Origin of the sequence: Cobetia sp. MC34 (assembly GCF_018340035.1) — a bacterium.
GTDB classification, from domain to species: domain Bacteria; phylum Pseudomonadota; class Gammaproteobacteria; order Pseudomonadales; family Halomonadaceae; genus Cobetia; species Cobetia amphilecti.
Genome location: NZ_JADPPY010000022.1, coordinates 1 through 54829, shown reverse-complemented (window position 1 = coordinate 54829; position 54829 = coordinate 1). Strand labels below are relative to the sequence as shown.

The window sequence follows — 54829 nt, the reverse complement described above, 5'->3', positions numbered from 1 at the left end:
AGGTCGTTAGGGTTTCACCCATGGCGAGTGGTCCTCTTGAATCGTGTTCTGGCAGGAACATCCTGATTCTACAAGAGAAAACCACTCGCCATCTTCGTTTTCAGGTCGGCCTCATGAATAAGCCGGGATGAAACATGGCTCACGCCATGACAACTGGCAAGTTTTGCTTGGCGGCTGGTCGTACCATGAAAGCTCCTTCCTGCGACCGGAAATGCCGCCATGCCGACCACTGCCTCGCCCTCGACTGCGCCTTTCAGCACGCCCGCAGCACAGCACGCCCCGCACACGACTCAGCGCGAGTCATGGCGCCAACGCAGCCTCATGAAGCTTGCAGCCTTGAAGGCCGCCACCCCGGTAACCCCGCTGCTGGAACTCAGCCTGCGCGGACTGGGCGAGGCGCGCATCCTGATCAAGGACGAGCGGGCGCATGCCAGCGGCTCGCTCAAGCATCGCCTGGCGATGTCGCTGTTCGAGCAGGCCCTGCTAAAGGATTGGCTCACACCCGGCGGCCCGGTGATCGAAGCCTCCTCGGGCTCCACCGCGGTCTCTGAAGCGTGGCTGGCACGCCGGCTGGGGCTGGAATTCATTGCCGTGGTGCCCAGGGGCACCGCCTTTTACAAGCAGCAAGCGATTCGTGGCGAGGGCGGGCGCGTGGTGGAAATCGAGGACCCCGCTCGGCTCTGTCAGCATGCGCAGGCGCTTGCCGACGACAGCGGCGGTCACTTCATCAATCAATTCCGCCATGCCGCTACTGCTGGCGACTGGCGCAGCGACGGGGCCGGCGACTGGGCAAGCGATACGAGCCTGCCCGGGGAGTGCCTGGCACAGATCGCCGCGCGTGAGCTGCCCGAGCTGCAGGCGGTATTTCTCGGCGCCGGCACCGGCGGCAGTGCCGCCAGCTTCGCGCGTCATCTGCGCCACAAGCGCCATCTGCATCAGGGGAGCTATCTGCATCACGGGAGCCATCGCACCCGCGTGATCGGCGTGGACCCCGAGCACTCCGTCTATCACGCCTGCTGGCAGCACCATCGTGCCCACGGCACCCGTACGACTGCCCTGCCCGTCCCGCAGGCGACCAACCCCATCGAAGGCATCGGCCGCCCCTGCGTGCTGGAGGCATTCGACCCCGCCCATTTCGATGACTACCGACGCATCGCGGATGCGCGCAGTCAGGCGGCCGCGCTGTGGCTGGCCGAGCATGCCGGGCTTGAGGTCGGCCCCTCCACCGGCACCGCCTTCGCGGGGCTGCTCGAGAGTCTGGCGCTCAGGCGCGCACGCGGTGAGTCGCTGGCCGGCAGCTGGTTGCTGCTGGCCTGTGATCACGCCGAGCGTTATGCCACTTCGCTGGGCGATCCCGCATGGCGAGCTGCACAGCAATCGCGACTCGCCCCGCAGCGGGCCTGGATCGAGGCGTTTGCCGAGAGAAACGACGACGCCCTTTACGACACCCCGCCTGAAACGACGACACCCCGCCGAGTGGCAGGGTGTCGTAAAGCCCATCCGATGCGACGGCGTGGCTAGCAGGGGTGCATCACACCAGCAGCGCCTGGAACTGACGCAGCCATTCCGGATGCGCCGGCCAGGCCGGTGCAGTCACCAGCTTGCCGGAGGTCACGGCGTCGGTCACTTCCAGCGACACGAACTCTCCGCCAGCCAGCTTCACCTCAGGCGCACAGGCCGGATAGGCGCTGACGCGATGGCCTTCCAGCGACATGGCGGCGGCCAGCAGCTGCGGGCCATGACAGACGGCGGCGATGGGCTTGTCGGCCTCGACGAAGTGACGCACCATCGCCAGCACACGCTCATCCAGACGCAGATACTCGGGGGCGCGGCCACCGGGGATCAGCAGCGCGTCGTAACTCTCGACGGCGATCTCGGCGAAGCTGGCGTTGAGCGCGAAGTTGTGGCCCGGCTTCTCGGTGTAGGTCTGATCACCCTCGAAGTCATGGATGGCGGTCTTGACGATATCGCCTTTCGTCTTGTCCGGGCAGACGACATCCACGCGATGCCCCATCGCCTGCAGCGCCTGAAACGGCACCATCAGCTCATAATCTTCTACAAAATCCCCGGCAATGATGACAATGCTGGCCATGATGATCTCCTGATTGGACCCAACGTCTAGGTACGCGCCGCGCGCGGCGGGAAGGACAAGGCAGTTACAGAGTACCTATCCATTGCACATGAGCAAGCGCTGAAATATCGTCGTGGCCGCCTCACGGGCGTTGGCTTGATTGTGGATCGCCTCAACATCATTACATCATCACGTGCAGTCGCCCTGACTCGTCGCTGCCTGACCGCTCGACACCCCCATTCACAGGCCACGGCTCCAGTGCCGGTCTCGGGAGTCACCATGACCCTGCCATCTTCCGCCTTGTCTCACTTCTCTGAATCTGCCGCGCGGCGCGGCGTTTGCACCGCCACACGCGCCGATCGGCCCTCGGCATGGCAGCGCCTGTGCCGCGCAGGCCTGGGGGCGCTCCTGCTGTTGGCGGGCAGTGCCCAGGCGGCCAGCGATGAGGCCGCTGTCAGCCCTGACGCGCCCCTGGCGCCTGTCGCCAGCATCGCGCCGGTGCCCTTCACCGCCCACTACACCCTGGTGCTGGATGGCTGGCCGGACGTGCCCATCACCCAGCGCGTCAGCCAGAGTGGCGAGCTGTACATCGCCAGCATGGAGGCCTCCATCAAGGTCGCCAGTGGCTATGAGCAGGGCCGCTTCACGCTCGCGGAGGGCCGCATGCTGCCCGAGGGCTATCGCTCCGGCTATCGGCTGGCCGGCATCGGCAAGGACTACAACCGGGAAGCGCCGCAGGCAGGCAACACCCGCCTGCCTGACCGTCAGAGCCTGCTGGTGTTGCTTAGCCAGCAGGTCGACAGCCAATGGAGCGAGCAGGCCTGTCTGGCCGCGACGCCTTGCTCACTGGATTATCTCGACCACAAGGGCCGCCAGCGCACCCTGATGTACGAGATCCAGGGCCAGGAAACACGCCAGGCGGCACAGCGCACCTTCCGCACCCTGCGCATCGAGGCGTGGCGCAAGCATCGCGAGCACAAGCACTACCGTATCTGGCTGGCGCCGCGCTGGCCGGGCCTGATGGTCGGCCTCGATTACCTCGACTACGAAGACGTCATGGACAAGGACGGCAACCGCAACGGCAAGGTGCCGCCGCGCTCGGCCCATCTGACCCTGAACCAGCTGAGCAGCGCCCGCCAGTGATGACAGCTCCCGCCTCTAGCGCGGCGGATCATAAGCCCCGCTGATACGCCATCAGCAAGTCTCTCGCGCAATGGTGATGGCGGGGTTATCCAGACTCCACGCCAACCGATATAGTAAGGCCCTTCGGCGGTATTCACCGCCAATCAATCACTTGCGCCGCCCCTGCTGTCCGGGTGGCAACGCCAAGGAAGGGTCATGCTGTCGGGTCTCATCTTCATTCTTCTGCCGCTGATACTCGGCTATCTGGTACGCCTCACCGATCCTGGTCGCCTGGCGGTGGTCAATCGGCTGGTCAATGCCTCCATCTATCTCATCCTGTTCCTGATGGGCATGGGGCTGGCGGCGCTGGAGCAGTTGAGTGTCGGCATGGCCGCCATGAGCGGTCAGGCGTTGACGCTGTTCGCCATCATCACGCCGCTGAATCTGCTGGCGCTGTGGTGGCTGTCGCGCCGCAGCCCGCTGCGCGCCAATCCCGCCCAGGCGGTGGATGGCGCGCCGATGACCCGCTGGCAGGCGCTGTCCGGCTCGCTGACCCTTGCCGCCGTGGTCGCGCTCGGCGTCGGCGCCGGCGTGCTGCTCAAGACCTTCGGCACCCAGCTTGATACCGATACCCTCGCCGAATGGGCGCTCTATGTGCTGCTGGCGTTGATCGGCTGCCAGCTCAGAAGCTCCGGCATGAGCCTGCGCCAGATCCTGCTCAATCGACACGGCCTGATCATCGCGCTGACGGTGATGGCCAGTTCGCTGCTCGGTGGCCTACTGGCGGCCCCCTTGCTGGCGCTGGAGTGGAATCAGGGCATGGCGATCTCGGCCGGCTTCGGCTGGTACTCCCTGTCGGGGATCCTGGTCGGCGATCAGCTCGGGCCGATTCTCGGCGGCGCCGCCTTCTTCAATGACCTGGCGCGCGAGCTGCTGGCCTTCGTGCTGATCCCCCTGACCATCCAGCGCTACACGCCGCTGGCCATCGGCATCGGCGGGGCCACCTCGATGGACTTCACGCTACCGGTGATCCAGCAGACCGGCGGCGTGGCCTGCGTCCCGGTCGCCGTGGTCTCGGGCTTCCTGCTGTCGCTGGCAGCGCCGCCGATGATTCTGTTCCTGCTCTCGCTGAGTCACGTCTGATCCGCCGGGCAAGGCTTGCTCCCGGACTGCCTTAACAGGGACACTCTTGTCCTCCTTCGCAGCCGCTTGAATGTCCATGCCCTCTCAGCCTCACAAAGCTTCCCGCCTCAAGCGCGTCACCCTGGCCGATATCGCCGCCCGACTGGGCGTCACCAAGGTCACGGTGTCGCGCGCGCTCAATCAGCCCGAGAAGGTGTCCGCCGCGATGCGCGAGCGGGTAACCGAATGCGCCCGCGAGCTGGGCTACATGCCCAATCGTCAGGCCGGCAGCCTCGCCAGCGGCCACTCGCGGCTGATCGCGCTGCTGATTCCGTCGCTCTCCAACGCCGTGTTCTCGGAGCTGCATCGCGGCCTGGAAGCCCCGCTGGCCGCCGCGGGCTATCAGCTGCTGATCGGCCATACCGGCTATTCGATGCAGGAAGAGGAGCGCCTGATCGAGACCTGGCTCTCCTTCGGCATCGACGGGCTGGTGCTGTGCGGCAGTCGCCATAGCCCTCGTACCCGCGAGATGATCGCGCGCTCGGGCTGTGCGGTGGTGGAGTGCATGGAGAAGCGCGAGACGCCGCTCGACATGGCGGTGGGACTGGACCAGCACGCCGCTGGCCGCGCGATGACCGAGGCCATGATCGCGCTGGGCCATCGCCATATCGGTTTTCTCGGTGCGCGCATGGACCGCCGCGTCGAACAGCGCCTGGGCGGCTGGCGCTCGGCGATGGAGGCCGCCGGCCTGTCACAGCAGGCGCTGTTGACCACCGATGCGCCCTCCAGCGTGCGCATGGGCGGCGAGCTGCTCGACGAGATGCTGACCCGCTGGCCCGAGACCCAGGCCGTGTTCTGCTGCAATGACGACCTGGCGGCCGGCGGGCTGTTCGAGTGCCAGCGCCGCGGCCTGTCGGTGCCCGACCAGCTGGCGCTGGCCGGCTTCAACGGCCTGGAGATGACCCGTGGCACCTGGCCGCCGCTGGCCAGCGTGGTCACGCCACGCCGCGAGATCGGCGAGCGCGCCGCCGCCCTGCTGCTGGCGCGCTTGAGCGGCGATCTCGACGCCACGCCCCACGGCCTGTGGGAAGACCTGGGCTTCAGCCTGCAGACTGGCGGTAGCCTGTCCTCGTAATAAGTGGTGGCAGTCTGGCGCCGTGAAACGTCCGGCGACCGACTAGCGCTCCGGCGCGTCGAGGATCTGCTGACAGACACTCTCGACCAGCGCCTGTGGCGTAGCGCTGATGTCGAGGGTGTGGATGCGCCCTTCATCGTCGCCGGGCACTTCAAGCGTCGCCAGCTGGTTGTCGAGCATGTCAGCGCCCTTGAAGAAATGATCGGTTCGCGCCTCGAGGCGTTCCAGCAGCAGCTCGCGCGTGCCTTCGAGGAACACGAAGCCCAGCGCGGGGTCCCCGCCACGCAGTTGATCCCGATAACGTCGCTTCAAGGACGAGCAGGCCAGTACCAGACTGCGCCCGTCGTGGCGCGCCGCCTCGATCAGCTCGGCCAGACGGGCCAGCCAACCGTGGCGATCGTCGTCATCCAGCGGGGTGCCGCGCGCCATCTTGGCCACGTTGGCCTCACCGTGATAATCGTCGCCATCGATGAACTGCGCGCCCAGGCACGCCGCCAGCTGCTGTCCGACGTGTGACTTGCCACAGCCCGACACCCCCATGACCACCAGACGCACGCCACCGTGCGCGGCCAGAGCCTCTGACCTGGTCGGCATCGACGCGACCGCTGATGCTCCTTCTGCCTGCTGCTGCATGAAAACCCTCTCCCCCTGAATGAAAACGATGGCCCACCAGCGTACCCGATGTTGCCGATCAATCCCTTGTCCGGCGCCTCGGGACGGCTGTCACGACTGCCCGTTGGCGGACAGCCAGCTGCCAGACGCGACAGACTTTTGTCCCTCATGCACCTTTCGGATCATTGCGTAAGCGTTAATGTTACCGGTAACTTTCATCCTGCACGACCCACGACGCCTCACACAATACGCCTTTGGGCAATGGCCGATGATCACGCCGTTGCCAGCCGCAAGAGTTCGCCATCATGTCCCCAGATAGCACCCTCGTCCTTGCCGCCCTCGGTGGCATCCTGCTGCTGCTTTACCTCGTCATGCGCCTGCGCCTGCATGCCTTCGTTGCCCTGCTGGTGGTGAGTCTGGGGGTCGGACTGGCCACCGGCATGCAGCCCGACGCCATCATCGACTCCGTCACCAACGGCATGGGCAACACCCTGGGCTTCGTTGCCACCGTGGTCGGTCTCGGCGCGATGTTCGGCAAGATGCTGGAAGTGTCCGGCGGTGTCGATCGCATGGCCAACACCCTGCTGGGGCGCTTCGGCACCTCACGCTCGCAATGGGCGCTGGCGCTGACCGGCTTTCTGGTCGCGATTCCGGTGTTCCTGGATGTCGCCTTCATCATCCTGGTGCCGCTGGTCTATGCGCTGGCACGCCGCAGCGGCCGCTCGCTGCTCTATTACGGCATCCCGCTGCTCGCCGGTCTTGCCGTGACCCACTCCTTCATTCCGCCGACCCCGGGGCCGATCGCGGTCGCCAAGCTGATCGGTGCCGATCTCGGCTACGTCATCCTGTTCGGCGCGCTGTGCGGCCTGCCGGCGATGATCGTCGCGGGGCCGATCTTCGGTCGCTTCATCGCGGCGCGCATCGACGCCAGGATCCCGGATTACATGGAAAATACCGGCAGCGTGATGAGCGATGAAGAGGTCAATCAGCGCGCCCCGGGCTTCGGTCTGATCCTGTCCATCGTGCTGCTGCCGCTGGCGCTGATCGTGCTCAACACCGTCTCGGGCTTCCTGTTCGGTGACGACAGCCCGCTGGTCGGCTGGCTGGGCTTCCTCGGTCACCCGTTCGTGGCACTGAGTCTGGCCACCCTGATGGCCTTCACCCTGCTGGGCACACGCCGCGGCATGACGCGCGAACAGGTGATGGAAGTCGCCACCAAGGCGCTCGAACCCGCCGGCATCATCATCCTGGTCACCGGCGCGGGCGGCGTCTTCAAGCAGATGCTGATCGATTCCGGGGTCGGTGACGTGCTCGGCAACCTGATGGCTGACAGCAACCTGCCGCCTATCCTGCTTGCCTTCCTGATCGCCACCGCCGTGCGTGTCATCCAGGGCTCGGCCACCGTGGCGATGATCACCGCCGCCGGCCTGATGGCCCCGGTGATCGATACGCTGGCACTATCAGGCCCGGTACTGGGGCTGGTGGTAATCGCCATCGCCAGTGGCGCCACCGTGCTCAGTCACGTCAATGACTCCGGCTTCTGGCTGGTCAGCCGCTACTTCGGCCTCACCGAGAAGGAAACGCTCAAGAGCTGGACGGTGATGGAGACCCTGATCGGCGTGATCGGCGTCTGCATGGCGCTGCTGATCGGCCTGTTCATCTAGTTTATCCCGTTCATCCAGTTCAACTATTTCAACTATTTCAACTACTGAAATCTGGCCTGCCCGCGCGGTTCAGCCAGGCTGACAGGAGGGTTCATTCGTCAGCAGGCGCCGCCCGCCAGGCGCACTCGTGAAAAGCTGCCACTTCGTGTGGCAGCTTTTTTTGTGGGGCGCCAATCACGCAATGGCAGATTGCGTCTGTTGCACGCTATTTCCCATTTTGGCATTGCGCCTGAATGGCATCATGCGATCATCCACCCATTCGTCTGCCTTTCATGGCCATGATCCACCGCCCGCTCTGACCGACGCCAAAGCGACTGGCCAGAAGACGGCTGCGCATCAGGCCAGTCACTTTTCGTTCGGAGTCCGCATGGACCATAGCCCTGAGACGCCAGCGTCGTCTTCCGCGTCGCCCGCCCCTGCCGGCCGCCCCGCACCCTCCTCGCGGCGCCTGATCTGGATGCGCCTGCTGGCGCTGATCATTCTCGCGCTGGCGATCGCGCTGGCCGCCTGGTGGATGAATCATCGCCCCGGGGCGCCGAAGCGTGCCCCCAGCGAGGCGCCTGCTCCCACGGTCGAGGTGGTGACGGTCAGCCATGCCGCCAACGCCCCGACGCTTGAGGGCTTCGGCCGCGTGATCGCCGATCGTCAGACCACGGTCTCCACGCGCGTCAGCGGTCAGCTGGCGCCCTTCCCCGAAGGCATCGAGGCCGGCCGCGAAGTCCGCGAGAACCAGCTGCTGGCCAGCCTCGACCAACTGGATTATCAGCTGGCACTGCGTCAGGCCGAGGCGGATCTCGCCACGGCAGAAGCCAGCCTCGCCTCTGAAAAGGGCGAGCAGATCCGCGCCGCCTCTGAATACAAGACCTTCGGTCGCAATCTGCCGGCGGCTCAGAAAGCGCTGGTCCTGCGCGAACCTCAGCTCAAGTCGGCCCAGGCCGCCGTGGAAAGCGCCCGCGCCAGCCGCGATCAGGCCAAGCTCAATCTGGCCCGCACCGATATTCGCGCCCCCTACGACGGTCTGATCAGCGAGCGGCTGGTCGGCGAAGGCAGCGACCTCAACGCCTTCACCGACCTGTTGACGCTGGTGGCCACCGACCGCTTCTGGGTGCGCCTCAATCTGCCGCAGGCCGACATGGAATGGCTCTCAACCCACGCCCGTGATGGCCAGGGCACGCCGGTACTGCTCTCGAGCAAGGCCTGGCCGGATGGCCAGCATCGCCGTGGCGAAGTGTGGAGCGTGCTGCCGTCGCTGGAAGACAACGGCCTGCTGACCCAGGTGATGGTGGCGGTGGAAGACCCGCTGGCGCTCAATGTCTCCGAAGAGGCGCGCGCCAGCACCCCGGCGCTGCGCATCGGCGATGTGGTCGAGGCGACCCTGACGCCCCAGCGCACCGCCTCGCTGATCGAACTGCCGATCAGTGCGCTGCGCAGCGGCCAGCAGGTCTGGGTGCTGACGGAGGACGGGCATCTCGAGAAGCGCTCGGTAGGCGTGCGCCATCTGGGCAATGACACCCTGCTGGTCGCCGACGGTCTGGTGGACGGCGAGCGCGTCATCACAAGCTCCCTGAGCAGCGTCGAAGCCGGCATGGCCCTGCGCGCGCGCGGCGATGCGGCGACGCCGACCGCCAAGACAACTGATGCCAAGGCGGCTGACGAAAATAGCGCCACGATTGCCGACAAGAGCACCGCAGCTGCCGACAAGAACGCCACGACCACCGGAAGTGACTCATGACGGCACAGTCGCGCCTCAAGGGCCCCATCCGCTGGATGCACGATCATGGCGTCGCCGCCAACCTGCTGATGCTGTGTCTGATTCTCGGCGGCCTGCTGATGTCCAGTCAGATCAAGAAGGAGGTCTTCCCCTCCTTCGAGCTCGAGATCATCAACGTCAGCGTCAGCTATTCCGGCGCCACGCCGGATGAGGTCTCCGAGAGCCTGTTGCAGGCGATGGAGTCCGCGGTACAGGACGTGGAGGGCATCGAGGAGATCACCGCCACCGCCGAGGAAGGCCTCGGCTCGCTGTCCATCGAGCTGCAGGACGGCGTCGAGACCATGCGCGCCTATCAGGACATCCAGCAGGCCATCGACAGCATCACCACCCTGCCCGATGAATCCGACCCGCCCGTCTACTCGCTGGCGGGCCGCTCGCGCAGCGTGATGGAGCTCAAGCTGCATGGCCAGACCGATGACCAGACCCTGCGCAATGTCGCCGAGCGTCTGCGCCTGAGCCTGCTCGACAGCGACGACATCACCAAGGTGGAGCTGACCGGCATCCGTGACCGCGAGGTGCATGTCGCGCTGGAGGAAGGCGCGCTGCGTCGCTATGGCCTGTCGCATCAGGATATCGCCGGTCTGATCGGCAATCAGGCCCTCAACCTGGCCGGGGGCAGCCTCGACACCCAGCAGGGCGAATATCTGGTGCGCTATGAGGCGCGGCGCGACGGCGCCGCCGAGTTCGCGCAACTGCCGGTGATCTCCAGCCAGGAAGGCAATGTCGTGCGCCTGGGCGATATCGCCACCGTCACCGACGGCTTCGCTGACAGTGACAAGGAAGTGCTCTACGATGGCGAACCGGCGATCGGTCTCGACATCTATCAGGTCGGCTCCCAGACACCCAACGAGCTGTCCGCCGCGACCATGGCGATGCTGCCGCAATTGACCGCCAGCCTGCCGCGCGGACTGACGCTGAGCGTCGAGGACGATGATTCGCTGGTCTATCAGGACCGTCTGGAGCTGCTGCTCAAGAATGCCTGGATGGGGCTGGTACTGGTGCTGGTGCTGCTGGGGCTGTTCCTCGAGGCGCGTCTCGCCTTCTGGGTCACGCTGGGCATTCCCACCGCCTTCCTCGGCGCGATGCTGTTCCTGCCGCTGGTCGGCGTGTCCATCAACATGATCTCGATGTTCGCCTTCATCATCGCGCTGGGCATCGTGGTCGATGACGCCATCATCGTCGGCGAGAACATCCACTCGCACCGCGAGCGCGGCGCCAGCATGCGCGAAGCCGCCATTCTCGGCGCGCGCGAGATCGCGGTGCCGCTGGCGTTCTCGATCCTGTCCAACATCGTGGCCTTCATTCCGCTGCTGTTCCTGCCCGGCTTCCTCGGGCTGGTATTCGGCATCATTCCGCTGGTGGTGATCAGCATCTTCGCGCTGAGCTGGATCGAGGCGATCTTCATCCTGCCCGCGCACCTGGGCCACACCAGTGAGAAACCGATCCGCTGGCTGGCACCGCTGGACCGCGTGCGCCATGGCGTCCAGCACGGGCTCGAGCGCTTCACGCGTCGCCGCTTCCAGCCCTTCCTCGAAGGGTGCCTGAACTATCGTGGCCTGACCGCCATCTGCGGCCTGGCGCTGCTGGTGCTGGCGATGGCCTGGATGGCCAGTGGCCGCCTCGGCTTCTCGCTGATGCCGCGTGTCGAGTCCAACCGTGCCGGCGTCACCGCCAACCTGCCGGTGGGCAGCCCGATCAGCCAGGACCGCGAAGTGCGCACCCTGCTGCTGGACGCGCTGGAGCGGGTCCGTGAGCGCGACGACGCCCCCGCGATCTATTCCACCAGCGCCGAGATCGAAGGCAACTCGCTGAGCATCATCGCCAATCTGGACACCACGGTGGAGGACAACTGGTCGCCCTCGCAGCTGATCACGGCCTGGCGTGAGGAAGCCGGCTCCATCGCCAATACCGAGTCGCTGCTGTTTGAATCCGATATCGGCGGGCCGGGGCGCGGCGCGGGCCTCACCATCCGCCTCTCCTCGTCTGACAGTGGCGCGCTGATGGCCGCCGCCGAGTCGCTGGCGACGTCGCTTGAGGATTACAGCTCGCTGTCGGACATCGACAGCGGCCTGGATGACGGCAAGCGCGAGCTCTATCTGCAGCTCAATGCCTACGGTCGCTCGCTGGGACTGGATGGCGCCACCCTGGCCAATCAGCTGCGCGGGCCGCTGTCCGGCGCGACCGCCCTCAAGCAGCAGCAGGGCCGCAACGAGGTCGAGGTCAAGGTGCTGCTGCCCGAAGACCAGCGCGCGAGCCTCGCCCAGCTGGAGAACTTCGGCGTGCAGACCGGCAACGGCGTCAGCGTGCCTCTGGGGCTGGTGGCCGACATCGAGCAGGGACGCGCCGCGTCCAGCATCCTGCGCATCGATGGCCGCCGCGTGATCGAGGTCACCGCCAGCGTCACCCCGTCCGACGCGGTCAGTCAGGTGATCACCAGTCTGGAAAGCGATGTCTACCCTCAGCTGAAGAGCCAGTATCCGAGCCTGAGCATCGGCTATGGCGGGCGTCAGGAAGAGACCGCCGACAACCTGGGGTCACTGCAGGTGTCGTTGCTGCTGACGCTGGCGGCACTCTATCTGCTGCTGGCGTTGCCGTTCAGAAGCTATCTGCAGCCGCTGCTGGTGATGACGGCGATTCCCTTCGGTCTGATCGGCGCGGTCATCGGCCATCAGCTAATGGGCTATGGCCTGTCGGTGATCAGCCTGATGGGCATGCTGGCGCTGTCGGGCATCGTCATCAACGACGCCCTGGTGCTGATCGACTACGCCAACCGCCAGCGTCTGGCCGGCGCCACTGCGCGTGAGGCGATCATCATGGCGGCCACACGACGTCTGCGCCCCATCCTGTTGACGACGCTGACCACCTTCTTCGGTCTGGCGCCGATGATCTTCGAGACCTCGCGCCAGGCACGCTTCATGATCCCGATGGCGGTCTCCATCGGCTTCGGCATCCTGTTCGCGACGGTGATCCTGCTGATCCTGGTGCCCTCGCTCTATCTGTTGCTGGAAGACCTGCAGCACAATCTGCGACGCCTGCTGGGGCTGCCGCCCCGCACCCCGCGTCATGAGGAGCAGCCATCATGATGCCCGCCGTCACCGCCTGGCGCTCACGGCTGTCCGTGCGGCTGTTCGTGATCCTGCTGCTGACCAATGTCGTGATCGGCGGCAGCATCTACATGTTCATCTCCCACAGCATGGACAGAGGGTTCGCGGAGTATCTGGAGCAGACCCAGCAGGAGCGCATCGAGCTGATCTCGTCCGATCTGGTCAGCGCCTACGCCGCGGAAGGCAACTGGGACTGGATGAAGAGCCGGCGCAACTGGGGGCGCATCGTGCATTCCCAGGCGCCGCCGGACAGGTTCGAGATGCCGCCGGGCGCCAACATGAATCGCCCCCAGGACTACATGCTGCGCGATACCCGCGGCCAGCGCCTCAATGGGCCGCCGCGCCCCATCCCCGGCATGCGGTTCAAGGACCTCAAGCTGAACGGCGAGAAGATCGGCGAGCTGGGCTACCTGCCGGTGAGTGAATTCCTGCGCCGCGGCAAGGACCAGTATCTGGAGCGTCAATCGCGCAATCTGGCGACCATCATCCTGTCCTCCACCTTCGCCTCGCTGCTGGCGGCGGCCGGTATCGCCTGGTGGCTGGGCCATCGGGTGCGTGACCTCGCCAGTGGCGCCAGCCGTCTGTCGAGCGGCGACTATGCCACCCGCCTGCCGGTGCGCGGGCGGGATGAGCTGTCGCGGCTGGCCGGCGACTTCAATGCGCTGGCGCAGACGCTGGAGACCAACCGCGATTCGCGCCAGCGCTGGGTGAGTGATATCTCCCATGAGCTGCGCACGCCGCTGGCGGTGCTAAAGGGCGAGATCGAGGCCATGCAGGACGGTATCCGCCCGATGAGCCAAGACAGCCTCGGCTCGCTGGAGCAGGAGGTGGATGCCCTCAACCGCCTGGTGTCGGATCTGCGCCTGCTGGCCCAGAGCGATGCCGGCACCCTGGAAGCCTGGCGCGAGCCGCTGGAGCTGGATGCCCAGCTCAGCGATAGCCTGGACGACCTGCGCGGCTGGCTGGAAGACAGCGGCATCCAGCTGGAGACCGACATCCAGTTGCCGCTGCGCGTGCAGGGCGACATGCAGCGCCTGCATCAGCTGTGGAGCAACCTGGCCAGCAACACCCGCGCCTACACCGACTCGCCCGGCAAGTTGAGGGTCAGCCTGCTGCGCGAGGCCGCCGCACCCGGGGATGGCGCCGGCCACCCAGGCTGGGCGGTCGTGCGCTGGGAAGACTCGAGCCCCGGCGTGCCAGAGGCCGAGCTTGCCCACCTCACCGAGCGCCTGTATCGGGTCGAGAACTCGCGCAACCGCTCCAGCGGGGGGTCAGGTCTGGGCCTGTCGATCGCCAGCGCGCTGGTCAGTGCGCATGATGGCCAGCTGGTGCCGGGCCAGTCATCGCTGGGCGGACTGCGATGGGACATTCGCCTGCCGCTGTTGTCTACTTGAAACAGTCATTTTCATCTGCAAGGACTCTTGACCATGAGCGACGTTCACGCCGACACCACTGACGCCCGGGCCGAGACCCAGAAACCGCTGATTCTGGTGGTGGAAGACGAGCCCAAGATCGCAAGCCTGCTGTGCGATTATCTGGACGGCAGCGGGTATCGCACCCGGCATGTCGACGACGGCAACGCCGTCATCGCGGCGGTCAATGACGAGACACCCGCCCTGGTATTGCTGGACCTCATGCTGCCGGGCACCGACGGCCTGACCCTGTGCCGTCAGCTGCGGGCCGAGGACAATCTGCTGCCCATCGTGATGCTGACCGCGCGGGTCGAGGAAGTGGACCGCCTGCTGGGGCTGGAGCTGGGCGCCGATGACTACATCTGCAAACCCTTCAGTCCGCGTGAGGTGGTGGCGCGCATCAAGGCCGTGCTGCGTCGCAGCCAGGCGCTTGATCAGACCCTCTCGCAGACCTCCGACAAGGGCCAGCTGGTGCTCAATGAGGAAGGTTGGCAGGCACTGGCCGATGGCAGCGACCTGGGCCTGACCGCGGTCGAGTTCCAGCTGCTCAAGGTGATGATGCAGTCGCCGGGGCGCATCTTCTCCCGCGACCAGCTGATGGACCACATGTACCGCGACCACCGCATCGTCTCCGAGCGCACGGTGGATTCCCACGTCAAGAAGCTGCGCCGCAAGATCGCCAATGTCTGGCCGGAGCGCGACGTGATTCGCTCCATCTATGGGGTCGGCTACAAGTTCGAGCCTGACGTGCTGGACTGATATCTCGCCTCGCGCAGGCCCTGAAACCTTTCAGAAACATGACAACCGCCGTCTGTGACCACAGACGGCGGTTGCGTTTTTGTTGCACCCACGGTGCGAACTTGCTGTCCAACTGCGACGGATACTGTCATCACTGCCTAAGTGAGAGCCATTTACTGCTGCTCAAGCGCGGGTCTACGCCACAAGTGAGGTATTCGTCATGTCCCACAGTCCTGCCAATCGTGCTCTCTCCCGCACTCGCCTGATCGGTGCCGGCGTACTGAGCGTCATGCTGATGGCATCACCGCTGAGCGTGACCAGTGCCAGCGCCGCCGATGTCTCGCTGAACGTGCTGCTGGATGGCATCAGCCTGAACGTCAGTCAGCGTGCCACCCTCGACAAGCAATATCGCCACTATCGCCAGCAACGTCAGGCCGCTAAAAGCCATCACGACGCCAAGGCACTTGCCAAGGCGCGCAAGGCCTACCTGGCCGATGTCGATCGCGTCCTGAACCGCCATCAGACCCAGCGCTTCCACCAGCAGTTCGACCGCCACTATCCGGCGAACGCCCAGGCTAACGCCAAGGCGGCGAAGAAGCGCCACCACGGCGGCTGATGGCAGCCGCGTCTGAGCGCCCCGGGTTGAAACCTGGCGTCATCACCTTGATCAAGGACTCAGTCCCTACAGGATTCAGGCCACAAGATCACGCTGCAGAACGACGACATAGAAAAGACACAGCAAGCCGTTGCATGTTCCGCCCAGGCGCGTTGCACGCAACCCCATGAAACGTTGCACAATGCCGGCACATTCACTGCTGATAATGCTCTTATCGCTTGATTCCGGCCCTTTATCTAGACACTCGGAGTACGCCATGAACCGCATTTCTCGCAAGCTCATCGTTTCCGGTCTGCTGACCGCCCTGGCACTGCCGATGACCGCCGTGGCCTCAAGCAACGACAAGCACCATGACGGCGCCGACCGCAAGGAAGGCCTCGACAAGATTCTCGCCAGCTGGCATCTCAGCGATGAACAGCAGCAACAGCTCGACGCACTCAAGCAACAGCAGATGGAAAGCCGCAAGCAGCTCAAGGAGCAGAAGTTCGACTCCCGCGAAGCGCGCCGCGACGCCATCCAGGCACAGCGTGAAGAACACAAGGCCGCCCTGGCAGAGATTCTCGACGAGAATCAGGTCAAGGTGCTCGAAGCCTACTGGGCTGCCGGCAAGCCGATGCACAGCAAGCACATGGGCAAGCATGACGGCAAACGTCACGGCGAAGGCAAGCATGCCGACGAGCGTGATGGAGAACGCGGCGGCAAGCACATGGCCGGCGAGCGTGGCGGCAAGCACATGGCCGACAACGGCAAGCAACGCATGCAGCTGATGGGCGCCCTGTTCGACAGCTGGGACCTGGATGACGACCAGTGCAGCGCGCTCAAGGACTCCTTCAAGTCCATGCGTGACGACATGGAGTCACTCAAGAAGACCGACTTTGACTCGCGTGAAGCGCGCAAGGCCGCCTTCGAGGAACTGCGCAAGACCCAGCACGATCGTCTGGCCAAGGTGCTGGATGACGACCAGATCAAGGTGCTGGACCTGATGCACCAGCGTGACAAGCGCGGCCCGAAGATGGCCGACCGTCAGCAGCAGGAAGGCATGAAGGCGCTGCTGGCCAGCTGGAACCTGAGCGATGACCAGATGCAGGCGCTCAAGGAAGTCCGCAAGGAAATGCGTGACGAGATGCATGACAGCATGAAAGAGATGCACGACGACATGCGCGATGCCATGCAGGACGCCGACACCAAGCAGGAGCGTGTCGCCGCTCGCCAGGAAATGCGCAAGGAAATGAAGGAGCAGCGCCTGGAGCTGCGTGAGGAAGGCCGCGAGAAACTCGCCGATGTGCTGTCCGCCGAGCAGCTCGATGCGCTGGAAGCCTTCATGGCCAATGGCATGCGCCATCACGCTGGCAAGCATCATGGTGGCATGAAGGGCGGCGACATGAAGCGCGGCCCGATGCATGACGCCGACCAGTCTGAAGATGCCTGAGTCAGACCATCACCCGGGCAGCTGAAAGCCGGCTGATCGACGGCCCGGCGAGGTAAGAATCGGGCGACCCGCGCCCCGAACACAGCCATTCAACTGCCCTGCTGACGTCACTTTCGCCGCCCCGGCCACGATTCTGTGGTCGGGGCGGCGTCGTTCTGTCCTTTTACCGACAGCGATTTTCCCAGGCACGACACCGCGCCTGCGAGGCTCTGCCATCGGGCCTCGCGGCGACGTGATCGGGACACGAGGATAAGCGAAAGCGACAGTTGCACTGCCTTTTTCCCCAAAGGGGGGTTATATTTTTATTGAACAATCAATTAAAATAATTCTGCAAGGCTTTGAGCATTACACGGCGTGATGATGTGAGTCGCGTTTTCCTGACTGCTGAGCTCCCCTCCGCTGCCGATCTCGACCGGCGGCAGCAAGACGGGATGCCTGCAACCGTCACAGGAAAGCGGACCCGGCAGATGCCGACGAGACTGACGCCTGCCATCCCGGCAACTTCAAGGGAGCAAGCGACGGCGACCGCCACGGACTCGCGAGCAGACACCGGAGTGACCCGCCCCTTCGCGAGAAGGCGGGTGACGTCCAGGGACGCCGAGTAGACGTTCGAAGTGATGAGAGCAGCCCGATGAAGGCCAGGCGTTCCCCAGCGCTCGACCCGCCATCGTTCTTCTGCGGCCAATCTGGCCTGCAGGAAAGGGGCCGCACCACGGTGCGCACCCGGCGTCTCTCATGAATTGCCCATCGGCATTTCTTGCTTGCTGCCCAGCGATGCCCCTGCAATCGCGTCGTCACGGCAGTCGACACTGCCGCTGCTGCAAGTTCCGCCCCGCGCGTGAGCTGAGCACGGCCCGTGCCGTTCGTGTCCGTCTTTTCCTGCACGCCACCCGCAAATTCTGCGGCTGACGGGCAGCTAAGCACCACGCACGAGTGAAACTTCCCCTGATAAGGAGTTGCTCATGCAGAAACCTGCTTCCGCCGAGAACGCCACGCCGTCCTCGAGTCGTATCAACCCGACGGTCTTCTACGGATCGATCATCGGTATCCTCGCCTTCCTGGCCTTCGCGATGCTGTTCACCGAACAGGCCGACGCCTGGATCGGCAGCGCCCTGGGCTGGACCATCGATACCTTCGGCTGGTTCTACATGCTGGCCATCGTCGCCTATCTGGTCTTCGGGGTGCTGATCGCCTGCTCGCGCTTCGGCCGCATTCGCCTCGGGCCGGACGATTCACGCCCGGAATTCTCGCTGCTGTCCTGGTCGGCGATGCTGTTCGCGGCCGGCATCGGCATCGACATCCTGTTCTACTGCATCGCCGAACCGCTGTCCCACTACGTGGCGCCGGTGACCGGTGATCCGCAGACCCAGGCGGCAATCCGCAACGCCATGGTGGAAACCTTCTTCCACTGGGGCCTCTCCGGCTGGGGCATCTATGTGCTTGCCGGCATGTCGCTGGCCTACTTCAGCTACCGCCACCGCCTGCCGCTGGCGATCCGCTCGGCCTTCTACCCGCTGCTCGGCAACCGCATCAATGGCCCGATCGGCAACGCCGTGGACATCTTCGCGATCATCTCCACCGTGTTCGGCATCGCCACCTCGCTGGGCATCGGCGTCATCCAGCTGAATTACGGCCTCAAGTTCATGCTCGGCGTGCCCGAGAACCTCGCCGTCCAGGCCGCGCTGATCATCGGCGTGATGGTACTGGCGACCATTTCCGTGATCACCGGTGTCGAGAAAGGCATCCGCATGCTGTCCGAGTTCAACATGCTGCTGGCCACCGCGCTGCTGATCTTCGTGCTCGCCGTCAGCGACACCTCGCAGCTGCTCAACGCCCTGGTACTCAACGTCGGTGACTACATCACCCAGTTCACCGCCAAGAGCTTCGATACCTACGCCTACACCCCGGGTACCGATGAGTGGATGAGCGGCTGGACGCTGTTCTTCTGGGGCTGGTGGATCGCCTGGACCCCGTTCGTCGGCCTGTTCCTGGCGCGTATCTCGCGCGGTCGTACCATCCGTCAGTTCGTGTTCGGCGCGCTGCTGATTCCGCTGAGCTTCATGATGGTGTGGATGAGCGTGTTCGGTAATTCCGCCATCGACATGGTCGCCAATCAGGACGTCGCGGCACTGGCCACCGAAGCCCTGAACGCACCGCAGAACACCATCTACACCTTCCTGGAGCAGCTGCCCTATTCCACCATCACCACCGCCGTGGTGGCGATTCTGGGTATCGTGTTCTTCGTGACCTCCGCCGACTCCGGCGCCCTGGTACTGGCCAACTTCACCTCCATCCTCAAGGACGTGAACCACGATGCGCCGATCTGGCTGCGCATCTTCTGGTCCGCCATCATCGGCCTGCTGACGCTGGCACTGTTGATGGTCGGGGGGCTGAGCGCGCTGCAGAGCGCCGTGGTGATCACCGCCGTGCCCTTCTCCATCGTGCTGATCTTCATGATGATCGGCATGTACAAGGCGCTGATGATCGAGGACCGCAAGGAGAACGTGCGTCAGGACAACAGCTGCGTCTACGAAGGCGTCGACTGGCATGAGCGTCTGGACCACGTGCTCGACTTCGCCCAGAGCGGCAGTTCCGAGGCGACTCTCAAACGCTCCATCCGTCCGGCCCTCAACCAGCTGGCCGAGGAGCTCAATCGTCGCGGTCAGGTCTCGAGCGTCACCGAAGAGACGCTGGAAGATGAGCCGCTGCCGCGCGTGACGCTGGAAGTCGAGTTCGAGGACGCCTCCAACTTCGTCTACCAGGTGCGTGCGGTGCGCCAGCAGACGCCAAGCTTCATCGACGCCAATGACGACTTCTACCTGCGTCTGGAAGTGCACCTCTCCGAAGGTGGCAGCGGTCAGGAGCTCAACGGCCTGTCGCGTGCCCAGGTGCTCGACGAAGTCGTCACCGCCTACCAGCAGCATCTGGCCTTCGTGCGCCACGATACGGTCAACGAAGCCCCGGCGATGCCGGGCGTGATCGGCAAGTCCGAACTGGACTGATCAAAGTTGGACTGATCAAAGCTGGACTGATCAGAACTGAACTGACCGAAGCTGGACTGAGCCGTCGCTGAGCGCCTGCGCTCGGCCTGCAATGCAAAAGCCCCCGCCGGGAGACCGGCGGGGGCTTTTTGCGTCTTGCCTTGTGCGTTTGCGGCTTGCGTCTTTGCCTGCCTGCCAGCGGCTCAGGTCGCGGCAGCGGTCTCGACCTGCTGTGCGCCCTTCTTGATCAGCGCATAGCCGATACCCGTCACCAGGGTGCCGGCGACGATGGCGCCCAGGTACATCAGCGGCACGTTGATGGCATTGGGAATCAGCAGCACGAACAGCCCGCCGTGCGGCGCCAGCAGCTTGGCACCTATCAACATCGACAGTGCGCCGGTGACGGCACCGCCGACCATGCAGGCCGGAATCACGCGCAGCGGGTCCTTGGCGGCGAACGGAATCGCACCCTCGGAGATGAAGCACAGGCCGAGAATGAAGCTGGCCTTGCCCGCCTCACGCTCCGGCTCGGCGAACTTGGCACGCGCGATGAAGCTGGCCAGCCCCATGCCCAGCGCCGGCACCATGCCGGCCGCCATGATGGCCGCCATCGGTGCATAGGTCTCGCTGGCCAGCAGGCCGACACCGAAGGCGTAGGCGGCCTTGTTGACCGGGCCACCGAGGTCGAAGCACATCATCGCGCCGAGCAGAATGCCCAGCAGCACGGCATTGGCCGAGCCCATCGATTCGAGGAATTCGGTCAGCGTCTCCATCAGCCCCGCCACCGGCGTGCCGACCACGTAGATCATCACAAGACCGGTGACCATGCTCGCCACCAGCGGGATGATCAGGATCGGCTTGAGCGATTCGATCGACTGCGGCAGCTTGACGAAACGGCTCAGCCCCAGCGCGCTGTAGCCCGCCAGGAAGCCGGCGATGATGCCGCCGAGGAAGCCGGCGTCCAGGGTGGCGGCCAGCCAGCCACCGATCATGCCCGGCGTGATGCCCGGGCGGTCGGCGATGGAGTAGGCGATATAGCCCGCCAGCACCGGAATCATCAGCTTGAAGGCCGAGCCACCGCCGATCTGCATCAGCGCCGCCGCCAGGGTGCCTTCTTCCTCGAAGGCCTTGATGCCGAACACGAAGGACAGCGCGATCATCAGGCCGCCCGCCACCACCATCGGCAGCATGAAGGACACGCCGGTCAGCAGGTGCTTGTAGGGGCCGCGCTTCTCGCCCTTCTGCTGACTGCCCTGACCGCCCGCGGCGGTGGCGGATTCCACCTCGGCGCCTTCCAGCGCCTGCTCGATGGTATCGCGCGGCTTCTTGAGCGCGGTGCCGGTGGAGGTCCGCCAGACCCGCTTGCCGGCGAAGCGTGTCGGGTCGACCTCGATATCACAGGCCAGAATCACCACCTCGGCCGCGGCGATCTCCTGCTCGGTCAGCGCATCCTGCGCGCCCACCGAGCCCTGGGTCTCGACCCGCGTCGGGTAACCGAGCGCGCGCCCGGCCTCGCTCAGGGCCTCGGCAGCCATGAAGGTATGCGCCACGCCGGTCGGGCAGGCGGTGACCGCGACGATGGACGGCTTGTGCGCCACCTCTCCACCAGCTGCGCCGGTGGCCGTCGTGCTGACAGTCGCAGCCACATCGGCGATGTCCTTGGCTTCCAGCACGCGGGCGCGGGCCTCGGCATTGGCCAGGAAGGCGGCGGGGTCCGGCAGCGCCTCTTCGATGGGCGCGACATGCACGCGCTTGCCGACGAAACGCTCGAGACCGGCGCTGGTCATCGGCGACGCCGCGACGATCACCAGTTCGGCGGCGGCGAGCTGGGCATCGCTCAGCACCAGTTCACGCTCGAATTGCGAGCGCATGTCGATGAGGGGCTCCCAGTCGCGACGACGGGCGGCCTGCTCCAGGCGGCGCGCCGCCAGGAAGCTGGTCGCCATGCCGCTCGGGCAGGCGGTAACGATGATGACATTCATGGGCGTGGCTCTCCGGCTGTCGCGACCTCGGCACTGGCCAATGTCTCGATGCTGGTGTGTTGTTGGAGGGTTTCAAGCTCCGGGGCGGCGGGATTGCCCGGCCCCGGGTGGGTCACGGCCTCGGCGGAAAGCGCCGTGGCATGACGCAGAATTTGTTCACGCATGGCAGCCGTAGGTGTCGGATGGCAGAGCACCCCATGCAGCATGGCGGCCAGCAGGGTATCACCGGCACACACGGTACTGACCACTCGCATGCGCGGCGGGCGTGCCCGCAGTGTCTCGGCGCCGGGGCTTGCCCACAGCACGCCTTCCGGGCCGGCAGAGATCAGCGCCTGCTCGATGCCGTGTTCGACCAGACTCGCCAGCGCGCGTTGACGGGCAGCGTCGCTCTCCAGCGGCTCGCCCGCCCACAGCGCCAGTTCCTGTTCGTTGGGTTTCACGCCGCTGGGCGGCACCGCCAGACCGGCTTCGAGTGCCGTGCCGCTGGTGTCCAGCCAACAGGCAATCCGGCGTGCACGCACCCGCTGCACCAGGCTCGCCAGCTGCTCGCTACTGACGCCCGGCGGCAGGCTGCCGGCGATGACGACGGCACAGCGCTCTGGGCTGCCCTCGGCCTGCTGACGATCGATCCAGTCATCGATGCGCGCCTCCAGCCGCGTGAAGGCGGCCTCATCGACCTGCATGCCCGCGCCGTTGATATCGGTGACACGGCCACTGGCCTCCCCGAGCTTGACGTTGATGCGGGTCGCGCCCGCGACGCGTTCGAAGGCGTCACTTAGCCCCCACTCGGCGAAGGCGGCCTCGAAATCGGCCTGGTTGTCGGCGCCCAGAAAGCCGCTCAGCGTCACCGGATGACCCAGCGTCGCCAGCACCCGTGCGACGTTGATGCCCTTGCCCGCCGCCTCGAGATGATGGCTGCGCGCCCGGTTGACCTTGCCCGGCACCAGGCTGTCGAGGCCGATGGTCATGTCCAGCGCCGGGTTGAGCGTCACGCACAATACCGGGCAGTCGGCGGCCTGAGGCGTCGTGTTGTCACTCATCACACTGACTCCCGCGGACTGTGTCCATTACTGGCCGCACTACTGTCCGGATTACTGGCCGCATCACTGGCCGCAGCGCCTGAGGTGACCTCGGCAACGGAAGGCTCGCCCTGCTCGAGCAGCGCTTCCAGAGCACTGCGCACGTCTTCCGAGGTCGGCTGGGCCAACGCGATCCGCGCCTGCTCACGCGCCGTGGCCAGGTCCAGCTCGCGCACCCGCGCCTTGACCAGCGGAATCTGGCGGCTGGACACCGACAGCTCATCCACGCCCAGCCCGACCAGCACGCCGACGGCCTGGTCATCACTGGCCAGCTCACCGCAGACGCCGACCCAGGCACCGTGGGCGTGGGCGGCACTGACGGTCATCTCGATCAGGCGCAACACCGCCGGATGCAGACCATCGGCCTGCGCCGAGAGCGTCGCATGGCCGCGGTCGATCGCCAGGGTGTACTGGGTCAGGTCATTGGTGCCCACCGAGAAGAAGTCGACTTCCGGCGCGATGCTGGCCGCCGTCAATGCCGCCGAGGGAATCTCGATCATCACGCCGACCTGCACGTCGCGCACCGGCGGCTGGCCATGTTCGGCCTCATAGGCGGCGTCCAGCTCGGCACGTACACGGTCGACGATGGCACGCGCGCCACGCAGTTCAGCCAGGTCCTTGACCATCGGGAACATCAGGCGAATCGGCCGCGCACCGGCGGCCGTCAGCAGCGCCCGCACCTGGGTCTCGAGCACTTCCGGGCGCGTCAGGGCGAGGCGAATGCCGCGCAGGCCGAGGAAGGGGTTGTCCTCACGCGGCAGCGGCCAGTAGGGCAGCGGCTTGTCGCCGCCGACATCCAGCGTGCGTGCCACCAGCGGCCGCCCCTCGAGCGCATCCAGCGCCTCACCGTACTGGGCGGTCTGGGTGGCGAGGTCCGGCGCCTGCGGGTGCGCCATGAACACGAATTCGGTACGCAGCAGGCCGACACCCTCGGCACCGCGCTCGACGGCGTCGCCGGCATGGGCGGTGTTGCCCAGATTGGCGACCACCTCGACATGATGGCCGTCCAGGGTCGTGGCTGGTGCCATGCGCGACTCCCAGGCGGCGGCCTGACGCTGCTCATGCCCGGCGATCGCCTCTTCGGCACGCGCGCGGCGACTGGCCGAGGGCATCACGCTGACACGGCCTCGTTCACCATCAACGATCAGCTCGCTGCCATCGGCGATCGCCAGCACGCTCGGGCCAGCCCCGACCACCGCCGGAATGCCCAGCGAGCGCGCCAGAATCGCGCTGTGCGAGGTCGCCCCGCCCAACGCCGTGACCAGCCCCCGCACGCGAGTGGTATCCAGACGCGCCACATCCGACGGGCCGATGTCCTCGGTCACCAGCACATGCGGTGTCTCGGGGGCGCTGGGCAGCGGCGTATCGGTCAGCACGCCGAGCACCCGCCGACCGACATCGCGCAGGTCGGCGGCGCGTTCGGCCAGCAGGCGATCGGCGAGGTTCTCCTGGGCACTGGCGGCACTGTCGATGGCCGACCACCACGCCGCTTCGGCGCTGTGCCCTTCATCGAGGCTTTCGCGCGCCGCGGCGAACAGCTCCGGATCGCCGAGCATCTCCTCGTGCATCGAGAGAATCTCGGCCATCTCGGCGCCTTCGGCACGATTGACCAGCGCCAGCAACTGCTCGCGGGCGGTCTGGATACTGGCCACCAGGCGCTCGGCCTCACGATCGGCGCCGGCATCGCTGCGCGTCTCGTAGACGAAGCGCGGCAGGCGCATCACCCAGCACGGCGCGATGGCCATGCCCGGCGAGGCGGCCACCGCGGGCACCACGCTGTCGGCGTCGGGAGCGGCCTGCTGGGTGTCGCCGGTGGCTTGCTGTTCGCTGGCCTCCAGCGGCGTGGCGGCGTCGGCGCGCCAATCGGCCAGCGGCTCCACCGCCTCGCCGAGACCGGCCTGCACCGCGCTCACCATCATGCTCAGCGCCGCCTGATTGGCTGCCGAGTCATCGCCGGAAGCGCTGAAGATCAGCGTCTGGCCGCGGCGTGCGCCCAGCCCCAGCACCTTGGTCAGGCTGGCGGCACTGACCACACCGCTGTCATCGCCTTCCAGTCGCAACGCCGGAATGACGCCATGCTGCTCGCCGGCTTCGCGCGCCGCCTGCACCAGCTGCTTGGCCGGACGCGCATGCAGGCCGTGGGCGTTGAGCAACACGACCTGAGCCAGCTGCGCCGTGGCGGATTCCCCCGACAGCCGCGCCAGCAGGGCGCTGGCCGAAAGGCCCGGCAGGCTTTCGCCCGCGCCCTCTTCCAACAGCGTCAGCAGGCGCTCCAGCAACGGCTGATGCTGGCCCTGCTGGGCATCGACTGCCAGACAGGCCAGCGCAGTGATGCGTCCGTGGCGCGTCTCCAGCGCCTTCTCCGGCGTGACGATGGCCAGCGCCGAGCGGGTGACATCCTGCTGCGACTGCGTCAGCCACACGCCCTGCCCCAGCGCTACCGGTTGGGCAGCGAGCATGGCCGAGATGAAACCATCACTGACACAGCCGGCCTGACGCAGGCGCGCGGCCCCCGCCAGCACCAGCTCGTCACGATCACGCGCGGGGAAGCCGCACAGCAGCGTCTCGGCATCCAGGCGCGGCGGCACCACCTCGCGGCCCAGCTCGCTCAGCACTTCCTCGGCGGTGGTCGCCGAGGCCAGGCGCTCACTGACGCCGTCGCGATCGAGCACGCGCGTCAGCGCGCGCAGGATGTCGAGATGCTCATCGGACTGTGCCGCGATGGTCACCAGCAGGAAGACGCGATTGCCGTCGTGCCACTCCACCCCCTGCGGAAATTGCAGGACACGCACCCCGGTGGCCAGCACGGCCTCGCGGCTGTCCGGCGTGCCGTGGGGAATCGCGATCCCCTGCCCCAGGTAGGTGGAAGACTGGGCTTCGCGCGCCAGCAGGCCCTCACGGTAGTCGGGCGTGGCGCGCCCACCGGCGACCAGGGCATCGGCGGCCTGTTGCAAGGCATCGCGCCAGTCGCTGGCATGGGCGGCGAGAAGGATGTCCTCGCGATCAAGACTGAGCATGGCTGGCTCCTTGAGGCTCCCTTCTGGGTGAGGAGCCTGGATGTTGGCGGTGCGCTGCAAGCGTGTATTTCAGCTGCCGCGACACGTCACTTGGCGAGTTCCGACAGGGTAGCGGCGTCATGGCGTGATGACGAGCATGCTGAATCGTGTCACCTCAATAGGGCTCATGCTGGCCGTTTTCTTGCGCCCGATCAAGCGAACACAAACCGAAAACGTGCTTCTGGTGACTAGACATTGGGTGTAGAGCCGCCTGTGGCGCGGGCTCGAGAGGTGTCGAGCGAGGCGTACCCGGCGCAGAGAGGATTTGCACCCGAGCCCACAAGTGCGCATCATTCCTCGCACATGGAGCACGCAGATCCCGTTCCCCCTTTCCAGCAAGGACAGTGGCATGACCCTGGCAGAAATCGCGCGTCTTGCAGGCGTTTCACGCACCACCGCCAGTTATGTGGTCAATGGGCAGGCACAGGCACGACGTATCAGCCCCCAGACGGTCGAGCGCGTCATGGCGGTGGTACAACGTCATCACTATCGGATCGATGCCCAGGCAGCCGCGCTGAGGCGTGGTGAAAGCCGCACGCTGGGCTTCATGCTGCCGGATCTGGAGAACGCCAGTTATGCCCGCCTGGCCAAGTTGCTGGAGCGCGGGGCGCGTGAGCGCGACTATCAGCTGTTCATCGTCTGCTCCGACGATGAGCCGGAAACCGAGCGCGAGCTGGCACGCATGCTCAAGGCGCGGCGGGTCGATGCGCTGATCACCGCCAGCTGCCTGTCCCCCGATGACCCCTTCTACCGCGAACTGGCGCTGGATGGCTTCCCGGTCATCGGTGTCGATCGCGCGCTGGATACGCGCCACTTCGCCAGCGTGGTCAGCAACAATGAAGATGCCGCCCGCCAGCTGACCGAAGCCGTGCTGGAACACGCGCCGCAGCGACTGCTGTGGCTGGATGCCTTGCCGGAGATCGATATCACGCGGGCGCGCGCCAGCGGCATGCAGGCGGCGCTGGCGCACTATCAGCAGCGCACCGGCAGCAGCGAGCTTGAGGCCACCACCCTGCATGCCGCGCGTTACGAGCGCGAGGCCGGCGCGGCGGCGCTGACCGAGCATCTCCGCCATTCACCGCTGCCGGACGCCATCGTCACCGCCTCCTACACCCTGATGGATGGCGTGCTCGATGTGCTGTTCGCCGAGGGGCCGCCGGCCAATCCGCCCAAGGCGATGGCCAGCTTCGGCGACGACCGCCTGCTCGACTTCCTGCCGCTGCCGATCCATTCACTGCCCCAGCGTCACCAGCAGATCGCCGATGCGACGCTGACGCTGGCGCTGCAGGGCATTCAGGGCAAGACCACGCCCGGCGTGACGCTGGTGGAACGCGAACTGCGCCGCCGCCAGCACTGAGGTGATGTCTGAGGTGATGCCTGAGGTGATGTGCCTGGCCGAGGGCGGCTTTGCTGGCGTCAAACGGTGCTGGCGCCAGGCTTTGCTAGCGCCAGGCTTGACCGGCATCGTGGGCGATGCGGTGATCGCGAATCTCGGCCAGCAGCGCCGCCACCGCGGCCTCGATGCGGGTGCGCGGCGTGTCGGATGCCAGCAGCAGCTCCAGCTGCAGGGCGGCGTCACGCAGCAGGTCGTGATCCAGGGTAGCGGCGCTGCCCTTGAGCAGATGGGCTTCATGCTGCAGCTGCTTCAGATCCATATGATCCACCGCCCGCGACAGGCGCTGGGACTGCTGCTCTAGCTGCTCCTCGAAGGCCGCCTCGAGGGCCGCGATGCTGTCGGCATCCAGTTCATCCCGCAGCGCAGGCGTCGCGGCCTGTGCAAGCTCCGCCGCTGAGCCGCCAGATGTCCACGCCTCTCTAGTGTTCATGCGCGTGTGTCCCCCTTCTGCCCCTTCCCGTTCGATGGGGCCAGCCGCCGACGACTCACTGACATTGTCTGCTTCAGTATCAGCTTCAGCCTCGGCCTCAGTGGCACGCGCCTGGGCCTCATGGATCATGCGACGCCGCGCAGCGGGGGAATCGAGTGATGCCACCAGTGACGCCGCACGCGCGAGTGCCTCACCGGTTTCCGGCGGTGCCTCGAAGTGAGGCGGTCGCTCAGTGGTAGGGGAATAGTTGATCGGATCGAAGGGCTGGGTGCTGGCGAGGGCATTGACGCGCCATTCGCCGAGGTCCTGGCTGCCCGACTGCCAGCGCGCCAGCATGCTGGCGAGCTGCTGACGGCGGATCGGCTTGGACAGGAAGTCGTTCATGCCCGCCGAGAGGCAGCGCGCACGCTCCCCCGCCGCCACATTGGCCGTCATCGCGACGATAAGGCTCGGCGCACGCCTGTCACTGTGCTCCATGGCGCGCCAACGCCGCGCCACCGCAAAGCCATCCAGTCCCAGCATGCGCAGGTCGAGCAGCACCAGCACCGTATCGCGCTGGCGCGCATACCACGCCAGCGCCGCCTCGCCACTGTCGACCGTCGTCACCGTGTAGCCCAGGCCACTGAGCATGGAGTGGGCCACTTCGCGATTGATGTGATTGTCGTCGACCACCAGAACATGCTCGCCACGGCTGAGCGGCAGGGGCGCGGAGGTGAAGGCCGGTCGCTTGAGCGCCGCGGCGCGTGGCAGCGGCAGCTCGAACCAGAAGCAGGCACCCTTGCCCGGGCGTTGCTTGAGGCCCAGTCGCCCGCCCATCAGCTCGACCAGCCGCCGCGAGATCGAAAGCCCGAGTCCGGTACCGCCGAAGCGACGCGCGGTGGAGGCATCACCCTGGGTAAAGGGCTCGAACAGCTGGGCGGCCTGCTCTTCACTGACCCCGATGCCGGTGTCATCGACCTCGAAGCGTACGCGCCCCGCCGGCAATGCCTCGACCAGCAGACAGACACGCCCCTGCTCGGTGAACTTGAAGGCATTGGAGAGCAGATTGAGCAGCACCTGACGCAGACGCACCGAATCGCCCATGACCTGCTCGGGTAGCTGGGCGGAGCGACGGTCATCGAAGACGATGCGCGTGCTGTCCATCTGCGGCAGCAGCAGGTCGATCACGCCATCGATGGCCGTGTGCAGTTCGAAGGGGCGCCGCTCGACGCTGAGCTTGCCGGCCTCGATCTTGGAGAAGTCGAGGACATCATCCACCAGCCCCATCAGCACTTCGCCGCTATCGCGCAGGCTGCTGGCATAGCGATGCGCACTGCTCTGCAGCGGTTCGGCCAGCAACAGCTCACTCATGCCGATCACACCATTGAGCGGGGTGCGAATCTCGTGGCTCATGGTGGCCAGAAACTCGGCCTTGGCGCGACTGGCCTGTTCGGCCCGCGCCGCCTCGTGCTTGAGGGCCGACGACATCGCCAGCATCTGCAGGCGGGCCTGTTCACGCCCGCGGGCCTGCAGCCAGACCTGACGGCAGACCATCAAGGTGGCCAGCAGCATCAGCGCCAGCAGCAGCAACATCAGCTGCACCAGGCTGTCGCGGCTCTGACGCTCGTGGGCCAGCTCCTCGGCCAAGCGTGCGCGTACCCGCAACAACAGCGTCTGGGTGGTATCGGCCAGTGCATCGCTCAGCTTCTGGAACTCCGCCGCCTCGCGACCCTCGGGCCCCAGCACCTGGGAGCGCTGTGCAGCGTCAATGTCTGCGGAAGCGTCGTCAGCCTGGGCGCCCTGCACCGGGCCCGTGCCCTCGAACACCGGGCCATGCCGCCATTTTTCCAGCCGCAGATCGAGATACTCGATCTGGCTCATCAACTCATCGGCGAGCAGCGGCACGGCCGGCAGGGTCATCAGGTGGCGCTGGAAATCCCCCCGCCGGAAGATATAAGTGCGGCTGTAGAGCAGCTCGTAATTCTGCAGCACCTCATTCCAGATGCTGGCTCGATCGGCTGGCCCGCCGACGCGATAGCGCGCTATCGAGGAGGAAAGGCTGACCGCCTCGCGATCCAGCTTGTAGATCGACCAGACGGCGTCGTCGCGGGTGCGGTCTTCCAGACTGACCTGGTTGTGCAGGATGGTGCCGCCGATGCCGATGGAGGCCAGCAGACACAGGATGCTGATCGCCATGCCCAGCCACAGCGGCCAGCGCGCGGGGGAATTGCCGCTTCCGCCCACACCCGACGCGGCAATGCCCTGATCAGCAAGGGACTGATCAGCAGCGGTGCCTGAAAGCGGGGATCTTTCATCCGGCGACTGATTCACTGCATGACTCCGTGTCATCTTGCGCCTGAGGGGTCAGGCGCCAGCCCTCGCTCACTCCAGCGTCAGCCCGGTGACCTGCCAGACACTGCGAAAGCGTACCTGCTCATTGAGCAATTCCGGATGAGCATCGAAGGGATACAGCACGAACAAGGGCCCGAGGTCACGCACCGGCATGCGCTCGCCGTCGCGCCGCGTGGCCAGCAGGACATCGAAGTCCTCGATGTCGCTGAGGGGAATCTCGGCCACGAAGTCATTCAGTGCCCGCACCTTGAGCCCCCTGGCATCTTCAGACACCCGCGCCACCAGCTCGCGCAGCAGCGGGCCGGAGAAACTGACACGCCCCTGGGTCCAGGGGGTGTGGGTGGCCACCACGCGCGACGGCATGGCTTCGAGCATCGCCAGATCAAAATGCGCCCGCGGTGCCTGCAGGGAACCGGCATTGCCACAGCTGACAGCGCCCTCGACCGTCAACACCACCGGCCCGCTGGGCGCAGGCAGGCAGTCATTGGCCGCCAGCACGTGGCGCTCGCCTGTCGCCAGCGGCGCCTCGGCGGCCAGGGCCGCAGGGCTGAAGAGGCTCGCTGACAGGGTTGCGATCAGGCTCGTTGCCAGGGCGACCTTGCGCCAGAGGGAGCTGCGCGAGCCCTGCCCGCGGTTGACTGGCCTGGACTGCGGACTCACGAGGCGCTTCGCCGATGGATCATTCATGCCGGTTTCCCATGCTATTGTGCGAACGCCATGTGCATTCAAGGGCCCAACTTTACGCTAGCTCGCGCATGCTTTGCGAGCCTGCGAACCTCGCGCCACGACGAGTTGTCACACTCAACGCACGGAGCCACTCATACGCCCAGCCCACGCCTGCGCCCATGGCTGGCGTTCGTCGCCTGTTACGCTATCGCCTGTTAAGCGTCAGCTGATGATAGTCAGCTGACCGCTATCCGTCTCCACCTGCCATCGAGCCTGCTTCATGTCTGCCACTTCGTCCGCTTCGCTGCCTGCCAACGGCTCTCCCACACCGACTGCTGCCCTACCCCGCGTGCTGGCAGGCCCGATATTGCGCCGTGTCACCGCCGAGGGCGTGATGCTGTGGCTGGTGACCTCTCGCCCACAGCAGGCGCGGGTGTGGCTGCTGCCGGAGCAGGACGCGACGCCTCCCACGCGAGGTGAGGATGGCCTGCCGACAGCACCAGGCTGTCGGCTGACGGAGCATCTGGCGATGCCACTGGGGGAGCACGCCTGGCTGCTGTTGATCGAAGCGCATCCCGACACGCCCTTGCCCGCCGACTGCGCCATCGCCTACGAGCTGGGCCTGGCGGAGCCGTCAGCGACAGCGACAGCGTCATCGGCAACGGAAGCGGCAGCGTCATCGACAGACACGCCCGAATGGCAGGGCATCGCCGACTGGGCGCCACAGATCTGCTACCCCGGTGAAAGCCTGCCGCGCTTTCGTCTGCCGTCACGCCTGACGCGTGTCGCGCATGGCAGCTGCCGCAAGCCGCATCACGGCTTGAGTGACGACGAGCAGCAGGCGCAGCAGAGTGCAGAAGACGCTGCGTCGACCGATCGCCTTGAGACGCCGCCGCCCAAGGGCCCCGGTGGCGACGGACTGGTGGCGCTGGATCGCTGGTTGAGCGAGCGACGTCAGAGCGTCGCCGAGTGGCCGGAGGTGATGCTGTTCACCGGCGATCAGATCTACGCCGACGATGTCGCGGGGCCGATGCTGGGCGCGATCGATCAGCTGATCGCGGGGCTGGGGTTGCCGGAGGAGACGCTGATGGAGGCCGAGGTCTCCGACACTCGCGAGCTGCGACAGCACCCCTCGCACCTCTACCACCGCCCGCAGCTGCTGCCGGACATGCCGGCCAATGAAGGCGTGGCCGCCAGCTTCTTCGGTGCCAAGCGCAAGCCCATCTTCACCTCCACCGGTGCCGACAATCATCTGATCGGCCTGTCGGAAGTCATCGCCATGTACCTGCTGGTGTGGTCTGACGTGCCGTGGGAGGCGCTGGGCATCACGCTGGAAGACCCCTCGGCGCTCGAGGGCCATGACGACGCCACCCGCGAGCGCCATGCCACCGAGGCCCGCCATCTGCGGCGCTTCTGTGGCGGACTCGGTCAGGTACGTCGCCTGCTGGCCAATGTGCCCAGCCTGATGATCTTCGATGACCACGATGTCACCGATGACTGGAACCTCAGCGCCGCCTGGGAGGAAGCCGCCTATGGCCACCCCTTCTCGCGCCGCATCATCGGCAATGCGCTGACCGGCTATCTGCTGTGTCAGGCCGCCGGCAACGGGCCGGAGCCACTGGCAGAGCTGCTGGAGGAGACCCGGGCGCTGTTCACTCATGCCCTGACTGGCACTGACAAGGCCGCCGACGGCCATTTCAATGTCGAGCGTCAGGAGGCATTGATCGCCCACCTGCATCGCTGTGAGAGCTGGGATTATCAGCTCGACACCACGCCGCCGCTGATCGTGGCCGATACGCGCACCCGCCGCTGGCGCAGCGAGCGCAAGCTCTCGCATCCCTCGGGGCTGATGGACTGGGAGGCGCTGAGCGAGCTTCAGCAACGGCTGGTCGGCCACCCGGCCGTGGTGCTGGTGTCCCCGGCACCGATGTTCGGCGTCAAGCTGATCGAAAGCATCCAGAAGCTGTTCACGTTGGCGGGCAAGCCGTTGATGGTCGATGCCGAGAACTGGATGGCGCATCGCGGCGCGGCCAGCGTGATGCTCAACATCTTCCGCCACTCGCGCACACCGCAGAACTTCGTGATCCTGTCCGGCGATGTGCATTACTCCTTCGCCTACGACGTGCGCCTCAAGCATCGCCGTTCGAGCCCGAGCATCTGGCAGATCACCAGCAGCGGCATCCGCAATCGCTTCCCGGTCGGCCTGCTGGATGTGCTCGACCGTCTCAATCGCTGGCTGTACGCCCCGCGCTCGCCGCTCAATCTGCTGACGCGCCGGCGCAACATGCGCGTCACGCCGCGCCGTCACGATGCGGCCAGTCAGGGCGAACGCCTGCTGAACGCCTGCGGCATCGGGCTGGTCGACCTGGGCAGCGACGGCCGTCCCACCGCCATCCGCCAGCTGACCACCGACGGACAGGAGGTGCACTTTGTGCCCCGTCGCTGATGCCCACTGCCCGCCGCTGGCGCTGATCCATCATCCCGGCTATCGGATAGCGCTGCCCGAGAAGCATCCCTTCCCGATGGACAAGTTCAGCGTGCTCAAGCGCCTGCTCGACCGCCAGCTGGCCGACTGCGCCTCGGCCGTCGACTGGGTGACGCCCCAGCCCGCCGAGGAGGATGATCTGCTCAGCGTGCATACCCGCCGCTATGTGCATGAATTTCTCACTGGCACCCTGAGCACGCAGGCCCAGCGGCGCAGCGGTTTCGTGTGGAGCGAGGCACTGCGCGAGCGCAGCGTGCTGGCCGTGGGCGGCACCATGACCACCGTACGCGAAGCGCTCAAGCGCGGACTGGCCTGCAATACCGCAGGCGGCACCCATCACGCCCACCCGGAGGCCGCCAGCGGCTATTGTCTGCTCAACGACATCGGCGTGGCGGCGCATCAAGCACTGGACGACGGCGTGAAGCGCGTGCTGATCGTCGATCTCGATGTGCATCAAGGCGATGGCACGGCGTTGATCTTCGCCGACGAGCCGCGGGTCTTCACGCTGTCACTGCATGCCGAGAGCAACTTCCCGGCGCGCAAGCAGCAAAGTGACCTGGACGTGTCCTTGCCCAGGGGCATGGGCGATGCGGACTATCTGGCGGTGCTGGAGCGTGCGCTTGAGAAGGTGCTGGCGCGGGTACGCCCGGAGCTGGTGATCTTCGATGCCGGTGTCGACCCGCATGCCGCGGACAGGCTCGGCCATCTCGAGTTGAGCGACAGCGGCCTCTACCACCGCGAGCGACATGTCATCCAGCGCTGTCGCGCGGCGGGCGCCGCCGTGGCCTGCGTGATCGGTGGCGGCTATGACCGCGATATCGAGGCGCTGGCATGGCGTCACAGCCAGCTGCACCGTGCGGCGCTGGATGTCTGGCGCGAGGCGCATGGCCAACCTGCCCTGTTCGGGCCCCCGGGCTGAACTTGCATACCGTCGTGCCTACCGTATTGCCAAGCGTCCCCTGAACGAAAACGCCCGCCATCCTCGATGGCGGGCGTTTTCGTTCAGGCCTGTAGGCAAGATTCCAGCGACATCACTTGAAGGCGGTGACTTCCACCTCATCGCCGACACGCAAGGTAGGCTTGCGCGAGGGATCGAGCGCGACGAGGTTGTAGCCGAAGTGCACCTGGCCATCCGCGAAGCGGCGCACCCGTGCCAGCGTCTTGAGCGGCTCGCCGTCGCCACGCTTGTCGCCCGTCGCCGGGTCGACATTGACCATCGCACAGCGAGTGCAGGAGGACACCAGCGTGAAGCGTGCCTCGCCGATGCGCACTTCCTGCCAGCCATCCTCGGCCCATGCCTCGGCGCCGCTGATCACCAGATTGGGCCGGAACTGATCCATGCCATGCTCCGCACTCGGGGTCTGGGCGTTGAGCGCCGCCAACGAAGCCTGATTGGCCAGCAACAGCGGAAAGCCGTCGGCGGCGCTGACGCGCTGCGCGATGATCTCGCGATAGCGCTCCGAGCGCTCGCCCAACCAGCTGAGCCTGACCGGCATGCCGACCTGCTCACTCAGCCAGGCATCGGCCTCAAAGCTGACGCTCAAGGCAGTGAACCGATCGGCCCACACCTGGATGTCGAGACGCTCGGCCTGGTCATCGGTGGCAAAGCTGACGCTGCCGCATTCGGGGCGGTCCAGATGCCACAGTCGCCACTGGCCGCTGGCGTCTTCGCGCAGGGCCAGGCGCTGCAACTGGGGATGCGTACGCGCGGTGACGAACTTGCCTCGCGCCGCGACCACCACGAAGCGGCGGTCCTGGGTGAGACCTTCCTCGCCGAGCGTCGCTGTCTCAAGCGCCTCAGCTGCGCCGGACTTGAGGGGATAGCGCCACAGGTGGGTCAACTGCATGAGAGGTTTCCTTGCCAGAGTCCATCAATTCAGAAAGTCAGCGAACGGTGCGCCCGAGCGGTATCAGCTCGTAGGCGAGGCAGAGCCTGCGTCATTTGGCGCCTTGGCCTGTGCGGTATTTGTCTGTGTCGCATTCGGCTGGGCCGCACTCGGCTGGGCCGCATTCACCACAGGGATGTCGTCATCCATGGCGTCCAGGCTGATCACGTCGGGGCCCGAGAGCGCCACGCTGGAAATCAGCGCCTTGACGCCCAGCCCGACCTTGAGGCCCAGCTCCTGACACACCAGACGGTCGACTCGCGCCCTCACCCGCTGGCCGGCGATGCCCAGCACCAGCTCGGCGCTGGCATGGCCGCGCTCGCTCTCGATCTCGTGGATCACGGCCGGCAAGGCATTGCGCAGGCTGGTGTGGGTCGGCGTCTCCAGTGCGATGCTGATGTCACGCGCCCGCAGCCGCAGTCGCACACGACGCCCCACCGGCATCGCCAGCCGCGCCAGCTTGAGGCTCAGCCCGGCGCCCAGCCCCAGACGCGTCAGCTGCCAGTCATCATCGTGCGACAGCACCTCGGCGGTCAGCAGCGAGCCCGCTTCGAAACGGCCGGTCTGCGGCGCCAGGTCCAGCCGTGACAGCATGTCACCGATCTCGCCGCTGGCGGTGATGCGGCCGTTGTCCACCAGCGCCAGACGGTCGGCGACCGCGAACAGCTCGCGGGTGTCATGACTGACGAACAGGATCGGGATCTCGATCTCGCGCGCCAGCCGCGCAATGTAGTGCAGCAGCTCCTGCTTGCGCGCGCCGTCGAGGCCGGTCAGCGGCTCATCCAGCAACAGCATGCGCGGGCGTGACAGCAGGGCGCGGCCGATCGCGACACGCCGCGCCTCGCCACCGGACAGCTGGCCGGGCATGCGCGACAGCAGGTCCTCGATGCCCAGCAGCGTCACCATCTCATGCAGACGTGACTGATTCTGTTGGCGCTGGGCGGGTGTCAGGGCGCGCGGCATGCCGTAGCGGAGGTTGCCGCGCACGCTGTAGTGCGGAAACAGGCGCGGCTCCTGGAAGACGACGCCGAGCCTGCGACGATGCGCCGGCACGAAGATATCGTTCTCGCCGCCCGTCAGGCACTCGCCGTCCAGGCGCAGATGGCCATGGTCGGGACGTTCGAGGCCTGCGATCAGGCGCAGGATGGTGGTCTTGCCGCTGCCGGAGCGCCCGAAGAGCGCCGTGACGCCGCGCGCCGGCACCTTGAGCGTGGCATCCAGCGTGAAGGCGCCCTGCTGACGATGGAGATGGAAATCAAGCATCACGCCCCTCCATGCGCAGTCGCGCGCGACGTGCCAGCCACTCTGAGGCCAGCAGCGACAGCATCGCGATGACGACGGCGATGGCGCACAGCCTGGCCGCGGCGCCTTCCTGGCCCGGGGTCTGGATCAGGGTATAGAGCGCCAACGGCAGCGTGCGGGTCTCGCCGGGAATATTGGCGGCGAAGGTGATGGTGGCACCGAACTCCGACAGCGCACGCGCGAAGGCCAGCATGCCGCCGGTGAGAATGCCCGGCAGCGCCAGCGGCATGGTCACCGTGAACAGCACGCGCAGCGGGTTGGCGCCCAGGGTGCGGGCCGCGGCCTCCAGCCCCGGGTCGATGGCCTCCAGTGACAGGCGCATCGCGCGCACCATCAGCGGAAAGGCCATCACCGCCGCCGCCAGCGCCGCGCCCTGCCAGGTGAAGGGCAGCACGATATCGATCTTGGCCAGCCACTGGCCGATGGCGCCATTGCGCCCGAAGGTGACCAGCAACAGGTAACCGACCACCACGGGCGGCAACACCAGCGGCAGATGCAGCAGACCATCGACCAGCGCCTTGCCACGAAACTCTCGTCGCGCCAGCCACCAGGCCGCCGCAAAACCGGGAATCAGGCTCAGGCCGACCGCGACGCAAGCCACCTTGAGGCTCAGGCTCAGGGCTTCCCATTCCAGCGCACTCAGCATGGATCTTCCTCAGACGAAGACAGGTTCTCGCACATGACGTGACGCGAAGCGCCGGCAGACAGCCCTGCCCGCCTTGATCACGCCGATGTGACAGCAGGCTCCCAGTGTAGCGGCCTCATCTTGTCGATGACATGCCAGCGTGTGCCACGAGGCCTCGATGCTGATCCAGCGGCTAGTCGGCCTCAGGCTGCGCAGCAGGAACCTGATGGGCGAGCGTGCTGAAGCCGAAGCGATGGAAGATGGCGCCGGCCTCGTTGCTGGAAAGCCAGGCCGAGAAGGCCTCGGCCTGTGACGACGGCGCATCACCGCCACGACTGATCAAGGCGGCAGGATAGTGGATGGGATCATGGCTGCTGTCCGGCAGCAGGCCGATCTGGTGCACCCGATGGCTGATGGCGGCGTCGGTGGCATAGACGATCCCCAGCGGGGCCTCGCCATGCTCGACCAGTGCCAGCGCGGCGCGCACGTCCTCGGCGCTGGCCAGGCGCGAGCGCAGCGTCTGCCACTGCCCCAGCGCTTCCAGCGACTGACGCGCATAGATGCCCGCGGGCACGTGGTCGGGGTCGCCGACGGCCAGGCGAGTGTTGCTGCCGGTGGCGGCGAGGCGCTCGGCCACATCGGTGACATCCTCGGCGTTGCTGACACTGGCGTCCAGCTGGCTGGGACCGGGCGCGACCAGCGCGAGACGGTTGCCCAGCAGGTCGTGACGGCCGGTGACGACGATGCCGGCCTGCTGCTCCAGCCAGTCCATCCAGCGCTCATTGGCCGACAGATACAGCTGCGCCGGAGCCCCATTGGCCAGCTGACGCGCCAGGGTCGAGGACGAGGCGTAGACCGGCATGATGTCCACATCGGCGAGACGCTCGTAGCGTGCCTCGATGGCATCCAGTGCATCATGCAGCGAGGCGGCGGCCATGACACGGATCTGGGGGCGCTCGTCTGCCTGAGCGGGTGCGGCCAGCAGTGCCAGCATCAACGGGGCCGCCAGGCTGGCGGCCCTCAACAGCGCTGATGAAGAAGATAGCGCTGATGAAGGCGTTGGCACTGATGACGCAGGCCGTAGCGGAGAGGCAAGCACGGCGGCCCGGGCGCGCAAGCGGGTAGCGAATGACATCTACAGGGTCCTTGAACAGTGAAACGCAGCGACGAGGCCTGCTGCGCATTGATCTCGCCATGATGCCGCGCTCGCTCGCCATGTGCATCTCATGTGGGCGCAATTGCCGCGCGGGGCGCGGAAACCGTCAACCCTGATTGTCGAACGCCAGCGGCATGAGGCAGGCTGGCTGCCTGTCAGTGCCCGTCTGCCATCAGCCACGGGCTGGTCATCGACAGCCGCCGGCTGGCGGATGTTTCGCCGCATCCGGCTACAGGCAAACGCGAATCACTCACATGTATGCCATTCGCTCGATCAGATCGGCTACAATGCTGCCCAAAATGGCAGGGAGACGCTGGCCCACACCCCAGCAACGACGCGATTCCTGCTTTCATGCTTTCTTTCACGCTATTTGCCGCTTCAACGGCAGACAACAGCGGCGGGTGCCACCAAGTCATGCCTCCAGTACTTGACGAATTTCAGGGCCTCAGTGCCTTCGATGCCATCATGCGCTACGGCAATCTGGGCGCAGGAGCCGAGCATCTCGGTATCTCCAAGTCCACGCTCAGCCGCCGGATCAGCCATCTCGAACACCAGCTCGGCCAGCCACTGCTGCATCGTCAGGCCAACCGCCTGATTCCCACCGAGGCCGGCACGCTGTTCTATCAGTACTGCCAGCAGATGCTGTCACTGGGCGAGCGCTCGCAGATCGCACTGGATGAACTGCGCGAGGAGATCAGCGGTGATATCACCGTCAGCGCGCATCCGCACTTCCTGCGTGGCTGGTTCAATCGTGTGCTGACCGACTTCATCGAAGCGTATCCGGGCATCCGTCTGACCCTGACCGCCAACCACCTGCCGCCGTCACGTGATGACGACCAGGTAATGCTGTGGCTATGGGAAGGTCCGGTCAAGGACACCGGGCTGCGCGAGGAGATACTGGGCCATCAGCAGCAGCACCTCTACGCGCATCCCGAGTATCTGGCGCGGCACGGTCATCCTCGCCATCCCAGCGAGCTGACCTCCCATGACTGGGTCAACCTGATCGACCGTCATCACCCCAATCTGGTTCTCACTCACCCCGAGATGGGCGAGTATCGTCTGAGCCTGCCGCCGTCACGCTTCACGGTCGACAATGTGGTGGTCCACGCCGACCACATCGCCCACGGTGCCGGCATCGGCCTGCTGCCTGACTATCACGTGCACACGCGCCTGAAGGCCCATCCGGGTCAGTTCGAGGCCTGTCTGCCCGAATGGAAGGGGCCGTCGATTCCGGTCAGCCTGCACTACCCCTTCGGCCATCCGCCACGCAAGCTCGGCGCGCTGCTCGACCATATCCGCCGTCGCGTGCCGACGGACTGGGACCGCTGACCTGACGGCCCGACAGCGCTTCGGGCCATTCAGGCACTGCTTCTCGACGTCACTTCAGCCCTGACTGCCCGTCAGGATTGCTGACCGAACAGGTGGCGTCGCGCTTCATCATCCATCGCCACATTGGCAGCCGGATTGATGTCGTCGATGCGCGCCATTGCCCGCTTGACGCCATCACGCGCGGCGATGCGGGCACGATAGGCGGCGACCGCCGGGAAGCGCGTCAGATCGATCTCCTGCTTCTCGGCCTTCAGCCACGGCCAGATGGCCATGTCGGCGATGCTCAACTCGTCCCCCGCCACGAAGTCACGCTCCGCAAGCTGGCGCTCCAGCACGCCATACAGGCGCTCGCCTTCCTTGTGATAGCGCTCGATGGCGTATTCCACCGGCTCTGGCGCGTAGTGCTTGAAGTGATGCACCTGTCCCAGCATCGGCCCCAGGCCGCCCATCTGCCAGTGCAGCCACTGCAGCACGTCATTGCGGGCACGCGTTTCCTGCGCCAGAAACTTGCCGCACTTGTCGGCCAGATACTCCAGAATCGCACCGGACTCGAACACCGAGATCGGCTCACCGCCATCGGCTGGCGCATGATCGACGATCGCCGGCATGCGATTGTTGGGCGAGATGGCCAGAAACTCCGGCGCGAACTGCTCCCCCTTGCTGATATTCACCGGAATGAGGCGATACTCGAGACCGGCTTCCTCCAGAAAGATCGTGATCTTGTGGCCGTTGGGCGTGGTCCAGTAGTACAGATCAATCATCTGTGGGCTCCTGTGCAAGGACATAGCAAAATGGCTCGAACGCCCATGAGCGTTCGAGCCATCGAGGAGATCATGCTCATCGCCAGGCCCCTCGTGCAGCTTTTCACCAGGGGCATTGCGAGCATGTTCTTTACTGCAGCCGTTACTGCAGGCGTTACTGAAGGTGTTATGACTGCGGAATCTCGCTGGCACGCGGCGCCTTGCGCGCCATGCCGTCGTGCAGGTCCATCATGCGCTCGCGCCACTGCACCAGCGGGTCGCCCGCATCTTCCGTCTCGCCGAAGGGCGAGGTATCGGAGACGATGTGTGCCCAGATGAAGAAGCCGAAGACCAGGTAATCCGCCGCCGCCGGGGCATCGCCATCCATGAAGGGCTGATTGGCGAGCAGGCCACGCAGCGGCTTGAAGGCGCTGTCCAGGATGCCGCGTGCGGCCTCGACGTTGTTGAATTCCTCGAAGGGCATGCCGAAGCGGGCTTCGCGGCTGGTGCGGAAGTACTCGCGGTCATCCGGGTGGATGGCCGCCAGCAGATCCAGCGCCACCAGGCGGAAGAAGCCGACCGCCATGACCTGCTCGGTATACACCTTGACGAAGTTCAGGCGTGCCTCGGCGTGTGCATCACCGATCAGCAGGCCATCGCCACTGTCCGGGTAATGCGCGTCCAGATGCTTGAAGATGTCATAGCTGTCCATCGCCACGCCGTGCGCATCCTTGAGCACCGGTACCGTGGTGGAATCGCAGAAGTCGATCGGGCTCTTGTCGGTGAACAGCATCGGCACGAGTTCGGCCTCAAGGCCCTTGTGGGCGAGTGCCAGACGCGCACGCCAGCAGAACGGCGAGAAACGCAGGCGGTCATCACGGCCACGCAATTCATGAAGGACTGGGGTCATGCGGGTCTCCTTGGGTGTCATTGAGGTCTGGTGTCACTAAGGCCTGGGGTCATTGGGGCCTGGTGTCATTCAAGCTTGATATGAACGGCATGACTTCGCTGCGCGCGTCCTGCCCTTGGCATTGTTTTGGACGTTGTGCCGCGCAAATGCAAGCAAAATGAGCATTCGTTCAATATCGCGCTGAGCGCCACTCAAGGCGCGAAGGCTCGCTCACCCTTGCAGTGACGCGAGGTTGGACCCATTGATGAGGGTTGCATGACCAGGGCCGGACATTGACCAAAGGATATTGATGACACCCGGCCTCGACAGCGCGAATAATGGGACCCATCGCTTTCGCGCCAGCCACTTCCTGCCCTGATCCCCCTCTTTCATTTTCCAAGGAGTCTCGATGTCCGTCGAAGACCTGCACCTGAACCTGCGCAACCTGCAGGAATCAGATTACCCCCAGCTCAAGCGCCTGATGGACGGCATCTACGACGACATCGGTGGCGCCTGGCCTGAGCACACCATCAACCGCCTGATCGCCGAATTCCCCGATGGCCAGATCGTGATCGAGGATGGCGAGAGGCTGGTCGGTGTCGCCCTGACGGCGCTGGTGGATTACGACGCCTTTTCCAATCCGCACAAGTACGACGACCTGATCGGCCAGCGCGAGATCATCCTCAACAAGGAGGATGGCGATGCGCTTTACGGTCTGGATGTGCTGATCGACGTCGACTACCGCGGCTATCGCCTCGGTCGCCGCCTGTACGAGGCGCGCAAGGACCTGTGCCGCTCGATGAATCTGCGCTCGATTCTGGCCGGCGGGCGCATCCCCCAGTACCACGAATACGCCGCCGAGCTCTCGCCCTCCGAGTACATCGACAAGGTGGAGCGTCGCGAGATCCACGACCCCATCCTGTCGTTCCAGCTGGCCAACGGCTTCCTGGTCAAGCGCCTGCTGCGTCAGTATCTGCCGGAAGACGAGGATTCCCAGGGCTACGCCACGCTGCTGGAGTGGAGCAACATCCTGTTCGAGCCCGCCGAGCGCGTGCTGGAAAGCCGCAAGACGATGATTCGCGTCGGCGCCGTGCAGTGGCAGATGCGCAAGTTCGACAGCGTCGAATCCGTGCTGCAGCAGGTCGAGTACTACGTCGACGCCCTGTCGGATTACCAGAGTGACTTCGCCGTCTTCCCGGAGCTGTTCAACACGCCGTTGATCGGACTGCTGGAAGACCAGAGCGACCCGGTGCGCTGCATCCGCTACCTCGCCGGCTTCACCGAGCGCTTCAAGCAGGAAATCTCGCGCATGGCGGTGGCCTACAACATCAACATCGTGGCCGGTTCCATGGTCGAGATCGGTGACGACAACGAGCTCTACAACGTCACCTACCTGTGTCACCGCGATGGCGAGATCGACCGTCAGGCCAAGCTGCACATCACGCCGCAGGAGCGCCGCGACTGGATCATCAAGGGCGGTGACGAGCTGGCCGTGTTCGAGACCGACGCCGGACGCATCGGCATGCTGATCTGCTACGACGTGGAGTTCCCGGAACTGTCGCGCCTGCTGGCCGATCAGGACATGGACATCCTGATGGTGCCGTTCTGGACCGACACCAAGAACAGCTACCTGCGCGTGCGCAACTGCGCCCAGGCGCGTGCCATCGAGAACGAATGCTACGTGGTGGTCTGCGGCAGCGTCGGCAACCTGCCGTCCATCGAGAGCCTCGATATCCAGTACGCCCAGTCAGCGGTGTTCTCGCCGTCGGACTTCTCCTTCCCGCATGACGCGGTGATGGCCGAGACCACGCCGAACACCGAGATGATCATGTTCTCGGATCTCGATCTGGAGCGTCTCAAGGTGGTGCGCAGCGAAGGCTCGGTGACCAACCTCAAGGACCGCCGCAAGGACCTCTTCGAGCTGCGTCTGCGTGACTGGTCGTGGAAGTCCGGCAGCCGTCAGGACTGAGCCGATGACGCACTGGTGGCAACGGCTGTGGCAGCGCTCCGCTCGCCACAGCCGTGATACGTCAGCCCCCGACGCCGGCGCTGCCTCGGCCGCCTCCCCGGGTGGCGAGACAGCGCCGGATGACGCGTGGCAGGCAGTCCGCGAGCGCCTGCCGATCCTCGAGGGACTCGACGCCGAGGCACTGGCGCGTCTTGAGCGGCGCGCCCGCCATCAGCTGAGCGACTGGAAGCTGACCAGCGCCGAACCGCTCGCACAGGTCGAGGCGCTGGCACTGGCTGCCCAGGCGATGCTGCTGCTCAACGGCTGGGCGCATGCCGAGCGCTGGCAGGACGCCGGCGCTCGCGTGCACGAGATCATGCTGCCGCTGCAGGCCATCCGCCGTGAGGTGGAAGAGATGGATGACGCCGGTGTGGTGCATGTCTTCGAGGACACCCGCGCCGGCGAGACCTGGTATCAGGGGCCGGTGGTGGTCACCCAACAGGACCTGGCCGCCAGCGGTGACTGGAGCGGCTTCAACGTGGTGATCCATGAATTCGCCCACAAGCTCGACATGGCCAACGCCACCGATGCCGATGGCTTTCCGCCCCTGCCGCGCCATATCAGCGCGGCGGAGTGGCACGCCACCTTCACTGCCGTGTGGGATGATCTGAGCGCGCGCCTGTCACGCGGTGAGCCGACGCCCATCGATGACTACGCCGCCAGCCACCCCGCCGAATGCTTCGCCGTCTGCTGCGAGTATTTCTTCAGCGCACCGGATGAGCTCAACGCGGCCTATCCGGCGCTGTATGCCCTGCTGGAGCGCTTCTTCCAGCAGTCACCATTGGCGCGCTGCCCGCCGCCTCCCGACTGACCACTCCTGGCAGATCTGACCACACGCTTGGCAGATCTGACCACACGCTTGGCAGACAAGGCGCCAGCAAGGCGAGGAAATCGCGAGAGAGAAGCGATAGCGGCCGCTTACCGCGCCGGGCACCACCTCAAGCTAACGGTATATCATCCAGAAGCGCGCCAGCAGACACGCCGACTCGATCAGCAGGGGACGCAAAAGCAACCTCTGGATCGCTCACTGTGGCTCCGCCAACAGATAATCCCAGACACGCTGCGCGGTGGGCCGCATCGGGCGCTGATTGGAGCGCACCAGCCAGAAGTTCTGCTCGGCGGGGATCGTCAGCGCGAAGACCTGCTCCAGCCCGCCATTGCCGGACGCCAGCCATTGCCGGAAATGGCCTTCATGCACCAGCGCCACCCCCATGCCGAGACGCGCCATTTCCAGCGTCATCACCTGGGTGTCACAGCTGATGGTAGAGGTCGTCTTCTCCAGCCCCAGTTGATCTGCCGCCACCAGCCAGCGCCGCCAGCCCACCGCGAAGCCTGCGGCATGCAGCAGCGTCATGCCGGCCAGGTCCGCCGCCGTGGTCAGCTGCGCGCTCAGCGCCGGACTCGCCACGACGGCCATTCTCTCCTGCCCTGCCCCGACCTGGATCGCCTCCACCTGCGGCCAGTCGCCCTGACCGTAGCGCAGCTCGATATCCACCTGCTCGCCATCGAAGTCGCTCTGCCAGAAGGCACTGACCAGACGCAGCGCGATCTCGGGTTGATCACGATGGAAGTTCGCCAGCCGCGGCAACAGCCAGGCCTGCTGGCTCATCGGGGTCGCCCGCAGGCTGACCGGCGCGGCGCGCGAGGGGCCGAAGACTTCCAGCGTGCCTTCCTGCAGGCGCTGGAAGCCATCCTGCAACGCTGGCAACCAGGCCTGACCGGCCGGCGTCAGATTGAGGCTGCGGGCATGACGCACGAACAATGGCTGGCCAAGGCGGTCCTCCAGCTGGCGAATCCGCTGGCTAATGGCCGACTGGGTGACACTCAGCTCCTCGGCGGCACGCGTGAAGCTCATCAGGCGCGCAGCGGCTTCGAAGGCCTGCAACCAGGCCAGCGGCGGCAGGGGGCGCGGCAAGGCATTCGGCGTCGTGGGGGAAGGTTCGTGCATGGCTATCTCGCATCAGAGCATGAAGGTCAATCGGCACACATTAGCTCAGCTAAGTCATGGCCGTCATATTTCGCGTTGGCCAGCCGTGATGACGAGGGGGACAATGGCCTCATTCTCGGGTCACGGCTCAGCCATACGACCCAGCACGCGACACGCGTTGGCTCACCTGCTACTGCACACACGACATAGGACGGCGCCCATGGAGACTCTCATCGCATCTGCCCCTGACACCCAAGACACTGAAGCGTCACAGGCACGCCATCAGTGGGACATGAAGGAATACCTGCCCCATCACGAGGGCGCGCCGCTGGTGAAGGCAGACCACGACGAGACCCTGGCGTCACTGGCATGGGCCAGCGGTGAGCAGACCCAACTGCCGCTGATCTGGCTGCGCGACCACTGCGCCTGCGATCTCTGCCGTCATCCGCAGACCTTCGAACGCACCTTCATGCTGATGGACGATGCGGCCCTGACGGTCCATCAGATGCGTGTCGAGCAGGGCAATCTCGTCGTCGTCTGGCAGGACGGCCACACCAGCCGCTTCGATGCCGGCTGGTTGCTGCAACGTCGCCCGAGTGATGCGCCGCCGGCCACACCGGTCCCCGCAAGCCAGGCCTGGCAGCAGGGCCATAAGCCTCACGTCACCGCCTTTGCCGATTACATGGCCGGTGGACAGGCGCGCCTGGGCTGGCTGGAAGCGCTGTGCCGCGACGGCTTCGCGATTCTGGATGCCGGCCCGACGGCAGGCGGCGAGATCGACCAGGTGGCCGCGACCATCGGCCCGATCCGCGCGACCAACTTCGGTGGCCGTTTCGAGGTCTTCTCCAAGCAGGCGCCCAACAACGCCGCCTACACGCCGATCGCACTGGAACTGCACACCGACCTGCCCAACTGGCGTCAGCCGCCGGACATCCAGATGCTCTACTGCCTGGCCAATGAGGCCGAAGGTGGTGATTCCATCTTCGGAGACGGCATGGCGGTCGCCGAAGCCCTGCGCGAGCGGGACCCGCAGGCCTTCAGGCTGCTGGCCGAGACCCCGGTGGACTTCCGCTTTGCCGACGAGACCACCGACCTGGTGGTGCGCGAGCCGGTGATCCACCTGGATGCCAACGACAAGGTCATCGAGGTGCGCTTCAACAACTGGATCCGCGACAGCCTGCGCCTGCCGCTGGAACAGATGCAGGCCTGGTACAGCGCCTATCGCCAGTACTGGAGCATCCTGCGGGAACCGGCCTTCCGCCTGCATCTCAAGCTGGAAGCCGGCCAGATGGTGGCCTTCGACAACCGCCGCGTGATGCACGGCCGCAAGTCCTTCGACCCGACGACCGGCCGCCGCCACCTGCAGGGCTGCTATGTGGATTACGACATGGTGGAATCCGCGCTGCGCGTCACGGCGCGCCAGCTGGCCGGTGCCAACCTCACTCAGTCGTGAGCACGACGGCCCTCATGCCGCGGAGTGCTTGAAATAGCGTTGAACCGCACGCAAAGGTTGCGGCGGTTCCTCCAGGGCATACCACGCAAGGCAGTGGCATCCTGAGAGTCTGGCAACTCTGGTATCGCCCCATGAATCCCATGACACTCTGCTTTGCGGATGACACCCTGGAACGACGCTATCGGCGTCGACAGATCGAGACCTCACACAAGCTCAGCCGGATCACCATCCCGCTGAGCTGTCTGCTGTTCGCGTCCTATGGGCTGATCGAGATCAGTCTGCTGGATCACTACGAGCCCTACCTGCTGCTGCGCACCAGCGTTCTGATCGGCGTGCTGGGCCTGTTTCTGCTGTCACGTCTCCCGCGTTTCCGACACCACGTCAACGGCATCCTGTGCCTGGCCTCGCTGGTGGCAGCGCTGGGGACGCTGGCGATGTTCCATGTGGGGGACGGTCACGCCGGAGAGCACCTGGTGGAGAGCCACGCCGCCGGACAGCATGAAGACGAGCATGGTGACTTCCCGGTCTACTTCGTCACCCTGATCACCGTGGTCTTCTGGACCTACACCCTGCTGGGGCTGCAGTTCGTCTATGCCATGGCCTGCGGACTGCTGATATGGATGGGCTGCACCGCCAGCTGCGCGCTGATGCATCAAGGCTCCGATGTCCTGGTGGAAGCCAACGAGGCTTTCTTCATGATGGCCGTCAATCTGCTGGCGGGCATGAGCGCCTACTCGCGCGAGCGCCAGAGCCGACAACTCTTCCTGCATGAATGCCATATCACCGGCGAGCGGGACGATCTGCGCGACCATGCGATGTGCGACTCGCTCACCGGGCTGCTCAACCGGCGCGCCCTGCTGACACGCCTCGACCAGATACTCGACATCCAGACTCCCGGCACGGTGCAGGCCGCACTGTTCATCGACCTCGATGGCTTCAAGCCCGTCAATGACCGCCACGGCCATGCCATCGGCGATGAAGTGCTGCGCATCACCGGCGAGCGCCTGGGCAACACCCTGCGCGGCAACGATATCGTCGGCCGCCTGGGAGGCGATGAATTTCTGGTACTGATCAGCCGTGAAGGCAACGGCCGCAAGGGCCCGGAGCAGCTGGCGGAGCGTCTGATCGACGCCATCAGCCGTCCCATCACGCTGGAAGTGGATGGCGAGCCGCTGATCATCGCCGTCAGCGCCAGCATCGGCATCAGCCTGTTCCCCTTCTCGGGCGCCACGCCGGAAACGGTCATCGCGCGCGCCGACAGCGCCATGTACGAGGCCAAGCAACGCGGTCGGGGCGTCGTCGTCACCGGCAATCCGCTCCGCCTGGTACTGTGACGATCGACGCTCGACGCTCAATGCTCGACACCTCGAGCATGGCGCCGCGTCACCCTCCCTCTTGAGACAGCGGCAGACGCCCCAATGAGACAAGGATGCCGTTTCGTCCTTTTTCTCATGACCCGCATCACGCCAGAACGCCCCACGACTCATCAATGGGGCGTTCTGGCGCATGGAGCCTGCCAATGACACGCCTGCCGCATCTTGCCTTCTCTCTAATCGGTCTCGGTCTCCTCGGCGGCTGCGCCGGAGTCCCGTCCGGCACCCAGCCCGTCGAGAATTTCGAGCTCGAACGTTACTACGGCGAATGGCACGAGATCGCCCGCCTGCCCAACAGCTTCGAGGAGGGCCTGAGCTGCGTCAGCGCCGATTACTCGCCCCGCGAGGACGGCGGCGTGCGCGTCATCAATCGCGGCTACAACGCCGAGCAAGGGGAATGGAGCCAGGCCGAAGGTCGCGCCTACTTCACCCGGGGCAGCGAGACGGCGGCCCTCAAGGTCAGCTTCTTCGGCCCCTTCTATGGCGGTTACAACGTGCTGGCGCTGGATGACGACTATCAGTGGTCGCTGGTGGCCGGCGCCGATCGCGACTACCTGTGGATACTGGCGCGTGAGCCACAGCTGGATGACGCCACCTACCAGGCGCTGGTCGAGCAGGCCGCCGAGCTCGGCTTCGCGACCGACGCGCTGATCAAGGTCGAACAGGGCAATGCCTGCCCCTCTCCTGATGACACCGAACGCTGACACCGAACCCGGTCCCAAGACCCAAGGCCTGACACCAAGGTCTAAACCGGCGCGTGACGTTTATATGGTGCGGACAGCCGCTTTCATCCAACCGACCTCGCATCTTGTCACGCGCGCGTGGCTCGCCAATGGTGAGCTGACAATCTTCCGGGGTAGCGCCTCGCCGAGTGCGCTGCCCTGATGCCAATCGTTTGATGCTGTCGCCCAGTGCCAGTGACGCCTCGCTGCACTGGGCAACTCAGTTCAGAGGGAGCCCGTGCCATGGATATCCAGCAGTTCTTCAGCGCCCTGTGGGATGACTACGTCGCCATGACGCCCCAGGCCCAAAAGATCCAGGATGCCTTCATCGCTGACGGCGAGACCATCGTCAACGACCACGTCGCCTTCCGCACCTTCGATCGCGGGCCGATCACCCTGAGCGCGCTGGAACCTCACCTGCTGGCGCTGGGCTATACCCGCTTCGCGCCTTATGATTTCCGCGAGAAGAAACTGCGCGCCTTCGGCTATCTGCCGCCGTCACCCGACATGCCGCGCGTCTTCCTCTCCGAGCTGAAATGCCATGAGCTGTCCGAGCGCGCCCAGGCGATCATCGATGGCCTGGTCAGCCAGATCTCGCCGGATGCCGCCACCCAGCCCTCCGTGCTGTGGTCGGGCCGTCTGTGGAAAGCACCCAGCTTCGAGCAGTATCAGCGCCTGATGGAAGAGAGCGAGTATGCGGCCTGGCTGTCGATCATCGGCCTGCGCGCCAACCACTTCACCATCAGCGTCAACGCGCTCAGCCATCACGACACCCTCGACAAGGTGCTGACGCGCGTCGAGTCGCTGGGCCTTGGCATCAATCCGGCCGGAGGGCGCATCAAGGGTTCGCCCGAGGTGCTGCTGGAGCAGGCCTCCACCCTCGCCGACCGCCAGACCTTCACCTTCGCCGGTGGCGAGGAGCATGAGATCTCCACCTGCTACTACGAATTCGCGCGCCGCTACCCCGATGCCGATGGCGAGCTGTATCAGGGCTTCGTGGCGGCCAGCGCCGACAAGATCTTCGAATCCACCAATGTTCGCCAGGAGCCGACTGCCTCGTGATTGCCGACTGGCTAGACCTGACACTCGAAGGCCACGCCAGCGCCCGTGGCATGGGCCGTATTCCCGGCGGTCGCTATGAGATCGTCGCGCCCGGCGTGCTGGAGATCACCCCCGACGTCACGGGGCCCAAGGCGCGCCCGTGCGTGATCTCCGCCGGCATCCACGGCAACGAGACCGCCCCCATCGAGCTGCTCGGTGAGCTGATCGCGGGCCTGGAGAGCGGCCACCTGATCGTCGGGGCGCCGCTGTTGCTGATCCTGGGCAACCTGCCCGCCATCCGCACTGGCGAGCGCTTCATCACCACCAATCTCAATCGGCTGTTCAAGCGCGCCGAGGCCAGCGTGGCGGGCAACGACTGTCCGTCCGATGATGAGCCGGCGCGCGCGCGTCAGCTGATGGCGGCCGTGGACACCTTCTATGCTCGCTTCCCGCTGGCCGAGGGCACGCGCCGCCTGCACTACGACATGCACACCGCCATCCGCGACAGCCTCTATCCGCGCTTCGCGGTGGTGCCCTTCAGTAATGGCGACGCCATCAGCGCATCGCAGTGGCCGATATTGAGCGCCGCCGGCATCCAGGCCGTGCTGCACCAGCATCAGCACAGCTGGACCTTCTCGCACTATTCGCGCCACTACCATGATGCCGACGCCTTCACGCTGGAGCTGGGCCAGGTACGCCCGTTCGGCGCCAACGACATGGCGGCACTCGCACCGATGAAAGCCCTGCTCGCGGCACTGGCGACCGGCACGGCGCCCGCCGAAGAGGATCCAAAGGCCATCGACTACTTCACGGTGGAAGTGGAGCTGATGCGTCAGTCAGCCGACTTCACGCTGTGCTTCAGCGAGGATGTCGCCAACTTCACCGCCTTCGCCCCCGGCAGCGTGGTGGCCGAAGACGCCGCTGCTGGCCCCTGCATCATCGGCGATACCCCACTGCGGGTGGTCTTTCCCAACGCGAAGGTGGAGATAGGCGCCCGCGCCGCCCTGCTGCTGGCCGAGAGCTCGACACCGACAGACTGAGTCACCAGACACTGAACAAACCGGCACTGAGCCACAAGCGCCGGCGTTCTGCCCGCCCACCCCCCCTCAGGGCGCAGCACGATGCCGGCGCGATTGCACTGACGAAAGCCTTACTACAACGACAACAGGCGACCTTGAACATGAAGACTCCTCCCCCACGGCCGGACGGCATCCGCGTGCGTCCTTGCACGCTCCACCAAAGTCGTAACATTCCTCCACGCCAGATAGCGGTGAACCCTGCGTTGAGCTGGTAGAATCGGCCCCCTTTCCCGTCCACGACATGCAAGCACAGGCATTTTTCGCCTGTTGTAGACGGTCACTGGCAGCGAGAACGACGATCAATCGGACTGATCGTGAGGAACTGGCCATGCCCCTGACGGCATTCTCCGCCACTCCTCCCGTGCCACGCCTTGCCGCCTCATCACGTCTGCGTCGCGCACGTCAGCGAGCGAGAGTGAAAGGCAGTGCCAGGCAGCCGTGCCATGTCGGCAACGAACCTGTATCCCGAGCCCGACCGCCCCGCGGCGGACTCGTGGCGTGTCATTGCCCCCAGGGCTGGCAACGTCCGGATTGGAGTAACTGCATGACCATGAGATCTTCCGTGGCCGAGAGCCCGAGCAGCGACGCGCTGCCTCTCGAGGTCCGCAACATCACCAAGTCCTTCGGCACAAATCAGGTGCTCAAGGGCTTGTCACTGCAAGCACGCAAGGGCGATGTCATCACCCTGATCGGCGCGTCCGGTTCCGGCAAGAGCACCTTTCTGCGCTGCATGAACCTGCTGGAGCAGCCGGACGGCGGCGACATCTTCGTGCATGGCGAGCAGATCGGCTTCAAGGAAAGCCGCCGTGGCCGCGAACCGATGGACTGGCGTCAGGTCGAGCGCATGCGCGCGCGCCTGTCGATGGTCTTCCAGGGCTTCAACCTGTGGTCGCACATGACGCTGCTGGAAAATGTCATCGAGGCGCCGATCCACGTGCTCGGCAAGCCGAGGAAGGAAGCCATCGCCCACGCACGCAGTCTGCTGGACCGCGTCGGCCTGCTCGAGCGCGCCGAGTACTATCCGGCGCAGATGTCCGGCGGCCAGCAGCAGCGCGGCGCCATCGCACGCGCACTGGCGATGGAGCCGGAGGTGATGCTGTTCGACGAACCGACCTCGGCCCTCGACCCGGAACTGGTCGGTGACGTGCTCAAGGTCATGCGTGACCTGGCCGAGGAAGGCCGCACCATGGTGGTGGTGACCCACGAGATGAGCTTCGCGCGTGATGTCTCGAGCCAGGTGGTCTACCTGCATCAGGGACTGGTCGAGGAAGCCGGCAAGCCGGAAGACGTGCTGGGCAATCCCCAGTCGGAGCGCCTCAAGCAGTTCCTGGCGCCCAAGTACTGACAAAGCGCCCTGATCAGCCGCCCTGATCACCAGCTCTGATCACCAGCTCTGATCACCAGCTCTGATCAACAGTACTGATGAATGGCCCTTGGCCCATCGCTGAGCCGACCGCTCGGCCTGTGGCACATCCCGGCACGGTGGTCCCGTGACCGGCACATGATTCAGCACCGCGAGCGCCACGCCAACGGCAGGCCTCGAGGTGTCCAAGACTTCAGGAATGACAAGCAATGAAACAATTCGCGACACGCACCCTGCTGGGCCTCACCCTCGGCCTCTCCAGCTTCGCCATCACCACCAGCGCCGCCCAGGCGGCCGATGTGCCGGACCCGCTGCGCCTGGGCATCGACGTGCCCTACGCGCCCTTCGGCTACAAGCTGCCCAGCGGTGAGCTGACCGGCTTCGAGATCGAACTGGGCAACGCCATCTGCGCCCAGCTCGCCACCCACTGCAAATGGACCGAGCAGGACTTCGACGGCATCATCCCGGGCCTGATGGCGCGCAAGTACGACGTCATCATGTCGGCGCTGACCATCAATCCGGAGCGTGAGCGTCAGGTGCTGTTCTCCGAGCCCTACTTCACGCCGCCGTCCGGCTGGTTCGTCAAGGCGGACAGCCCGCTGGCGGGCGCGGACACCCTCGATGCCGAGGCGCTCGCGGGCAAGGTGATCGGGGTGCAGCGCGGCAACCTGCAGGATCACTACGTCACCGACCTCTACGGCCGCACGGCTGAAGTGCGCCGCTACACCAAGCTCGATGACCTGGTGCTGGACATGGACAGCGGCCGCGTCGATGTCGCCTTCCTGGACCTGCCGGTCGGTCAGGACACCCTGGTCAACGCCAACGACGGCAACTTCGTCAACACCGGCAGCGCCATCAGCGAGCCGAAGAAGTACTTCGGCGACGGCTTCGGCATCGCCATGAAGAAGCGCGACCGCGACCTCAAGAAGGCCATCGATGGTGCCCTGGAAGCGCTCAAGGCCGATGGCACGCTCAAGCGTCTCAACGACAAGTACTTCGTCAGCGCCGCCACTGCGTCCGACAACCACCAGTAAGCCGCTGAACGGGTTATTCGGCGCTTCACGGGAGATTTCCCATGATTGACCTACAAGGCTACGGGCCCAGCCTGCTGGAAGGTGCCTGGGTCACGGTGCAGCTGGCCGTGCTGGCCCAGCTGCTGGCCATCGCGCTGGGGCTATTGACGGCGACGGCCAAGATGTCGCGCTCCACGCCTCTGCGCTGGCTCGCGACGCTCTACACCACCATCATCCGCGGCGTTCCCGACATCGTGCTGATGCTGCTGCTGTTCTTCGGCGGCCAGATCGGCATCAACATGGTCACCGACTGGCTGTACGACAGCTACGACATCGACGTCTTCGTCAATGTCGATGAGTTCACTGCCGGCGTCGTCACCATCGGCTTCATCTTCGGTGCCTACATGGGCGAGACCTTCCGGGGCGCCTTCATGGCGGTGGATGCCGGGCAGATCGAAGCGGGGCGCGCCTATGGCATGAACGACTGGAAGGTCTTCAAGCGTATTCGCTTCCCGCTGATGATGCGCCACGCCCTGCCGGGGCTGGGCAACAACTGGATGGTACTGCTCAAGACCACCGCCCTGGTGTCGGTGATCGGGCTGGTCGACATGGTGCGTGTCGCCAGTGAGGCTGCCAAGGCGACCCACGAGCCCTTCACCTTCCTGTTGCCGGTCGCGGCGGGCTATCTGCTGATCGCCACCGTGTCCGAATGGGGGCTGGCACGTCTCAAGAAGCGCTATAACGCCGGATTCGGGGAGGCCAGCGCATGGAACAACTGAATGATGCAGGCCCCTCAGGCGTCATCGCCCAGCTGGGTCAGATGCTCGAGGATGCGCTGAGCGACAACTACATCTTCACCGCGACCACCCTGTGGCACTACTGGGAAGGGCTGGTCACCACCGTGCAGCTGGTGTGTCTGGCGCTGCTCATCGGCCTGATACTGGCCGTGCCGCTGGCGATCATGCGCGGCTCGCGTCGTCGCTGGGTGAAGATGCCGGTCTATCTCTACACCTACGTCTTCCGCGGAACGCCGCTGCTGATCCAGCTCTATCTGATCTACTACGGCGTGGTGTTCTTCGATGGCTTCGACATCTCGCTGGGCGTGACCAGCGTGCATGTGCCCAGCATCCAGGAGACCTGGCTGTGGGATTACTTCCGTGATCCCTTCGTGCCGGCGCTGCTGGCCTTCGTGCTCAATACCGCGGCCTACACCACCGAGATCTTCCACGGTGCCATCCAGTCGACCCCCAAGGGCGAGATGGAGGCAGCGCGTGCCTACGGCATGTCACGTGGCAAGATGATGCGTCGCATCATTCTGCCCAGTGCCTTCCGACGCGCCCTGCCGGCCTACGGCAATGAAGTCATCTTCATGCTGCATGCCAGTGCCATCTGCAGCGTGGTGACGCTTCTGGACCTCACTGGCGCCGCGCGTGACATCTACGCACGCTTCTACGCGCCCTTCGAGGCCTTCATGTTCGTCGCCGCCATCTACCTGTGTCTGACCTTCACCATCATTGCCATATTCCGGCAACTGGAGAAACGCCTGCTGGCGCACTTGAAACCGTTAAGCTGAACGTCAAAAGCGCCCTTTGTAGGTAATGCCAGTCAGTTAAGCCTATTCTCCATAAGCTGATCATGAGACCTTCCTGTGCCAGGTACACTTATTATGGGAAGGTCTCATGCATTTCAGCGACGCCATTGATGCCATTGCCAAGGCGGCA

41 protein-coding genes are annotated in these 54829 nt (G+C 65.5%); 27 read left to right on the top strand and 14 right to left on the bottom strand.

Going from position 1 to position 54829, the window contains the following annotated elements:
- The first annotated feature begins 321 nt into the window (after positions 1-321).
- A complete protein-coding gene (locus IZU87_RS12205; protein ID WP_213114672.1) occupies positions 322-1521 on the top strand; it encodes a PLP-dependent cysteine synthase family protein in 1200 nt (399 codons plus the stop codon).
- 10 nt (positions 1522-1531) lie between these two features.
- On the opposite strand, the gene IZU87_RS12200 is transcribed toward IZU87_RS12205, so the two are convergent.
- Positions 1532-2092, bottom strand: a complete 561-nt coding sequence (locus tag IZU87_RS12200) for a DJ-1/PfpI family protein (RefSeq protein WP_213114671.1) — start codon at positions 2090-2092, stop codon at positions 1532-1534.
- A gap of 258 nt (positions 2093-2350) precedes the next feature.
- Between IZU87_RS12200 and IZU87_RS12195 the strand changes: the two genes are divergently transcribed.
- From IZU87_RS12195 to IZU87_RS12185, 3 genes are all read left to right on the top strand, one after another.
- Positions 2351-3214 (top strand): hypothetical protein, encoded by an 864-nt coding sequence (locus IZU87_RS12195; RefSeq protein ID WP_213114670.1) that lies wholly within the window; start codon positions 2351-2353, stop codon positions 3212-3214.
- A gap of 195 nt (positions 3215-3409) precedes the next feature.
- A complete protein-coding gene (locus IZU87_RS12190; RefSeq protein ID WP_054555660.1) occupies positions 3410-4336 on the top strand; it encodes a LysO family transporter in 927 nt (308 codons plus the stop codon).
- Between the two features lie 76 nt (positions 4337-4412).
- Positions 4413-5450, top strand: a complete 1038-nt coding sequence (locus IZU87_RS12185) for a LacI family DNA-binding transcriptional regulator (RefSeq protein WP_213114669.1) — start codon at positions 4413-4415, stop codon at positions 5448-5450.
- Positions 5451-5492: 42 nt separating this feature from the next.
- Here IZU87_RS12185 and IZU87_RS12180 read toward each other — a convergent pair whose 3' ends face one another.
- Entirely contained in the window at positions 5493-6044 is a 552-nt protein-coding gene (locus IZU87_RS12180) for a gluconokinase (RefSeq protein ID WP_249330577.1), read from the bottom strand.
- A 323-nt stretch (positions 6045-6367) separates the two neighbouring features.
- On the opposite strand from IZU87_RS12180, the gene IZU87_RS12175 reads away from it, so the two are divergent.
- The 8 genes from IZU87_RS12175 (at position 6368) to betT (ending at position 19798) form a co-directional block, all read left to right on the top strand.
- Positions 6368-7726, top strand: a complete 1359-nt coding sequence (locus tag IZU87_RS12175) for a GntT/GntP/DsdX family permease (protein WP_043334321.1) — start codon at positions 6368-6370, stop codon at positions 7724-7726.
- Positions 7727-8093: 367 nt separating this feature from the next.
- On the top strand, positions 8094-9458 hold the full coding sequence (locus IZU87_RS12170; RefSeq protein WP_213114668.1) for an efflux RND transporter periplasmic adaptor subunit: 1365 nt from the start codon (positions 8094-8096) through the stop codon (positions 9456-9458).
- Positions 9455-12580 (top strand): efflux RND transporter permease subunit, encoded by a 3126-nt coding sequence (locus IZU87_RS12165; protein WP_249330576.1) that lies wholly within the window; start codon positions 9455-9457, stop codon positions 12578-12580. Before IZU87_RS12170 ends, IZU87_RS12165 begins: the two co-directional genes overlap by 4 nt.
- A complete protein-coding gene (locus IZU87_RS12160; RefSeq protein ID WP_213114667.1) occupies positions 12577-13995 on the top strand; it encodes an ATP-binding protein in 1419 nt (472 codons plus the stop codon). The genes IZU87_RS12165 and IZU87_RS12160 overlap by 4 nt, the downstream gene beginning before the upstream one ends.
- Before the next feature lie 33 nt (positions 13996-14028).
- Positions 14029-14772: a response regulator gene (locus IZU87_RS12155; protein ID WP_052384687.1), complete on the top strand. Its 744-nt coding sequence runs from the start codon at positions 14029-14031 to the stop codon at positions 14770-14772.
- A 199-nt stretch (positions 14773-14971) separates the two neighbouring features.
- Positions 14972-15367, top strand: a complete 396-nt coding sequence (locus IZU87_RS12150; protein ID WP_213114666.1) for a hypothetical protein — start codon at positions 14972-14974, stop codon at positions 15365-15367.
- 256 nt (positions 15368-15623) lie between these two features.
- Complete coding sequence (locus IZU87_RS12145) at positions 15624-16796, top strand: Spy/CpxP family protein refolding chaperone (protein WP_213114665.1); 1173 nt, start codon at positions 15624-15626, stop codon at positions 16794-16796.
- A gap of 962 nt (positions 16797-17758) precedes the next feature.
- Positions 17759-19798, top strand: a complete 2040-nt coding sequence (gene betT, locus IZU87_RS12140; RefSeq protein WP_043334330.1) for a choline BCCT transporter BetT — start codon at positions 17759-17761, stop codon at positions 19796-19798.
- Positions 19799-19980: 182 nt separating this feature from the next.
- Here the strand turns inward: betT and IZU87_RS12135 are convergent, their stop codons facing one another.
- The 3 genes from IZU87_RS12135 to ptsP are packed head-to-tail and all read right to left on the bottom strand — an operon-like array spanning position 19981 to position 25855.
- A complete protein-coding gene (locus tag IZU87_RS12135; RefSeq protein WP_213114664.1) occupies positions 19981-21759 on the bottom strand; it encodes a PTS fructose-like transporter subunit IIB in 1779 nt (592 codons plus the stop codon).
- Positions 21756-22799: a 1-phosphofructokinase family hexose kinase gene (locus tag IZU87_RS12130; RefSeq protein ID WP_213114663.1), complete on the bottom strand. Its 1044-nt coding sequence runs from the start codon at positions 22797-22799 to the stop codon at positions 21756-21758. The genes IZU87_RS12135 and IZU87_RS12130 overlap by 4 nt, the downstream gene beginning before the upstream one ends.
- Positions 22799-25855: a phosphoenolpyruvate--protein phosphotransferase gene (gene ptsP, locus IZU87_RS12125; protein WP_213114662.1), complete on the bottom strand. Its 3057-nt coding sequence runs from the start codon at positions 25853-25855 to the stop codon at positions 22799-22801. Before ptsP ends, IZU87_RS12130 begins: the two co-directional genes overlap by 1 nt.
- A gap of 388 nt (positions 25856-26243) precedes the next feature.
- Between ptsP and cra the strand changes: the two genes are divergently transcribed.
- Positions 26244-27251, top strand: coding sequence for a catabolite repressor/activator (gene cra, locus IZU87_RS12120; protein ID WP_213114661.1), 1008 nt, complete (start codon positions 26244-26246; stop codon positions 27249-27251).
- An 85-nt stretch (positions 27252-27336) separates the two neighbouring features.
- Here cra and IZU87_RS12115 read toward each other — a convergent pair whose 3' ends face one another.
- Both IZU87_RS12115 and IZU87_RS12110 read right to left on the bottom strand, forming a co-directional pair.
- On the bottom strand, positions 27337-30030 hold the full coding sequence (locus IZU87_RS12115; protein WP_213114660.1) for an ATP-binding protein: 2694 nt from the start codon (positions 30028-30030) through the stop codon (positions 27337-27339).
- A 51-nt stretch (positions 30031-30081) separates the two neighbouring features.
- Positions 30082-30738, bottom strand: a complete 657-nt coding sequence (locus tag IZU87_RS12110) for a putative pterin-binding protein (protein WP_249330575.1) — start codon at positions 30736-30738, stop codon at positions 30082-30084.
- A gap of 259 nt (positions 30739-30997) precedes the next feature.
- Here IZU87_RS12110 and IZU87_RS12105 point away from each other — a divergent pair, with 259 nt between their 5' ends.
- A complete protein-coding gene (locus IZU87_RS12105) occupies positions 30998-33163 on the top strand; it encodes an alkaline phosphatase D family protein (RefSeq protein ID WP_213114659.1) in 2166 nt (721 codons plus the stop codon).
- On the top strand, positions 33147-34121 hold the full coding sequence (locus tag IZU87_RS12100) for a histone deacetylase family protein (protein ID WP_249330574.1): 975 nt from the start codon (positions 33147-33149) through the stop codon (positions 34119-34121). The genes IZU87_RS12105 and IZU87_RS12100 overlap by 17 nt, the downstream gene beginning before the upstream one ends.
- A 112-nt stretch (positions 34122-34233) precedes the next feature.
- Here IZU87_RS12100 and IZU87_RS12095 read toward each other — a convergent pair whose 3' ends face one another.
- The 4 genes from IZU87_RS12095 to modA form a co-directional block, all read right to left on the bottom strand.
- Positions 34234-35049, bottom strand: coding sequence for an MOSC domain-containing protein (locus tag IZU87_RS12095; RefSeq protein WP_107336066.1), 816 nt, complete (start codon positions 35047-35049; stop codon positions 34234-34236).
- Positions 35050-35112: 63 nt separating this feature from the next.
- Positions 35113-36351 (bottom strand): molybdenum ABC transporter ATP-binding protein, encoded by a 1239-nt coding sequence (gene modC / locus IZU87_RS12090; protein WP_213114658.1) that lies wholly within the window; start codon positions 36349-36351, stop codon positions 35113-35115.
- The gene (gene modB / locus IZU87_RS12085; protein WP_166020006.1) at positions 36344-37036 is read right to left on the bottom strand and encodes a molybdate ABC transporter permease subunit; all 693 of its coding nucleotides are present in this window, start codon (positions 37034-37036) and stop codon (positions 36344-36346) included. Before modB ends, modC begins: the two co-directional genes overlap by 8 nt.
- Before the next feature lie 172 nt (positions 37037-37208).
- Entirely contained in the window at positions 37209-38150 is a 942-nt protein-coding gene (gene modA / locus IZU87_RS12080) for a molybdate ABC transporter substrate-binding protein (protein ID WP_249330573.1), read from the bottom strand.
- Between the two features lie 435 nt (positions 38151-38585).
- Here modA and IZU87_RS12075 point away from each other — a divergent pair, with 435 nt between their 5' ends.
- Positions 38586-39500: a LysR family transcriptional regulator gene (locus IZU87_RS12075; protein ID WP_213114657.1), complete on the top strand. Its 915-nt coding sequence runs from the start codon at positions 38586-38588 to the stop codon at positions 39498-39500.
- Between the two features lie 71 nt (positions 39501-39571).
- Here IZU87_RS12075 and IZU87_RS12070 read toward each other — a convergent pair whose 3' ends face one another.
- Positions 39572-40261 carry a glutathione S-transferase N-terminal domain-containing protein gene (locus IZU87_RS12070; protein WP_213114656.1) on the bottom strand — a complete coding sequence of 230 codons (690 nt, stop codon included), beginning with the start codon at positions 40259-40261 and terminating at the stop codon, positions 39572-39574.
- A 166-nt stretch (positions 40262-40427) separates the two neighbouring features.
- On the bottom strand, positions 40428-41150 hold the full coding sequence (locus tag IZU87_RS12065; RefSeq protein ID WP_213114655.1) for a glutathione S-transferase N-terminal domain-containing protein: 723 nt from the start codon (positions 41148-41150) through the stop codon (positions 40428-40430).
- 388 nt (positions 41151-41538) lie between these two features.
- Here IZU87_RS12065 and IZU87_RS12060 point away from each other — a divergent pair, with 388 nt between their 5' ends.
- Both IZU87_RS12060 and IZU87_RS12055 read left to right on the top strand, forming a co-directional pair.
- On the top strand, positions 41539-43098 hold the full coding sequence (locus IZU87_RS12060) for a carbon-nitrogen hydrolase family protein (RefSeq protein WP_043334381.1): 1560 nt from the start codon (positions 41539-41541) through the stop codon (positions 43096-43098).
- A 4-nt stretch (positions 43099-43102) separates the two neighbouring features.
- The gene (locus IZU87_RS12055) at positions 43103-43948 is read left to right on the top strand and encodes a M90 family metallopeptidase (RefSeq protein WP_213114654.1); all 846 of its coding nucleotides are present in this window, start codon (positions 43103-43105) and stop codon (positions 43946-43948) included.
- Positions 43949-44161: 213 nt separating this feature from the next.
- Here IZU87_RS12055 and IZU87_RS12050 read toward each other — a convergent pair whose 3' ends face one another.
- Positions 44162-45085: a LysR family transcriptional regulator gene (locus tag IZU87_RS12050; RefSeq protein ID WP_054555681.1), complete on the bottom strand. Its 924-nt coding sequence runs from the start codon at positions 45083-45085 to the stop codon at positions 44162-44164.
- 199 nt (positions 45086-45284) lie between these two features.
- Here IZU87_RS12050 and IZU87_RS12045 point away from each other — a divergent pair, with 199 nt between their 5' ends.
- From IZU87_RS12045 to IZU87_RS12005, 9 genes are all read left to right on the top strand, one after another.
- Complete coding sequence (locus tag IZU87_RS12045; protein ID WP_054555682.1) at positions 45285-46517, top strand: TauD/TfdA family dioxygenase; 1233 nt, start codon at positions 45285-45287, stop codon at positions 46515-46517.
- Positions 46518-46648: 131 nt separating this feature from the next.
- Entirely contained in the window at positions 46649-47851 is a 1203-nt protein-coding gene (locus IZU87_RS12040) for a GGDEF domain-containing protein (protein WP_213114653.1), read from the top strand.
- A 185-nt stretch (positions 47852-48036) separates the two neighbouring features.
- Positions 48037-48594, top strand: a complete 558-nt coding sequence (locus tag IZU87_RS12035; RefSeq protein WP_213114652.1) for a lipocalin family protein — start codon at positions 48037-48039, stop codon at positions 48592-48594.
- Positions 48595-48855: 261 nt separating this feature from the next.
- Positions 48856-49674 carry a DUF1338 domain-containing protein gene (locus IZU87_RS12030; protein WP_043334387.1) on the top strand — a complete coding sequence of 273 codons (819 nt, stop codon included), beginning with the start codon at positions 48856-48858 and terminating at the stop codon, positions 49672-49674.
- Entirely contained in the window at positions 49671-50693 is a 1023-nt protein-coding gene (locus tag IZU87_RS12025; RefSeq protein ID WP_213114651.1) for a succinylglutamate desuccinylase, read from the top strand. Before IZU87_RS12030 ends, IZU87_RS12025 begins: the two co-directional genes overlap by 4 nt.
- 589 nt (positions 50694-51282) lie before the next feature.
- Positions 51283-52077 carry an ABC transporter ATP-binding protein gene (locus tag IZU87_RS12020; RefSeq protein WP_213114674.1) on the top strand — a complete coding sequence of 265 codons (795 nt, stop codon included), beginning with the start codon at positions 51283-51285 and terminating at the stop codon, positions 52075-52077.
- 227 nt (positions 52078-52304) lie between these two features.
- On the top strand, positions 52305-53129 hold the full coding sequence (locus IZU87_RS12015) for a transporter substrate-binding domain-containing protein (protein WP_213114650.1): 825 nt from the start codon (positions 52305-52307) through the stop codon (positions 53127-53129).
- A gap of 41 nt (positions 53130-53170) precedes the next feature.
- Positions 53171-53887: an ABC transporter permease gene (locus IZU87_RS12010; protein WP_043334396.1), complete on the top strand. Its 717-nt coding sequence runs from the start codon at positions 53171-53173 to the stop codon at positions 53885-53887.
- Between the two features lie 41 nt (positions 53888-53928).
- Positions 53929-54681 carry an ABC transporter permease gene (locus IZU87_RS12005; RefSeq protein WP_213114673.1) on the top strand — a complete coding sequence of 251 codons (753 nt, stop codon included), beginning with the start codon at positions 53929-53931 and terminating at the stop codon, positions 54679-54681.
- Positions 54682-54829 lie beyond the last annotated feature (148 nt).

Excerpts from the sequence above, each read along its gene's own strand:
- IZU87_RS12205 (WP_213114672.1), top strand. The coding sequence starts at position 322 with ATGAAGCTTGCAGCCTTGAAGGCCGCCACCCCGGTAACCCCGCTGCTG.
- IZU87_RS12200 (WP_213114671.1), bottom strand. The coding sequence starts at position 2,092 with ATGGCCAGCATTGTCATCATTGCCGGGGATTTTGTAGAAGATTATGAG.
- IZU87_RS12195 (WP_213114670.1), top strand. The coding sequence starts at position 2,351 with ATGACCCTGCCATCTTCCGCCTTGTCTCACTTCTCTGAATCTGCCGCG.
- IZU87_RS12190 (WP_054555660.1), top strand. The coding sequence starts at position 3,410 with ATGCTGTCGGGTCTCATCTTCATTCTTCTGCCGCTGATACTCGGCTAT.
- IZU87_RS12185 (WP_213114669.1), top strand. The coding sequence starts at position 4,413 with ATGCCCTCTCAGCCTCACAAAGCTTCCCGCCTCAAGCGCGTCACCCTG.
- IZU87_RS12180 (WP_249330577.1), bottom strand. The coding sequence starts at position 6,044 with ATGCCGACCAGGTCAGAGGCTCTGGCCGCGCACGGTGGCGTGCGTCTG.
- IZU87_RS12175 (WP_043334321.1), top strand. The coding sequence starts at position 6,368 with ATGTCCCCAGATAGCACCCTCGTCCTTGCCGCCCTCGGTGGCATCCTG.
- IZU87_RS12170 (WP_213114668.1), top strand. The coding sequence starts at position 8,094 with ATGGACCATAGCCCTGAGACGCCAGCGTCGTCTTCCGCGTCGCCCGCC.
- IZU87_RS12165 (WP_249330576.1), top strand. The coding sequence starts at position 9,455 with ATGACGGCACAGTCGCGCCTCAAGGGCCCCATCCGCTGGATGCACGAT.
- IZU87_RS12160 (WP_213114667.1), top strand. The coding sequence starts at position 12,577 with ATGATGCCCGCCGTCACCGCCTGGCGCTCACGGCTGTCCGTGCGGCTG.
- IZU87_RS12155 (WP_052384687.1), top strand. The coding sequence starts at position 14,029 with ATGAGCGACGTTCACGCCGACACCACTGACGCCCGGGCCGAGACCCAG.
- IZU87_RS12150 (WP_213114666.1), top strand. The coding sequence starts at position 14,972 with ATGTCCCACAGTCCTGCCAATCGTGCTCTCTCCCGCACTCGCCTGATC.
- IZU87_RS12145 (WP_213114665.1), top strand. The coding sequence starts at position 15,624 with ATGAACCGCATTTCTCGCAAGCTCATCGTTTCCGGTCTGCTGACCGCC.
- betT (WP_043334330.1), top strand. The coding sequence starts at position 17,759 with ATGCAGAAACCTGCTTCCGCCGAGAACGCCACGCCGTCCTCGAGTCGT.
- IZU87_RS12135 (WP_213114664.1), bottom strand. The coding sequence starts at position 21,759 with ATGAATGTCATCATCGTTACCGCCTGCCCGAGCGGCATGGCGACCAGC.
- IZU87_RS12130 (WP_213114663.1), bottom strand. The coding sequence starts at position 22,799 with ATGAGTGACAACACGACGCCTCAGGCCGCCGACTGCCCGGTATTGTGC.
- ptsP (WP_213114662.1), bottom strand. The coding sequence starts at position 25,855 with ATGCTCAGTCTTGATCGCGAGGACATCCTTCTCGCCGCCCATGCCAGC.
- cra (WP_213114661.1), top strand. The coding sequence starts at position 26,244 with ATGACCCTGGCAGAAATCGCGCGTCTTGCAGGCGTTTCACGCACCACC.
- IZU87_RS12110 (WP_249330575.1), bottom strand. The coding sequence starts at position 30,738 with ATGAATGATCCATCGGCGAAGCGCCTCGTGAGTCCGCAGTCCAGGCCA.
- IZU87_RS12105 (WP_213114659.1), top strand. The coding sequence starts at position 30,998 with ATGTCTGCCACTTCGTCCGCTTCGCTGCCTGCCAACGGCTCTCCCACA.
- IZU87_RS12095 (WP_107336066.1), bottom strand. The coding sequence starts at position 35,049 with ATGCAGTTGACCCACCTGTGGCGCTATCCCCTCAAGTCCGGCGCAGCT.
- modC (WP_213114658.1), bottom strand. The coding sequence starts at position 36,351 with ATGCTTGATTTCCATCTCCATCGTCAGCAGGGCGCCTTCACGCTGGAT.
- modB (WP_166020006.1), bottom strand. The coding sequence starts at position 37,036 with ATGCTGAGTGCGCTGGAATGGGAAGCCCTGAGCCTGAGCCTCAAGGTG.
- modA (WP_249330573.1), bottom strand. The coding sequence starts at position 38,150 with ATGTCATTCGCTACCCGCTTGCGCGCCCGGGCCGCCGTGCTTGCCTCT.
- IZU87_RS12075 (WP_213114657.1), top strand. The coding sequence starts at position 38,586 with ATGCCTCCAGTACTTGACGAATTTCAGGGCCTCAGTGCCTTCGATGCC.
- IZU87_RS12070 (WP_213114656.1), bottom strand. The coding sequence starts at position 40,261 with ATGATTGATCTGTACTACTGGACCACGCCCAACGGCCACAAGATCACG.
- IZU87_RS12065 (WP_213114655.1), bottom strand. The coding sequence starts at position 41,150 with ATGACCCCAGTCCTTCATGAATTGCGTGGCCGTGATGACCGCCTGCGT.
- IZU87_RS12060 (WP_043334381.1), top strand. The coding sequence starts at position 41,539 with ATGTCCGTCGAAGACCTGCACCTGAACCTGCGCAACCTGCAGGAATCA.
- IZU87_RS12055 (WP_213114654.1), top strand. The coding sequence starts at position 43,103 with ATGACGCACTGGTGGCAACGGCTGTGGCAGCGCTCCGCTCGCCACAGC.
- IZU87_RS12050 (WP_054555681.1), bottom strand. The coding sequence starts at position 45,085 with ATGCACGAACCTTCCCCCACGACGCCGAATGCCTTGCCGCGCCCCCTG.
- IZU87_RS12045 (WP_054555682.1), top strand. The coding sequence starts at position 45,285 with ATGGAGACTCTCATCGCATCTGCCCCTGACACCCAAGACACTGAAGCG.
- IZU87_RS12040 (WP_213114653.1), top strand. The coding sequence starts at position 46,649 with ATGAATCCCATGACACTCTGCTTTGCGGATGACACCCTGGAACGACGC.
- IZU87_RS12035 (WP_213114652.1), top strand. The coding sequence starts at position 48,037 with ATGACACGCCTGCCGCATCTTGCCTTCTCTCTAATCGGTCTCGGTCTC.
- IZU87_RS12030 (WP_043334387.1), top strand. The coding sequence starts at position 48,856 with ATGGATATCCAGCAGTTCTTCAGCGCCCTGTGGGATGACTACGTCGCC.
- IZU87_RS12020 (WP_213114674.1), top strand. The coding sequence starts at position 51,283 with ATGAGATCTTCCGTGGCCGAGAGCCCGAGCAGCGACGCGCTGCCTCTC.
- IZU87_RS12015 (WP_213114650.1), top strand. The coding sequence starts at position 52,305 with ATGAAACAATTCGCGACACGCACCCTGCTGGGCCTCACCCTCGGCCTC.
- IZU87_RS12010 (WP_043334396.1), top strand. The coding sequence starts at position 53,171 with ATGATTGACCTACAAGGCTACGGGCCCAGCCTGCTGGAAGGTGCCTGG.
- IZU87_RS12005 (WP_213114673.1), top strand. The coding sequence starts at position 53,929 with ATGCTCGAGGATGCGCTGAGCGACAACTACATCTTCACCGCGACCACC.